We start from the raw sequence: 57,671 nt of genomic DNA, 5'->3' as shown, positions 1-57,671 counted from the left end.
GAAAGGTACTGGGCGGCGCTCCATTTTCCGTTTTCGAGTCGGCTGGCGAGGATGCCTTGGAAGTTGCCGGCGAGGATGAGGTTTGGGTCGGAGCTGGGCTGGAAGAGGTTGGTCGATCCTTCGACGGACAGGACTTCGAGCTGGCCGTGTTCGTCGATGAGGGAGAGCTGGGATCCGGTGGCGAAGAGCTTGCCTTGGTGGGCGAGGATTTCGCTCACTTTGGAGAGGCGGTGCTGGAGGGTGAAGGTTTCCTCCATGCGGCTGGCCTCGGGGTTGTGGGCGTAGATGCCGATGGGGGTGGCGAGGTAGAGGCGTCCGTTGAAGATTTCGAGGTCGATGACCTGTCCGTCGAGTCCGTGACGTTCGTCGAACACGAGGGCGGTGGGGTCGAGGGGCACGCGCGAGAGGCTGCGCTTGGTGCTGATCCAGAGGCCGTCCTGGTCGTCGGAGCCGATTCCGAGCACGCTGATGTCGTCGAGCCCGTGGCGTTTGGAAATGTGGAGGACGGGCTTGCCTTCCTTGTCGTAGACGAGGGCCCCGTCCGCGTTGGTGCCGACGGCGAGCTGGTCGGGACCGATCTCCTGGAAGCATTGGATGGTGGCGCCGCGCTGTTGGATGTCGGCGTTCCCGTTCCAGAACCAGGTCGTCTCGCCGTCGAAACCGATGATGCGGCCTTGTTCGTTGAGGAGCCAGACTCCGCCTTCCTGCCGTTTCCTGACGGTGGTGATCCAGACGTATTCGGTGGATTCGAGGACCTGTTGGCAGTCGACGAGGCGCTGTTTTTCCCAGTCCCAGCGGTTGAGGAGGGAGGGGGTGCCGCCGGTGGCGTAGATTTGGTCGCCGATGGAGAAGAGGGTGCTGGCCCAAGCCTCTAGAAGGTGGGTTTGGGCGGGGGCCGAGTCGCGGAGGATGGTGAGGTGGGTTCCGTGGCTGGCGAAGAGGGCGTCGCGGGCTTCGGCGACGTAGCGGAAGGTGAGGGGAAGGTCGGAGCGGTCCTGGGGGCCGAAGAGGCCCTCGACGTGGTAGCCTCCGAAGCGGTCTGGAGCGAGGCTGTTTACGGATCCGAGGTTGCTGACGATGGTGAGACCGTCCTGGAGGTTGAGGACTTCGAAGGCGCGGGCCAGCTCGGGCACTTGGGTCCAGTGGGTCCCGTCGAAGAGGGTGAATTGGGAATCGTTGATAAAGGCGATTTCGCCATGGGGGAGCATGGCGATGCGGGTAACGGGGGAGTTGATTCGGGTGGTGGCGGGGACGAATCTTTCGATGCGAGGCACTCCCCATTTCTCGAGCGATTGGAAGGGTCGCTCGGCCTGGGCGAAGAGGGAGGGGAGCAGCGCGATAAGGCCTGACGCGAGGCGGCAGGCTTGTCGAAGGGAGATTGTGGGGGGCGGGTACACGGTATGCGAAGCGGGGTGACTGACTAGATTAGAGTACCGGTTTTCGCTGCGGCGCAAACAGGGGAAGGCGGAGCGGCCGCTTTTGACGGACGTTTAGCAGCGGGTGATTCCGTGGGGCTCGGGAGCCTGTGACAAGCTGGCTCGCCGAGCGTTTTCAAGTTGGGAAAAAGTGTGTCACCCCGTAGGTGCGTTAGGTTTTATAAGTCGTTGATTAATAACATTAAAGTAGCGGTTCTGAGCTTGGCATTTTTTGTGCATCTTTAGGGGCACACTTAAAATTCAATCGAAGGAGGATTATCATGAAACTCGTTAAGCGAAACACATGGCCCAGCGATCCGTTTTTCGAAATGGATCGACTTTTCAACCGAGCCTTGGGAGGCAGCGATCTCTGGCCGTCGGCCTTCAAGACCGCGACGCACCGCGACTTCCCGCTCGATGTTTATGGCGACGACGACCACTACTACGTAACGGCGGAGTTGCCTGGCGTTGCCAAGGACGCGATCGACTTGAAGGTCGAGAACTCGGTCTTGAGCATCACGGTGAACGTGGAGGACAAGTCCGAATCGGGTTCGAGCAAGCGCAGCATGAGCCGCAGCATCACGGTCGGCGACGACATCGACATCGAGGGGGTCTCCGCGAAGTTGGAGAACGGCATGTTGCAAGTCAGCATTCCGAAGGCTGAGGAGCGCCGTCCCCGCAAGATCGCAATTGCCTAAGCAGGAAAGGAGTCAGTCATGAATTCAGAACTAGCAACCACGCAGGAAAACCAAGCTGCCAAGGAAGAGAAAACCTATCGCAAGCCACAGTACGTCGTGCACTCGGAGGACAACGCCTATCGTCTGGAGGTGCATTTGCCGGGGGTCCCCAAGGATGGGGCTCGCATCACGCTGGACGGCAATTTGCTGAACATCGAGGCTGCGGCGGTCGAGGTGGCGCAGGAGGAATGGAAGACTTTCCGTCGCGAACGCGCGGAAGGAGATTTCAGGCTCAACCTGGAACTCAACGTCGATATCGATGAGAACGAGATCAAAGCTAAGGTAGAGGACGGTGTGCTCACCGTGAACCTGCCCCTTGCGGCGAAGGCCGCCAAGCGTACCATCGCTATCGAATAACACAGTTAGGTATGTCGTCGGTGCCTCTCTGGAGGAGGGAGGCACCTTTTTTTTGGCGCGATTCGTAGCGCGGAACCTCGGCGCGACGGGAAAGTCGAAAAGCGCGAGGGCGGCTCTTCGCGAGTTGTCTTTTTCGGCTGCTGCGGTTAGTTTTCTGAAATCGATATGGATGCTGAGCCCAATGACAAACTGATACCCCGCTGGCGGGCGCCGGGCGCGACCGACGAGATCTACGACGTTTCGCGGGCTGCCAACTTGGCAGGCGTGACGACGCGCACGTTTTTGAAGTACTGTCGGATGGGCTTGTATCGACCGCTTGGAGACACGCAGCGGTTGGGGTATCAATTCGATTGGGACGCGGTCTACCTGGCGCGGCAGGCCGAGCAGGTCCGCGGCGAGCTCGGGGTAGACATGCGGGCTGCCATGATCGTGGTGAAGCTCAAGCAGGAGGTCGAAGTCTTGCGGGAGGAGCTGCGGTTTTGGCGGAGGTAGTTTGAAACGGTTCTAGTAAGGTTGATCACGATTTTTGTTTTCTAGCGATGATTGCGAATGACCACGATTCGGGTGTTTATTTCAAAAGTAGACGAAGGAATGGAAAAGGGGCTGCTCGGGCGCGTAAGCTGGGCAGCCTGATCGAGCGGGCGAGGCGGATCGAGACGGCCTTGCCGCGCGAAGCTTGGTTGCCGTTTGGCTTGCGAACCTTGCTTGCCACGGAGATCCCGCAGGTGCGGCAGCTTTTGGAGGAGGGGCGCCGGGCTCGGGCTGAGCGCGAGGTGCATCGGCTCGCTTTGATGAGTTTTCGCTATGGTCCGAAGATGTTGGATTCGGAGGCTGTAGCGCAATTGCGGATACTGGACTTGGAGTTGTGTCCGCAACGAGATTTGAGACGTTTTTCGGAGGCTTGGAACGATGGTCACGGCGAAGCGCTCGAAGCTTACCTTAAATCCCGATAGCTCGCGGGTTTGTTTTCGTCCGTTTTCCTTAGGCGAGAATGGGCGGCACACGCGGATCGTGGCTCGGGTGATGGGCTTGAGCGAGGAAGAGGCTCAGGCCCAGTGCGAGCGGGTGCTCGCGTCGTTCGCGGGGAGGCATACCCGTTTGAAGTCCTATTTCGAAAGGCGCTTTCGCGACGTGGAGCCTTATCTCCTGACCGACCGGCCTGTGAGCGAATGGCGGCGTTTGCTGTTGGGAGCGTATTTTACCCATGAATACGCGCTCGAGGCGGCGGCGCTTTTCAACCCTTCGATCGTCGCTCATCCTGACCAGTCGGGAGTGAAGAAGGGGGAGCTGCGTTTCATCCTCAGTTTGCGGGCGACGGGCGAGGGGCATATATCATCGATTACCTTTCGCACTGGGGTGGTCGACAAGGAGGGAATGCCGCGCTTGGACGAACCGACCCCCTTCGTGACGGCGGCGGAGGCGGAGCCGCATCCCAGCTACGATCGGCGCTTGCTGTTGAAGAGCCTGCGGGACGCGGGGATGGCGACGCCATTGGTAAGGCTCGTCTTCGAGGAGCTCGAGGAGCGGTTCACCTACCGAGAATTGGAGGATACGGTGAATCGGCTGCGCGGGCGGGACCGTTTCTTGGGTGAGTCGGACTTGGCGGCGGCGGAGGCGGCTCTGGTGATGGCCCGAGCGAATTACATCGCCCGCTTTTCTCCCGAGCAGCCCATCTCGGAGCGGGTCCTTTTTCCCAGCAGTTCGGTAGAGCGCAAGGGGATCGAGGACGCCCGCTTTACCCGATTCGTCGACGAGGATGGCTCGGTCCGCTACTACGCGACCTATACCGCCTACGATGGCAAGGTGGCGATTCCCCAAATTTTGGATACGCTGGACTTCGAGGAGTTTCGGGTGTCGACCTTGAACGGGCCGCAGGCGTTGAACAAGGGAATGGCCCTGTTTCCTCGCAAGATTGGTGGACGTTATGCGATGGTGTCGCGCCAGGACGGCGAGAACTTGTACTTGATGTATTCGGACATGCTGCACTTCTGGTACGAGAAGCAGCTGCTGATGCGGCCCACCTACGAGTGGGAATTCGTGCAGATCGGCAACTGCGGAGCTCCGATCGAGACGGAGCAGGGTTGGTTGCTTTTGACCCATGGGGTGGGGGCTATGCGGCAGTACGCGATCGGCGCCGCCCTGCTCGACTTGGAGGATCCCAGTCGCGTGATCGCTCGTACGCGGGAGCCGATCTTGGTGCCGGTGGAGGACGAGCGCGAGGGCTACGTGCCAAATGTGGTGTATACCTGCGGGGCCTTGGAGCATCGGGGCAAGTTGCTGATGCCGTACGCGATGAGCGACCAGTGCACGAAGTTTGTAACTTATGACATGGATGATATTTTCGCGGCATTGGGCCGCTGAACTCTAGAGAAAGGTAGATTAACCCAATAGGAGATTGTATGTGATGGAAAAGGACACTTCGGTTCGACGCGTGGCCTTCGTGGCCGACTATTTCCCGCGGCAGTGCGGAATAGCCACTTTCACCCATGACCTTCGCAAGGCGGTGGCCGGCGTGCACCGCGGTTGGGATTGCAGCGTGGTGGCTGTCGATGACGAAAAGGATGTATACGACTATCCCGAGGAAGTTCGGTACCAGTTATCGGAGCAAGATATGTCGGGCTATCGCAGGGCGGCGGACTATATCCAGTTTCGGGATACGGATGTGGTTTGCTTGCAGCATGAGTTCGGCATCTTTGGCGGTCCGGATGGGAGCCATGTGCTGAGCTTGATGCGTTCGTTGAAGGTGCCCATCGTGAGTACTTTGCACACGGTTTTGGAAAAGCCGACCGAGGGGCAGGAGCGGGTGTTTCGGGAGGTATTGAAACTTTCGACACGCTTGGTGGTGATGTCCGAGAAGGCTCGCCGCATGCTGGTGGAGATCTGGGGCGTTTCTCCGGAGCGGATCGATGTGATTCCGCATGGAATTCCCGACATGCCCTTCGTGGATCCGAATTTCTATAAGGAGCAGTTCGGGATCGAGGGAAGGCGAGCTTTGTTGACCTTTGGGCTCTTGTCACCCGGCAAGGGGATCGAGTCGGCGATCCGGGCCTTGCCGTCGATCGTGAAGGAGCATCCGGACGTCGTCTACATCGTGCTCGGCGCCACGCATCCGAATCTCGTGCGCGAGCAGGGCGAGTCCTATCGCCTCGGGCTAGAGCGACTGGCGGAGAAGCTCGGCGTGAAGGAGCACGTCATCTTCTACGATCGGTTCGTAGAGTTGGAGGAGTTGACCGAGTTCATCGGGGCGGCCGACATTTACCTGACTCCCTATTTGAATGAAGCGCAGATCACCTCGGGTACTTTGGCGTATTCGTTCGGTTGCGGAAAGGCGGTCGTTTCGACGCCGTACTGGCATGCTGCGGAGTTGCTGGCTGACGGACGCGGAGAGTTGGTTCCGTTTGGCGACAGCGATGCGATCGCGAAGGCGGTGAACGGCTTGCTGAGCGAGGAGACGCGCTTGCATGCGATGCGTCGCCGGGCGTACCGATTGGGTCGCGACATGGTGTGGCCGGAAGTGGGTCGCATGTATGGCGAGAGTTTCCGCAAGGCTCGCGAGTCGGCAGGGAACAATCGTATCCGAAAGTATGCGACACGTACCCTGTCCGAATCCCGCATGAACCTGCCGGCCTTGAACTTGGATCATTTGGAGCGCATGAGCGACGGTACGGGACTGGTGCAGCATGCAGCCTACGGGCTGCCGCGCTACGAGGAAGGCTATTGCGTGGACGACAACGCGCGTGGCTTGCTGCTTTGCCAGATGCTGGCGGATCAGGACGATTCCGAGCTGGCGCCGCGCGTCGCCAAGCTGATGAACCGTTATGCGGCTTTTGTGAACTATGCCTTTAATCCGGCGAAGGGCCGTTTCCGTAACTTCATGAGCTACGAGCGGGCTTGGCTGGAAGAGGCGGGTTCGGACGATTCGCATGCTCGGACGCTTTGGTCGTTGGGGGCGATCGTGGGCAGGAGCCGCGACCGGGAGATGGTCGAATGGGCGACTCAGCTATTCGAGGAATCTTTGCCTGCGGTGGAGGACATGACTTCGCCTCGCTCTTGGGCGTTTGCTTTGTTGGGGATCGACGAGTACATGCGTCGCCTCGAGGGGGACCGGGCGGTGCAGACGATGCGGCGGCGCTTGCTTTCGCGTTTGATCGACCTGTATCAGGAATATAGCGACACGGATTGGCGTTGGTTCGAGCCGCAGCTCGCTTACGACAATGCCAGCTTGAGTCGGGCGGTGATCGTCTCCTCGAGCTCTATCGATGACGAAGTGGGACTGGATATTGGCCTGCGCTCGTTGAGGTGGCTGGTCGACGAGCAAAAGTCGGAGACTGGAAACTTCCGTCCGATCGGTTCCAACGGGTTTTATCCGAAGGGCGGCCGGAAGGCGGTCTGGGACCAGCAGCCGCTCGAGGCCCAAGCGACGGTGCAGGCATGCGTGGATGCGTATCGAACAACTGGCGATGACTTCTGGCGTCGCGAGGCACGGACTGCGTTTGACTGGTTCCTTGGGCAGAACGATTCCGGGCAGTCGCTTTACCATCCGAAGTCGGGCGGCTGCTTTGATGGCTTGATGATCGATCGGGTGAACCAGAACCGCGGGGCGGAATCGACGTTGGCCTACCTTATCTCCCTGGTTGAATTGAGGGGCTTGGAGAACGAGCTCGGTGCCTTCGACGAGGTGGCCTCGACCGCGGGGGCGGATGTGAAGCAGTCCGCTTGAGAGCGGGCTTTTTGAATTACTTGTTACGAAAAACGGCCGCAGAGAAATCTGCGGCCGTTGCGTTAGGTAAAGAGTCTTGGGTGGGCGTCTATTCGACGCGGAGGGCGAGGTAGCCGGTGCGGCCTCGGCTGTAGACGAAGAGCTTGTTGACTCCGCTGCGCAGGAGCTCTCGAGCGTCGGCTACGGTGTCGACTTTCTGGTCGTTGATTTCGATGATGACGGTGCCTTCTCCGAGTACGCGAGCGTAGGGGGATTCTGGCGACACGCTGACGATGGCGAGTCCGTCGACGTTTTTAGGGATGCGGTATTTTTCCGCTATGTCCTTGTCGATGACGGCGACTTCGACGCCTTCCACGAGTTCGTTGGCGCCCATGGCGAAGCGTCCGGAGGCGCTGCCGACAGTGATGTCGAGCGTCTTGGGCTTTCCGTCGCGCAGGACATCGATCTTGATTTCGGTTTCCGGAATTGTATTTCCGATGCGGATACGGAATTGGTTAGCGGATTCGACCGGCTTTCCATCGACGGCTACGATGATGTCGCCGCGTTCGATGCCGCCCTTATCCGCGGCGGAGCCTTCTTCCACGTCGTTGATGAGCACGCCCTTGGTCTTTTTCATGCCGAAGGCTTCGGCGATGTCGGGGGTGACGTCGGCGATGGATACGCCGAGGAAGCCGCGGCGAACTTCTCCGGAGTCGGCGAGCTGGTGCGAGATGTTGATGGCGAGGTTTGCGGGGATGGCGAAGCCGATGCCGATGTTTCCGCCGCTGCGGGAGATGATGGCGGAGTTGATGCCGACGAGGCGGCCTTGGGAGTCGATGAGGGCGCCGCCGGAATTGCCTGGGTTGATGGAGGCGTCGGTTTGGATGAAGCTTTCGTAGCCGCGTTCGCCGTAGATGCCGATGGAGCGGTTGGTGGCGGAGACGATGCCCTGGGTGACGGTGAGGCCGACGCCCATGGGGTTTCCGATGGCGAAGACGACGTCGCCGACCGCAATGTTGTCGCTATCGGCGATGCGGATGGCGGGCAGGTCTTCGGCTTCGACTTTGAGGATGGCGATATCGGTGAGCGGGTCGGTGCCGATGACTTTGGCTTCCAGTTCGGTGCCGTCGCTGAGCTGGACGAGAATCTCGTCCGCTACGTCGTCGCGTTCGCCGGTGACGACGTGGCTGTTGGTGATGATGTAGCCGTCCTTGCTGACGATGACGCCGGACCCGATGCCTTGGGGCATGCGGCGTTCTTCCGGCTCGCTGGGTTGCTGTTCGTAGCGGGGAGAGGGGATCCCGAAGAAGCGGCGCAGGAGTTCCTCCTCGGGGGAGGAGCCGCGGCCGCTGCGGGCCACTTTGACGATGCGTGCGGTGTGCACGGCGACGACGGACGGGGTGGCGGCTTGCAGCATGTTGGCGTAGCTGTGCGGCATAAACTTGTCGCTACGATCGATGGGCTGGGAGTCGACCTCGAGTTGCAGTGGATCGGCGCAGCTGCTGGTGATCCCGGAGGTAGCGGCTAGGGCGATCGCGAGGGTGATTGATTGGAATCGTTTCATTTCTTATCTCCTGATTGAGAGGTAATTGGAAGCCATGGAAGGCTTGCGGTGGTATTCGGTTCTTAACCAGCAACGGAGGTGCCAGCTCGATTCGAAGCGGCGTAAGTCGTTGTTGGGCAGGGGTGTTTGACTCCTTGAGGAGGGGTGGGTTCCGCGCTCTTGGGAATTTGTGTCACATTGGCAAATGGCGGGTGTGACAGCTTTTCCAGAGGCGGGGCCTACTCGAAGCGCGGGTCGGTGAGGGTGCGGAGGAAGGCGACGAGGGCGGCTTGGTCGGCGTCGCTGAGCTGGAGTCCGGTGGTGGGGTGCTTGGCGAGGTTGGGGTCGAGCGTGCTGGATTTTTGAATACCCGAGTTGTAGTGGGCGATGACCTCTTCGAGGCTTTGGAATCGGCCGTCGTGCATGTAGGGAGCAGTGGCGGCGACGTTGCGTAGGGTGGGGGTGGCGAAGCTGTAGGCGTCGCTCTCGCGGCCGGTGAATGCGGCGCGGCCGCGGTCGTCGGTGGGCGGAAGGCCGTTGTTGTGGAAGAGGTTGTCGGAAAAGGTGGCGGAGCCGTGGCAGTGGAAGCAGTCGGCCTCGTAGAGCTGGCGGCGGGGGTCGTACTCGGTGGTGAAGAGCTCGAAGCCGCGTTTTTCCTGGGCGGTGAGTTCGGTTTGGCCGGCAACGGCGGAGTCGAACTTCGACTGGTAGGAGGTGAGGGTGAGGAGGAAGCTTTCGAGGGCGATGCCGAGGCGTTCGGCGGTGATTTGGGGGTCGCCGAAGGCGGCCTGGAATTGGGCGGCGAATACGGGGTTCGCTTGCAGGCGAGCGAGGAGGTGGGGGAGTTCGGCTCCCATTTCGGTGGGGTCTTGGATGGGGTGGAGGACTTGCTCGCGGAGGCTGGCGGCTCGTCCGTCCCAGAAGAAGGAGGTTTTCCAGGCGAGGTTGAGCAGGGGCATGGATTGGCGGCGGCCGAGGCTGCCGTCGAAACCGACGCTGAATTGGCGGGGATCGGCGAAGGCGTTTTCGGCGCTGTGGCAGCTGACGCAGGAGAGGGCGCCGTTGCGGGAAAGGTCGGTGGAGTGGAAGAGGGTTTGGCCGAGCTCCACGCGTTCTTGGGTGAGCGGATAGTCGGTGGGGAGGTTGGGGATGGGGAAGTTTTTGGGAAGGGAGAAGGGCAGCGGGGTGCCGACGAAGGCAGCTGCGGGTGGGGCGGCTGGGGCGGAGCTGGTGGCGGAAGCTGTCGCGTGGGAGCTGCGGGTCGCGCTGAAGGCCTTGGGGAGCTGGGCGGCGAGGCTGATAGCGACGGGATCGCCGGGGCGGGAGTGGGTGGAGCTGCGCTCGAGTAGGGAGAAGCCTTGTCCGTCGAGCAGGGCGCCGAGGTCGAAGGCGAGTTCTAGGGACTGGGGCGAGTCTCGGTGGGCGAGGTCGAGGGGGATTTCGACGGGGACGAGGAAGGCGTCGTTGGCGAGGTGGTAGGAGAAGCCGAGCTGTTCGGTGGCGTCGGTGGCGGTGGCGTAGCCTTCGATGGCGCAGAATATGTATCCGGATTGCCATGACCAGTGCATGGCGTTGGCGATGGAGCTGAGTGGATGGCTGGCTGGGTATTGCTTGGGGTCGGAGTGGTTGAGGTCGGGCGGGAGTCCGAGGTTGAAGCGGATGGCGGTGTAGTCCCCCGGGGGAAGATCGAGGGTGGTGGGGGCTGGATCTGGAGTGAAGGCGTCGACGTAGTGGAGCGATGGAGACGCGGGAGTGGCGTTGCCTGCGGCGTCGACGAAGGCGAGGTCGGAGAGGTAGTAACTGAGACGGCTGAAGGTGAGCAGCGTGCCGGAGGCGTTGCGATGCCAATGGGCGTCGCGGATGGGGGCTTGGTTGAAGCTGTGGTGGTGCGTGAGGCTGAGAGGGGTGGCGAGGAGGGAAGGGGGAAGGGCGAGGAGTGAAAGGAGAAGGGTGAAGAGTGAAAAGTTGGGGAGGGGGATCCTGCAATGTGGTGCGGCGCGAGCGCCGACCGTGCGTTGCAGTTGCTCAATCACTGTAGCCTCCTCCTAGGGTGGCGTCGATGTCGCGGAGGTGGTTGTAGGCGGCAAGGGCGTCGCCGGAGAGGGTGGAGAGGTTGAGGGGGGATTGTTCGTTGGCGTCGGTGGGGAGGTGGTAGAGCTCGAAGCTGGGGGTATCGGCGGAGCTGTCTTTGTCGCCGAAGATGATGAGTTTGTACTCGGGGTAGGTTTCGGAGCGGAGGGCGCGTCCGTTGCCGGTGGCTTGTCCAAATTTTTCGGATACGATATAGCGACTGTCCATGGCTTGGCCGCGGAAGAGGGGGAGGAGGCTTTGGGAGTCGATCTGGAGGTTGGCGGTGGCGGCGTTGAGATCGATGCCGGCGAGTTCGACGATGGTGGAGAAGAGGTCGGTGCAATGGACGAAGGTGTCTTCGGTGTTGCCGGCTGTGGCGGTGACGTCGGGACCGGCGGCGAGCATGGGCACGTGGATGCCGCCTTCGTAGAGGTCGGCTTTGGCGTGGCCGTTTCCGAATGGAGTTTGGGCGACTTGGTTGGGGGTGCCGTTGTCGCCGATGAGGATGATGTTGGTTTTGTCGAGGTCGACGGATTCGAGCAGGCGACCGATTTCGGAGTCGAGCGCTTCGAGGGCCTTGATGTAGAGGTCGGTGTTGGTGGTGCCGCTGGTCGAGTATCCGTTTTCTGGAGTCACGTAGGGAGCGGGATCGTGGAAGGGTGTATGCGGCGCGTTGAAGGCCATCCATACGAACCAAGGCTGGCTGTCGCGGGCTTCGATGTATTCGACGGCTTCGTTGACTTGGTCGGTGGTGGTGTAGGTGGTGACGTTGGTGGTTTGGGTGCCGTCTTCGACTTTTGTCCAATCGTTGTAGTCGCTGACGCCGCCTTGCAGGATGCCGGCAAACTTCTGCCAGCCGCCGCGGTCGGCGGGGCCGGAGCGTCCTCCGCCGAGGTGCCACTTGCCGAAGGAGGCGAGGCCGTGGGGAGCGTCCTGGCTGGCGAGGAGTTCGGGGAGGGCGGTTTCGCTGGCGGCGAGGTTGGCTCCGTCGGGGTTGCCGACGCCGTGGCGGAAGGGGTGGCGTCCGGTCAGGATGCTGGCTCGGGTGGGGGAGCAGAGGGGGTGGGCGTACGCATTGGAAAAGTGGATACCGCGTTGGGCGAGTTTTTCCATGTGGGGGAGATTGGGGAGGGGGACGTTGGCCGCGGCGTTGTCGAAGGGGCTGAAGTCGATGCCCCAGTCGTCAACGATGAGCAGCAGAATGTTGTTGGCGGTGGAGGCCTCGATGGTGATGGCGTTGGTGGAGGTGCGGGTGGTTTCGCTGCCGTTGGGCGGTGTGAAGGTGATGGTGACGCTGTAGTTGCCGGGGGCGAGGGTGGAGGTGTCGAGGGTGAAGTCGACGGTGCCGCCGGTTTGGTCGTAGGCGGTGATGGTGACTGCGATGCCGTTGACGGCGAGGGTGACGACGTTTTGGGGAGGGAGCGGCGGGGTGGTCGCGGAGGTGGCTTGGAAGCTGGAGGAGGAGCCGCTGCCGGGATTGGAGTTGGAGGGGGTAGCGAGCTCGAAGCCGTCGTCGTCGAAGGGGGCGATGCTGGCGAGTTCGATGCGGTGGAAGAGGGAGTCGGCGGAGGCGTAGTCGACGTTTTCGCTTGCGGCTGCCTGCTGTTGCGAATCGACGGCGATTGGATTTGAGATCTGTATCCATTCTTTGAGGTCAGTGGATTCCTTGACGACGTAGCTGCCGCCTTCGGCCCCGGTCCAGACGAGCGAGATCATGCCGGTATCGGCATCGATGTCGGAGCTTTCGAGCTGGGGAGCGGCTTCCGGTCCGCCGCGGTAGATGACTTGGGCGTCGTCGGGGAGGGTGTTTTCGGCTCCGCCTTGCACGGGAGCGAAGTAGTAGCGACCGATGTTGTAGGGGAAGGTGGGGGTGCCGTCTTCGAGGATGCAGGTGAAGTAGGCCCAGGTGCCTTCGGGAAACTCGGGGGTGACGCAGTAGCGGACGTTGTATTCGTTGAGGTCGAAGTCGGTTCCCAGGGTGAGGCCGAGGTCGCCTTTGTAGGCGTAGTCTTCGAGGTAGTGTCCGAGGGTGTAGGTGGCGTTGACGTTGGGGCCGTAGCGATCGGGGGAGAGGGTGGTGGAGCTGTAGCTGGGGTCGTTGCGCACGAGCCATTGGGGGAGGGTGGCGCGCCCGGTGGCGTTGAGGTTGACGGAGCCGTTGCTGCCGTCCCGCTTTTGGTAGCCTGTCACCATTCTTCGGATACCGCTCTCGGGATCGAGCGGGTTGCTGTAGCCGTAGGGGCCGTAGATGGGGAGTCCGTCGACGACCCAGCCGATGATGGGGGAGTGTTGGCCGTTGCCGCCGATTTGCTCGGTGTAGCGATTGGTGGCGGGGTCGTAGGAAACGGAATCGCCTAGGAGGTGGCGCAGGGCGGGGGGATTGGCGTGGTAGTGGTGGTTGGCTCCGGCTTGGTGAGCGTTGGCGGCGTCGAAGGTGACGGATTCGTTGACGTAGGCGTCGCGGTTCCAAACGCCGTCGCCGCGGAAGTTGCTGTTGGGGGTGGCGTCGGTTGCGTTGGAGTTGGAGTAGGAGAAGGCGTCGCGGGAGTCGAACATGGCGATGCCGTCGACGAAGTAGCCGATGGTGCCGAGTCCGGTTTGGGTCTTGGAGCTGGAGATGGCGGTTGGCTGGAGGGGGATCTTGAAGAGGGTGGCTTGGTTGGCGGGGTAGTTGGGGAAGAGGTTGGTCTTGGCTTGGTTGAGGTACCAGGGGCCCATGGTGTGGAAGCCGAGCCCGCTGGTTCGGATGTAGGCGAAGCTGTCGCTGACGGCGATTTGGTGCACGCCGGCGTAGGTGGGTTGGCTTTGCTCGCCTGCGCCGCGGGACCAGGTGGTGACGGCGTTGGCGGCGGTTTCGTCGGCAGTGCTTCGGTAGATGCGGGCGTAGCGGCCGGCGCCGTCGGTGTACCAGGAGTCGAGAAGGGGCCGGGCGGGAAGCTGGGTCGCGAGCGCGAGGAGAAGAGGGAGCAGCGTGAGGCGAGTCATTGGCAGGGGGGATAGAGGATTTGAACGTAGATTAGGCGGGGTGGATGACAAGATAAGTGCAGCTACATTACAGAGTTGTAATATTGAGGCGGCTGCTCCTGCTTTTTGGGGACGTTTTGTATTGGGAATAAGAATACGAACGGGAATAGTTGACTCTAGGGAATCTGTTTGGTTCGGTGGGGGAGGCTGGATGTTTGGAGACTGCTGGGTTGGTGCTTTTAGCGGTGGGAAGGAGGCTGGGGTAGGTAGCGCGGGCAGGTCTGCGCTTAGGGACTTGGTGGATAGCGTTAGGTGCAATTTGCAGTTCGTTCCTCTCCTCTTGGCTTTGAGCGAAATGCTGGTATTAATGTACCTATGTTTTGGGGCGCGATTACGGCATGCGGTTGGGCGGAGAGGGGCGCTGTGTCGTGGCTGGGGAGAGGCGTGTTGTTGGCGTTTGGCGGGTTGTTGGGGGCGGGTAGCGTTCAGGCTGCGGAAGCGTCGAGGCGTGTGCTGGCGATCGGCCCTTACGCGGAGGCGTTGCCGTTCCAGGCCGGTTTCATGTCGGGACTGGCGGAGGGCTTGGGCAAGGACGTGGTTCTATATCGCGAGTATTTATCGTATCCCGCTTTTAGCGGAGAGGAGCACGAGGCGAATTTCGAACGGTACTTGAGGGGGAAGTATCGTCAGGAGCTGGACCTGCTGGTTCTGTTTGGCGATGGGGCGATTCGTTGGGGGCAGCGTTACGAAGGGTTTCACTCGGAGGCGAAGCGGTTGAACCTGATCGAAAGCTTGCAGCTGGGCGGCGAGGTTCCCGAGGGGGAGCTTTCGAACTACGTCGTTTTTCCGGAGCAAAACTTTTCGGAGGTCCTGGAGCTGATCGCGCGGGTGGAAGGCAGCGGACCTATCCAGGTGGTCTACGACGAGGAGAGCTCGGTGAGCTCCCATTATCGGGGGACGGTGGAGCGCGCGGCGACGGCTTTGGGCTTGGGATCGCGGATGGTGTATTTGGGTGGAAGCTTTAGCGAGATTCGGGCTCGCTTGGAGGGCTTGCCGGCGGGAAGCCCGGTGGTCCTTCTGCCTTATTTCAAGGGCGCCCAAGGGGAGCCTGCGATCCCGGCGGAAGGGATGCCGCATTTGATCGAGGGTTTGCGGCTGAAGTTCTACACGATGTGGGATACGCTGATGGTGGACGGGGTGCTGGGCGGCAAGATGATGCTATCGCAGCGAGCGGGAAGGATGGCGGCGGTGCAGAGCCTGCGCCTGATGGGCGGCGAGGCCTTGTTGGGAGAGGATGTTTTCGGGGAGGGGCTGTACGCCTATGTCTTTGACGACAGTTTGCGTCGCCAGTTTGGGATAGCCGCGTCGCTGTTGCCTGAGGGCAGTCTTTTGCTGAATCGGAAGCCGCGCTTTTTCGAGGAGTACTACTGGCAGAGCTTGTTTGTAGTGTTCGCCTTTTTGGGGTTGCTGGCGTCGATCGTGTCGCTGCGTTTGATGGTGAGGCGGAAGACTCGCGAGCTGAGGTTACGTAACCAAGAGTTGAATACGACGCTCAGGCAAAAGAACAAGCTATCGGAGTTGGGGCGGAGCATGACGATGCTGGCTCACGACTTACGCTCGCCCATTTGCACGATCAAGACCTGTAGCGACTTGATGGCGGACACGTCGAATCTACCTGTGGATCGAGGGTGGCTGGCCGAGAGCATGGGCGAGGCGTCGAGGAAATGCTTGTCGATGATCAGCGACATGCTCGACTATGTACGTACTTTGGAGCCGAAGATAGAGACGCTCCCGGCCGAGGAGTTTATCGCTTCCTTGGAGGGGGAGATTGCTCGTTCAGTTGCGGCGTTTCAAGGAGTGCCGGTGCAGTGCCGATTGCTCGGGCGGGGGGACGTTAGCTTGGATGCTATGAAGGTGAGCCGAGTGGTGGTGAACTTGGTGAAGAACGCGCTGGAAGCTTTGGACCAGGCGAAGGTGGAGGATCCGCGGGTGCTGGTGGAGGTCGAGGTGGGCGAAAGCGAAACCGCGATTTCGGTATCCGACAATGGGCCCGGGGTGGGCAAGGAGATCGCCGAGCGTTTGTTCGAGCCGTTCAAGACGGAGGGGAAGTCTGCGGGGACTGGGCTGGGCCTCGCGATCGCCAAGGAGTTCGTGGAGGCGCACGGCGGGGAGATCTTTTGCGATACGGAGTTCGGGGAAACGGTGTTTCGGATTAGGCTCCCGAACAAGCGGTCCCGAGTGGATCGAGTGGCGTTGGAGAACCAGGATTCGGTCCGGTAGCTCGGGTGGAGGGAAGGGCGCGGGAGGGCTCGATTCAAACTGTCCAATTTCGTGGCGGTCGCTTTTTCGTTTAGTCCAAGCTGTGGTCTGGGGTGTCTCGATAGACAAGTACCACCCCGTATCCAGCCCATGTTTAATGTCCGAACAAGCCAAGAGGACTCTTGGTTCGCCGAAAATCTGTATCCCCACGACTCGGTTCTACGCGCCTGGCTAAAGAGCAAGTTTCCGACTGGCGTCGATATCGACGATGTCGTGCAGGAGGCTTACCTGAAGGTGATGAAGGCCAACCGCAAGGAGGTGGTTCGGGCCCCGAAGGCCTTTCTTTTTGCGACGGCGAGAAATGCGGCCCTCAATGCCTTGCGGTATGCGAAGGTGCGGGAAGAGCATCGGGCGGTGGCGATGGAGGAGTGCGACTTTGTCGAGGAAGGCAGCGAGGTGCACGAGAGGGTGGCTCGGAACCAGGAGCTGGAGATCTTGACGAAGGCGATCCAGTCCTTGCCGGATCGTTGCCGGCAGATCTTCACGCTCCGGAAGGTGTACGGGATGTCCCAGCGGGAGATCGCTAAGAAGCTCAATATTTCGGCGCGCACGGTGAACGCGCAGATCACGATAGGTGTGAACAAGTGCGCGGACTTCGTAGAAAGATATTGCGCGTCAGGTAAGCTGTGAAGATGGAAGAGGAACCGAATCAGTTCTCGGAATCCGAGAGAATCAGGGAAGCCGCGTCGGAATGGCTCGCGAAACAGGACTCCGGTTTGGAGCCGCATGAGCAGGACCGGTTTTTCGATTGGTTGGCGGAGAGTCCCTTGCATGCCGAGAAGTATGGGGAGCTGAAGCGGATTTGGGATCGCATGAACCTTTTGGCAGAGTGGCGCCCGGAACATAGCTTGGAGCCGAATCCCGATCTGCTGGCGGTAGCTCCGCGTCGCGTCGTGCACGCGCGAGGCTTGGCTTGGGCGGGAATGGCGGCTGTATTGGCATTTTCATTACTCGTTTGGTTCTTGGTTCTGCAAGGCGGCGGTTCGGAGCCGACGATGCTGGCTTCCGGCGAATCGGCCCGCTACTACGAGCATCACGTGCTGGAAGACGGTTCGGTGGTGGAGCTGAATCGCGGCGGACAGGTGGCGGTGCGCTTCCTGGAGGACAGGAGGTTGGTGGACCTGCTGGCGGGCGAGGCGCATTTTACGGTAGCGAAGGATGAGGAGCGACCGTTTGTGGTGCGGGCGCGAGGGACGGTGGTGCAGGCGGTGGGAACCGCTTTCAACGTGAGCTTGAGTCCGGACGAGGTGGAGGTTCTCGTGACGGAAGGGAAGGTTTTGATGAACCCTTCGATCGCGACTACGCGCGATAGTATCGTGGACGAGCTCGAGCCTTTGGTGAAGGCCTTGCAAGCAGGGCAGCGTTCCGTGGTTTCGCTCAATTCGAAGCTTGTGCCCTTGGTGGTGGAGGAGGTTTCGACGGTGGTGATCAAGCAGCGTCTTGCTTGGAAGAACGAGACCCTAGACTTCACGGAGACACCGCTATCGGAAGTGATCCTGGAGTTCAATCGCCGCAACCATACCCAACTGGTGATCGCCGACGCTGAGCTTCTGGATTTGCCGATTACGGCGGCGATTCGCCCGAATCGCATGGACGAATTTGTGGAGCTTCTTTCGCTTACGGAGAATGTTCGATCGGAGCGAAGTGGCTTGTCGAAGATAACCTTGTATCTCGATCGATAGGAGCTCTTTGGATCTTAGCCAGAATTTATATAATATATAAGGTTCTATTTAGTTAATTAATAATAGCGAAGTGTCATAGGGACGAGCCGATTTAGCTATGCCCCTTGCCCACTCTTTCAAGTCCTGTATTGCTGATGTTATATCGTTGCCAACGCAACGTTTGGATTTTGATGGTCGGCGTGCTCTCGACGTGGGCGGGTATCCTGTGTCCGGATACTTGCGGCGCTTACTTCGATGTGGAATCGGGGGATGCGGCCGAGGCCTTGAAAGTTGCGGCGCGTCAAGGTGGGGTGGAAATCCTGATTTCAGTTGGGGCTTCGTCCGAAGTGCGGACGAATACCATCGAGGGGCACTACGAAGTGCAAGAAGCCTTGGACTTGATGCTGGAGGGCACCCCGCTCGTGGCCGTCCCGGTTAGTCGGGGAGGAGCTTATGGAATCGTAGAGCGGTCGAGATTGGCTGGAGCCCGGACGGGGGCCGACGAGTCCGCTGACTTACAAAATACAAATAACGAATCTCAGATGAATTTTGAACCCAATAAGAAAAGCAAAAAGCTAGGTAAGCTCTTTAAGGGCCTTTTAGCGGTCGTTGTCCCTGTGGCGGGCAGTGCCCAGAACGATGGATTGGAGGACGGGCAGGTTTTTGAGTTGTCCCCTTTCGAAATTAAGAACTCCGAAAACGATATTGGCTACTATTCGGAGAATACTCTGGCGGGTAGCCGTTTGAACAGTAGCATTTCGGATCTGGCTTCCTCGATCACGGTGGTGACTAGCCAGCAGCTTGAAGACACGGCTGCGGTGGATATCAACGACGTTTTCCTCTACGAAGCCAATACGGAAGGGATGGGGAACTATACTTCCTATGAAATCGATAAGGACGGGGCGGTGCGCGACCACGGGGCTGGACGGAGCAATGGCGGTGTGGCGAGTGGCCCTTCCACGGCGAATCGTGTCCGCGGTATTGCTCCGGCGGATACTGCTAGGGACTATTTTCCGAGTATCGCCCGTATTCCTTTCGACTCGTACAATACGCGCTCGGTAGAGATTAACCGCGGTCCGAATAGCATCTTGTTCGGACTCGGGAGCGCGGCCGGTATCGTGAACCAGAGCCAAGAGAAGGCGATGATCGGTACGGAGTCCGGCAAGGCCCAGGTTCGGCTGGGGAGTTGGGACGCGTTTCGCGTAAGCGGGAACTACAACACGACCATCGTTGAGGATATTCTGGCGGTGAACGTGGCGATGTTGCACGAGGAAAAGGGGTTCCGTCGCAAGCCGTCCTACGATGAGACGGATCGGCAGTATTTGGCAGTCACCTACAAGCCTTCGGAGAAGACGACCTTTCGTGGCACTTACGAGAACTATGAAAACGAAAATCGCCGTCCGAACAATGTGACCCCGCGTGACATGGTCACGCCTTGGAAGGAGGCTGGAAGCCCGACCTGGAACCCTACGACCCGTAGCTACACGTTGAATGGCCAGACCTTTGGTCCCATCGACTCCAACAGCGATTTGCCGGCTGGTTTGGCGGCGCCTTCCACGCGTCCGGTTTTCCACTACGACCAAGGGAGCTTGCTTGGCGGCAACCAGCGTAGCTTAGGTAACGACGCAGGCGTGGTCGCGGGCGGGACGGTTTACCGAATGTTGCGTACGAATGGTGAGACGCTCGATCCGCTCTACATCTATCCGGGCGTGACGAATCAGGATCTCTACGATTGGGAGCATTTGAATATCATTTCCAGCAATGTTGGCAGCGCGGACGCGTCGATCGCGACCTTGGAGTGGGATCAGAAGATACTTCCTAACCTGTATTTGAACGTTGGATATATCGAGGAATCGTACGAGGCGACCAATAGCTACTTTATCGGCCAGCAAACGGGCGCTACGATCGAGATAGACCCCAATACCCACCTTTTGGACGGAAGCGCGAATCCTTATTTTGGACGCCCTTTTATCGAGATTCGCGAACCGGACGATTTTGTGCAGGTTGAGGACAACGCTGCATTGCGGGCGACCTTGGCTTACGAGTTGGATTTTACGGAGAGCGATGGTTGGATGCGTCACTTCGGATCGCATCGGGCCATGGGGTTGATGAGTTCGCGTGAATACGATACGGCTTATTACCGTTGGCGGCAAGTGGCCTTATCCGACAATCCTTGGGTTGACCAGAGCAATCGGGTTGGCGGAGTGGGCGGGGCCATCTATAAGCGTATGTACCTTGGTGGCTCTGACGGAATCGTGTCTAACGATCCTGGATACATTTTCAATGGTCCTGAGACGGCAACTTTGTCAGTGGCCTACCCGTCCGGTCCAGTGGCGGCGGACGCGAGCCTTGACTCTTTTACTTCGGGAAGCGAAACGGTGGCGCTCGGCCGCACGCTGCATTTCGTGTCCGATGGCGGGCAGCAAGAGACGGATTCGGAAGCCTTCGTTTTGCAGAGCCGTTTGTGGGACGATAAGATCGTAACTACCCTTGGTTGGCGTCAGGACGACAACAAAGGCCGCACCAGCAGCTTTCCGGCGATTGACCCGAGCACGGGCATGGCGGATCCGGCGGATGTAGCGGTTAACTTCAACGACTGGCAGGAAGTGTCGGGCTCTACGAGTACGGCCGGCATCGTATTTAAGCCGACCCCGTGGTTGAATTTTCACTACAACGAATCGGACAACTTCACCCCGGCCGGCGTCGTGTACAATATCGGCACAGGCGAGCCGTTGCCGTTGCCTACTGGCGAAGGCAAGGACTGGGGGATTGGATTGAACCTGCTCGACGGAAAGCTTTACGCGAACTTGAACTTCTTCGAAGCAGGGCAAGTGAACTCTCGGGTCGGAGGCACGGGGACCTTTATCTGGCGTATGGGCTATTTCGACGAAGACTTCTTCGGGGACTGGGCCCGCTACGTAGCGCAAGAGGAAGGCCTTTCTGGAGCTGCGGCGGAGGCTCGCGTGGCGGAGATCACGCAGTATCCGGACAATTTCGCGACCTATAACGATTCTGTTTTGGGAACGAGTACCTTGGAAGCGAAAGGCATGGAGCTGCAGGTGGTTTACAATCCTACCAAGAACTGGAACTTCAAGTTCAACGCGGCCCAGCAGAAGACGGTCTACAGCGATATCGCTCCCGAGTATACGGCATGGAAGGAAGAGCGGGTAGCCTTCTGGAAGGCGGCACGTTCGGATGCCTTGCCGGAAGGATTCCAAAGCTTCTGGGACTACGACAACGATAACGCTCCCTTTGACATCGGAACCAAGCGAAATGCTTTGCATGGAGTTTTGAATACGCCGGAGAAGTGGTTCAATACGAACGTGGATGCGAACATGGCCTTGCAGCGAACCCTTGCGGGCAAGAAGACGCCGGGCCAAAAGGAGTGGCGTTGGAACGCGATCACGAACTACATGTTCATGGACGGCAGCCTGAAGGGCTTCGGCGTGGGTGGCAGCGTTCGTTGGGAAGATGCGGCGATCATTGGCTACCTTGCTGGACCGGCGGATTCGGACGGCGTGGTGCGGCAGCTCGACGCGGACAAGCCGGTGTACGGAGGCGACGAGACGCATGTCGACCTTTGGGCGAGCTACACGATGCCTTTGAAGGGGGACCGGGCGGAGCTTAAGTTCCAGCTCAACGTGCGGGACGCGTTTGAGAGCGGTGGCTTGAAGGCGATCGCGATCAATCCCGATGGCGAAGAGACCGCCTTCCGCATCGTGGATCCAAGACAGGTATTCTTTACTACGACCCTCGCTTTTTAAGCCTCCGTTTGAGAAGCAGTGGGTTGGCGGAGATCCCGGTTTGGGGTCTCCGCTTTTTCGTGTTTGGTGGGTCCGTCCTTGACGCGAAGGATGAGGAATAGTCCGAAGAAGGTGAGGGTGGCGCAGACGAGGAAGGTGTATTGGTGGCCCCATTGCTCGAGGATGAAACCGAAGGTGAGCATGCCGAGGAGATTGCCGATGGCGCCGGCGTTGGAGAAAAGGGAAGTCGCGAGGCCCATCTGCGTGGGCGCGAGGTCTTGGAAGTAGAGGATGGCTACGTTGGAGAGGATAGCGAAGGAGGCTCCGCTCAGTAGTTGAAGCGTGTATACATGCCATGGTTGGAAGGCCATGAAGAGTCCGGCGAAGTAGAGTCCCGTTATGACGAATCCGAGTTTGATTAGAAGGAGTTGGTGTCCTCGGGTGGCCAGTTGGCCGAACCAGATCATCAAGGGGATTTCCGCGATGGGGCCGATGGCGAATATGATGCCGAGGTCGCTCTCGCTACCATTGAGGCTGCGGGTGATGGCGAGGGGCAGATTCATCATGTTGATGGCGGTGGCGGCAAATACGGCGGCGAAGGCGATGAAGCTGAGCAGAAGCTTCGGGTGGCGGAGGGTCGTCCAGATGCTGGGCGGACCGCTTGGGGATTCGCTCGCTTTCGGCTTTCGCTCGGGGACGAACCTGAGGACGCCGATAAAGAAAACGGTGTAGAGCAAGGCGGCGGCGAGGAAGAGTCCGCGGAAGCCGAAGGCGAGCAGCATGGTGGCGCCGAGGGCAGGGCCGACGGTCCATGAAAAGGAAAAGGTGACCCGCACGACGCTCATGCTGATGCTGGAGCTTGTCGAGTTGTCTCCAGAGAGTTGATACGTTTCCCTGACGTGGGAAAATAGCTGGGCGAAGCAGATGGAGGCCACCGCGTGGAAGCTGCAGCCGATGGCGAGCAGGGCTGCGGTGTTGCGGACGAGAGCGTAGCCGGCGAAGCCGAGGATGCCGCCGATGCTGCCGAGCAGGAGCATTTGGCGGCGGGAGAAGCGGGAGTCCGAGAGGCGAGCGAGGGCGGTGCTGGCCAGGATGGCGCAGAGGGAGGTGGCGGTCATGAACAGACCGAAGCCGCTTGGAGTCATGCCAACCTCTTCGAGCCCCCATTTGGATAGGAAGGGCGCCGCGAATGAGAAGGCGGTGCCTAGGGCGAAGGTGGAAGCGAGCAGACCGCTAAAGTTCGCTTGCTGGTGGAGGGCTTTGATTCGTTGCAGGGAGAAGATTCTCATCGGACTTGCCGAGATGTAATCTTGCGCGGGCCTGCGTGGGGGAGGCTGCCGAATTCTGACGGTAGGAGCTTTGCCTCGTTTCTTTGCGAGCGGGTTGCTGGGGACTATGGGGTGGGGTGGAAAAAGAAGGGGGGCGGGGTCTTTTGTTTTGCCTCCTCCGCCCGGCGTTTCTCCTGTTGGCTGAGCCAGCTGCGCGCTTGTTCGAGGTTGTTGCAGATGTGGAATTTCCAGCTGAGGTTTAGGCGAAGGCAGAGGGAGATGTATTTCTGGTAGACCTCCCGGACTTCAGGTCGCGAGGCGATATGGATGACGGAGAGTCCTCTGAGGTAGGAGCCCATGCCGATGTCGTGGGAGGCCATTTCGACAATGCCGTTGGCGGGCAGGTCGAAGGACTCGATTTCGGATCCGTCGAAGATCTGGTAGTGGCAGTGGTCGCTGAGGGGGCTGTTGGAGAAGGTGCGGTTCTTGGTCTCGATATCTGCGAGAGTTACCGTGCCCCAGAAGCGGGCGTAGAAGCCGTGGGTTTCCCATTTCGTTTCGAGTGGCATGCAAACGTTTCGTTGAGTTGGCGTCGCTGGATTGACGACTGGTTCCAAAATTGGTCGAGGAGTGGCCGTTTATATCGTATCCATTTATCTGCTACGGATAGTGGATTATTCGGCCGGACTTCGCGGGAGGCGAAACCGGGGAGGAGTTGTATGGTCTTTAGAGAGCTCTGGGCTCGAGGCTTGTCACAATTATTTGGTGACAAATGTTGTTGCGGTCTGGCTTTTCGCTGTGGATCTGGGCGTTGGCTTCCGGCGCGGCGACGGCGGAGGGGCTAAACCCGAGGGCGACCGGGAGCAGGACGATCGCTGCGATCTGAGTATGGCGAAGGATTGTCGGGACTGGGCGCATGGTAGGGTTTTGGACGCGTCCGGCTCGACGGATGGTCACAAAAAAAAAGAGCGCTGGAAGCGCTCTTTCTGCGGTCCGCCGATGGGTCGGGCGGGTCCGGGTTCGGTTTGGGAAGGGGAACGGTTTGCGTTGCGGCTATTCGACGGTGCGTCCGCGTACGGGTTCGGAGATGAGCTTTTCGTTGGGGATGATGACGAAGCCGCCGTCCGGACGCTTCAGCTTGGTGGTGACGGGGCCGATGCCGGCGATGGTCATGTCTTCTCCGTCGAATTCGATTTGGGTGCCGACCTTGTAGATGTCGCGAGAATAGACGCCGGAGACGATGCTGCCGGCCATGCGCTTGAGGCCGAGGCCGAGGGCGAGGGCCAGGGCCAGGGCGAGGGCTCCGAGCAGGATTTTTACGGTCGCGTTGAGCAGCTCGGTTTGGATGTTTATCTTGGAGAGGGCGACGGTGAGGATGAGGATGAAGATGAAGCCGAAGACGACCTTGGAGAGGGTGCGGGCGTACTCGAGGCCCATTTGGTCGAGGGCGTTGAAGACGGCGTTTTTGATGACGTCGGCCACGATGAAGCCGAAGAGCAGGATGAGCCCGGCGGTGAGGGCGTTGGGCATGAAGGAGATGATCGCTATGATAATGTCCGAGATGTCCTGGATGGAGGCGGACTGGGCGGCGATCTTGATGACGAAGAGCATGGTGAGCCAGAACACGAGGGAGGCGGTGAAGGAGCCGGGGCTGGCTTTGATGCCGGCTCGCAGCAGCTGCGCGGTGAAGCCTGAGCGTTCCAGGAGGTTGTTCACTCCCAGCTTGTCGAAGACGATGCGGACCAGCTTGGAGAGGACCTTGGCGATTGCGTAGCCGATGAGCAGGAGGATGACGGCCAGCAGGAGCTTAGGGAGGAACTGGGCGAAGTCGTTGGCCATCTCGGTGAGGGCGGTTCGGACTTCTTGGAAGAAACCGGAAAGGGAAAAGTCGGCGGCGGCTAGAGGGATCATTGGCGGAGGATTCTGGAGGTTGGAGAAAAGGGATTGGCTAGGCTCGGTAGTCGGATTGCTCGTCACCCACCGTATTGGCGGCGACGTCCATGAAGCCCAGGATGACGGCTGGGAAGCCGCGAAAGACGAAGGATGCGGTGTCCTTGATGGCCTTTTCGTGCAGGCTGCGTTCGATGACTTTTTCGACGCGATCGGGGTTGGGGGCAGGGGTGTCGGCGAGGCCGGCCTGCTCGAAGAGGAGCTGGAATTCGGCTTCGTTGAAGGAGAGTGCGTTTGGGCTGTCCATCTTGCTTAGGAGTGGGGGGTGAGCGGGGTGGGGGCGTCGGCGCCGGCGCGTTCGTAGGCGGCCTTGAAGGCTTCCATGGCGCGGTAGTAGCGCATCTTGGCGGCGGAGGCTCCGAGGCCAAGGGTGTCGGATATTTCCTGCAGGGTCATTCCGAGCATGAATTTGTAGGTGATGATTTCTTTGTCCTTCGGTTTTAGGTGGTGGAGGGCCTCTTGGATGCGGGCGGCGCTTTCGGTTTTGTGAGGGTTGCTTTTGCCGTGGGCGGGCGCCTCTTTTTTGACGTGGTCTTCGTAGGCCTCCTGGACTTGTCGTTTCCTCACGATCTTAGAGATGCGAGTGCGGCAGTAATTGTGCACAATTTTATACAACCATGTTTTGAAGGCGGAGCGGCCTTCGAACTGGTGGATCTTGTGGAAGACCTGGATGAGGGCGTCCTGGGCGACCTCTTCGGCGTCCTGGGGGGAGCCGATAGTTTTCAGGCAGAAGTTGTAGACCAAGCTTTCGTAGCGCCGGACCAGCTCGCGGTAGGCGACGATCTCGTCGGGGAGCTGGAGTTTGCACAGGGCCACGAGCTCGTCGTCCGATAGCTGTTCGAGAGCGGGGGGAGCTTGGGGCGGGACAAAGCGTATCTGGTTGGAGGACAAGGTCGGAGGATTGTGCCGGAGCGGAAGGTTTGCAGTTACTACTAGGCTTATGCCTTTTGGGAAGCAGGGACAGTCAAAAGAGCGCCCTTTTTTGCAGTTCGGGCGGCGGGGCTTCGGACGGCTATGGGGACAGCGGGACGGAAACGTCATTGCCGAAAATTAACTTTGCCGCGGGCTCTCGCTTCGTGCTAGACGGTGGGGTCTTCGCTTATCGAATCAATCCAGCCTTATTCTCCTGAGTAAGAGGCAACTCCGCAGTTTGAACCATGAAGTCGTTTATTCCTAAAGTTGATCGCTCCCTCGAGACTCAGGAGGGCCAAGCTTCGCCTTACGATCAGGCGGAATACCTGCGGGCCATCTTCGAGACGACTCCGGAGTGCATCAAGGTGGTCTCAGCGGATGGAACTTTGCTGCAGATGAATCCGGCCGGGCTGGAGATGATCGAAGTCGACTCCGGCGCGAATGTGGTGGGCGGTTGCGTCTACGACGTGATCGACCCGAAGGATCGCGAGGCATTCCGGGACTTTAACGAGCGGATCTGCTCCGGGGAAAGCGGCGTCTTGAAGTTCGACCTGGTAGGCCATCGGGGTACGCGTCGGCGCATGGAGACCCATGCGGTACCGCTCAAGCAATTCGACGGGACCTATGTGCAGCTTGCCTTGACGCGGGACGTGACGGCGCGGGAACGCCGCGACGAGGACATTCGCGAGAGCGAGGCTCAGTTTCGCTCCATGGCCAACGACGCGCCGACCATGCTCTGGATTACCGAGCCGGACGGAAGCTGCTCGTTCCTTTCGCGAGCGTGGTGCCAGCATACGGGCCAAAGCGAGGACGCAGGCTTGGGCTTCGGCTGGCTCGACCGCGTCCATCCGGACGATCGCCAGCGCGCCGCCGAGGTTTTCCGCAGGGCGAACGAGCGTCGAGAGGCCTTCTCGTTTGATTGCCGGTTGCGGTCCGCGGACGGGACTTACCGGTGGGCGATCGATTCCGGGCGCCCGCGTTTCGACGACTCGGGAGCGTTTGTCGGTTTCGTGGGAGCCGTTATCGACGTGCACGAGCGCAAGCAGGCGGAAGAGTTTCGCTCGGGGCAGGCTCGGGTTCTCGAGATGGTGACCAGCGAGCAGCCTTTGGAGAAGATCCTCGAAGAGCTAGTGCTGTTTATAGAGAAGCAGCTTCCGGAGACGAAGGGGGCGATCTTGCTTTTGGACGAAAAAGGAGAACGCTTGTTGCATGGAGCGGCGCCTCACTTGCCCGCTGCCTACAACGAGACGATAAACGGGATTGCGGTTGGGCCCAAGGCGGGATCCTGCGGGACGGCTGCCTATCGTGGCGAACGGGTGCTCGTCTCCGATATCCAAAGCGATCCGCTTTGGGAGGATTTTAAGGAGTTGGGGGCTCGCTACGGGCTGGGGGCCTGCTGGTCCGAACCGATTCGCTCCAGCTCAGGGAAGCTGCTCGGGACGACGGCGATTTATTTCCCCAAGCCGCAGGAGGCTACGAGCGAGGCGATCGAGACGCTCGAGGCGGCCGCCCGTTTCGCCGGCATTGCCATCGAACGCCCCCGCGCTCAGATGGCGTTGCGTGAGAGCGAGGAGCGTTTCCGGGCTCTCACCAACGCGTCCTCGGACGTCGTCTACCGGATGAACGCGGATTGGACGGAGATGCGAATGCTGGATGGTCGCGAGTTCCTTGCCGATACGCGTGAGTCTAAAAAGGAGTGGGTGGAAGAGTACATCCCACTGGAGGAGCGTCCTCGAGTCCTCTCGGCGATCCGCCAGGCGATCAAGAGGAAGGGCGTTTTCGAGATGGAGCATCGCATCGTGCGGGTGGATGGTTCGATCGGGTGGACCTATTCCCGGGCAGTCCCGATGCTGAATGCTCGCGGCGAGATCACGGAGTGGTTCGGAGCGGCCAGCGATGTCACCTTGCGCAAGGAGGCGGAAGAGAAGCTTCGGAGGAGCAATGAGGAACTGGCGCGGTTTAATCGGGTCGCTGTGGACCGCGAATTGCGGATGATCGAGCTCAAGAGGGAGATTAACGACCTTTGCAAGGAGCTCAACCGACCTGCCCGCTTCCCATTGTCATTCGACTCCAGCGCGAACCCGTCTCCGAAATCTTAATATGCCGAAGGTATCTCTCACTCATCAGGACGGTTTGCCGGAAGGGGATCTTTACTCGCCTCCTCCAGAGGTCGAGCTGGAGGCTGTACTCCGAACCGAGCTGCTGGAGCAGCGCCTGGCCCGCTCGCCCGACTACCAGACGGAAGCGGAGACCCTGCAGCTCCTCGCGAAGTACTTGGCAGAGTCCCCCCGCGACATTTTGCAGAAGCTTTCCGAGGTCATTCTCGGGGCGCTGAGGGTGGAGTCGGCTGGGGTGAGCTTGCTCTCCGAGGAGAGCGGCGACTTCTACTGGCCCGCGATCGCAGGCGAGTGGGAGCCGCATGTCGGCGGCGGCACCCCGCGCAATTTCGGTCCCTGCGGCGTCGTTCTCGATAGAAACGGCGGCCAACTTTTCCAAAGGCCCGAGCGGTACTACCCGTATTTGGAGCCAGTCTCGCCCGGGATTCACGAGGTGCTACTGAGTCCTTTTTATCTCAATGGCGAAGCGGTGGGGACGGTTTGGGCGGTTTCGCACGACCCGCAGCGTTGCTTCGATTCCGAGGACCTGCGCCTGCTCACGAGCATCGGCTCCTTCGCGTCGGCTGGTTTTGCTTCCTTGGAGGCGGTCTTGGAGCTCGAGCGGGAGCGGGAACGCTCGCAGGAGCGCGAACGCGCCTTGCAAGGCAGCGTCGACGAGCTGGAAGCGGCCCGCCTGGCGGCGCTAAATCTGATGGAGGATGCGGTGGAAGGCCGTACCCTTGTCGAAAACCTTAACCAGCAGCTCAGCGCCACTTCCGCTCGCGACTCCTTTCGCGTGGCCCTCGCCGATGCCCTGCGCCCGCTGGCGAACCCGACGGATATCCAAGCGAAGGCTGCCGAGATCCTAGGGCGGCAGTTGGGCGTTAGCCGAGCCCTCTACGTGGATGTGGGAGCGGACGAGGAGCATATCACCGTCCATCGGGACTATGCCGACGGCGTGCCCACTTCGAGCGGCCATTTTTTGCTGAGCGACTTCGGTTCCTTCGTGGAGACGGAGAGCAGGGCGGGCCGAACCATCGCCGCTTCCGACGTCGAAGCCGACGAACGCCTTTCCGATGCAGAGCAGGAGGCCTATGCCCAATTGCAGATCGCTGCCTTCGTCAGCGTTCCGTTGGTCAAGGCCGGTCGCCTGGTCGGCCTGTTCGGAGTGCATAGCGCCCAGCCTCGCATTTGGGCGCCGGAGGAGATTTTTCTCATCGAGGACACCGCGGAGCGCACGTGGGCGGTGGTGGAGCGGGCTAAGGTCGAGCACGAGCTGCGGGAGTCGGAAGCGCGTTTCCGCATCCTTGCCGACAATATGGCCCAGCTCGCTTGGACTTGCGACGAGTTTGGTACGGTCAACTGGTACAACCAGCGTTGGTTCGACTACACGGGCTGCGGCATGGAGGAAATGCAGGGATGGGGCTGGACGAAGGTCCATCATCCCGAGCATCTCGAGCGAGTGAAGGAAAGCGTCGACCGGGCCCGCCTTTCGGGCGAGATTTGGGAGGAAACCTTTCCGCTGCGGCGAGCCGACGGCGAATTCCGCTGGTTCCTGTCCCGCGCCGTGCCGATTCGAAACGAAGCGGGAGAGATCGTGCGCTGGTTTGGAACCAATACGGACATCACCGAACAGCGGGCGGCGGAGGACGCCTTGCGCGAGGCCGACCGTCGCAAGGACGAGTTTTTGGCGACCTTGGCCCACGAGCTGCGCAACCCCTTGGCTCCGATCCGCATGGGCTTGGAGGTGATGAAAGTGGCTATGGACGATCCGGACACGATGGCGGAGGTCCGCACCACCATGGAGAGGCAGACGCTGCAGCTGATCACCTTGGTCGACGACCTCTTGGACGTATCCCGCATCACTCGCGGCAAGCTGCACCTGCGCAAGTGCCGCGTCGACTTGGCCGAAGTCATCCGAAGCTCGATCGAGGCCTCGAAGCCGTACATCGACGAAGAAGGGCATGAGTTGACGGTCTGCTTGCCCGAAAAGCCGATAGCGCTGGAAGCCGATCCGAACCGCTTGGCTCAAGTCGTTTCGAACCTGCTCAACAACGCGGCCAAGTACACGCCGGAAGGCGGTCGCATCTGGCTGAGCTGCGAAGCGCAGGGCGACGTGGCCGTGGTTTCGGTGAGAGACAACGGCATTGGCATTCCGGAAGACATGCTGGAGCGGATCTTCGAGATGTTCGCCCAGATCGACCGGCCGATGGAGAAGGGTTACACGGGCTTGGGAATCGGGCTGACTTTAGTGAAGTCGCTGGTGGAGATGCACGAGGGGGAAATTTCCGTGCGCAGCGAGGGATTGAACCAAGGGACCGAGTTTAGCATCCGCTTGCCCATTCTCAGGGCCGAACCCGAAGGCGGGAAGCAATCGCCGGAGGGCCCCAAGCCGAGCGCTAAGGGAGGCAAGGCGCGGGTGCTCATCGTGGACGACAACCGGGATGCTGCCACCATGTTGAGCTCCATGATCAAGATGTTCGGCTACGATATTCGGATCGCCCACGACGGGATGGAGGCCATCGAGATGGCTGGAGAATTCCAGCCCAAGGCCATCCTTATGGACTTGGGCATGCCCAAGATGTCTGGATACGAGGCCGCCGAGCGGATCCGCCAGCAATCCTGGGGAAAAAGCATTACCCTTATCGCCCTGACGGGCTGGGGGCAGGACGAGGACAAGCGCAAGACCAAGTCGGCGGGCTTCGACCACCATTTGGTGAAACCGGCCGATCCGGTCGAAGTGCAAGCCCTGTTGGCGAAGTCCAAGGAAACCACCGCGTGAGCAACTCGAAGCTTAAAGGAGACCTCCACTCATATGATTTTCTCGTGGGTGGGGGAGAGATGGAGCAGCATATCCGGGCCCTCGACTGGTCGCGGACCCCGCTAGGAAAGCCGGAGACTTGGCCGCAGAGCTTGCGATCCAGCCTCAGCATTTGCATGAGCACCCGTTTTCCGATCGCCATCTATTGGGGGGCGGAAGGCTTGCTCTTCTACAACGACGCGTGGCGGCCGATTCTCGGAGACAAGCATCCCTGGGCTCTGGGGCGACCCGGCAGGGAGGTCTGGTCGGAAATTTGGGACGTAGTCGGGCCGGTTTTCGACGGGGTGATGAAGCACGGGGAAGGGGCCTTCTTCAACGACGCCTTGTTGCTCATGAAGCGCTACGGCTACACCGAGGAATGTTATTTCGACTACACCTTCAGTCCTATTCGCGGCGAAGGCGGCGTGGTGGAAGGCGTTTTCAACGCAGTCACGGAAACGACCGAGCGGGTTTTGAGCACCCGGCGCGGCAAGCAGCTCCGCGAGGTGGCCGCTGCCATTACGGAGGCGAGCTCCGCTGACGAAGCTTGCAAGCTGGCAGCGGGAGCGATGGCGGGGCAGACGACCGATATCCCTTTTTCGCTCTTTTACCTGATCGAAGGCTCGGCCGGTCGCCTCGTCGCGTCCACCGGCTTCGAGGCCGCCGCCGAGGCTGGTCCGCTGGAATTCGATTTGCAGGGCGAAGCCCCGGAGGGCTGGCCCGTCCAGGCGGCGTTGGATTCCGGCGCTCCGGTCAGCATGGAAATCGGCTCGCAGCTGCAGGCGAAGGTTCCACATGCCTTGGCCGATAGCTCGGTGCAGGACGCGGAGCTGATCCCGATCAAGGCTCGCGACGGGCAGAAGGTGGTGGGCCTCCTCGTGCTGGGAATTAACCCCTTGCGGGCCTTGGACGAAGAATATCGCGATTTCTTGAGCCTCTTCGCCAGCCAAGTGGAGACCGCGATCGCCAAGGCGACTGCCTTCCAGGAGCAGCAGCGGCGTTCCGAAGCCCTAGCGGAGTTGGACCGGGCGAAAACCGCTTTCTTCTCGAACGTCAGCCATGAGTTCCGTACGCCCTTGACCTTGATGCTCGGCCCGGTCGAGGAGCTCTTGGGCAGCGCGGAAGAGGAGTTCTCGGCGCGGAACCGAGAGCTTTTGGAGCTCGTCAACCGCAACGGACAGCGCTTGCTCCGCCTCGTCAATACGCTTCTCGACTTCACCCGAATCGAAGCGGGCCGCGCCCAGGCTTCCTTCGTGCCGACCGACCTGGCTGCCTACACGGCCGAGCTTGCCAGCAACTTTCGCTCCGCCTGCGAGCGGGCTGGATTGGAGTTCGAAGTCGACTGCCCGCCTCTCGAGGCCCCGGCCTACGTGGACCGCGGGATGTGGGAGAAGATCGTGCTCAACCTGCTCTCGAATGCCTTTAAGTTTACCTTCGAAGGGCGGATCCGAATCGCTGTCGAGCAGGTAGGCCAACGCTTCGCGCTCACGGTTACCGACACGGGTACCGGCATTCCCGCCGACCAGATGCCACGCTTGTTCGAGCGTTTCCATCGGATCGAAAACGCCCGCAGCCGCTCTCACGAAGGAAGCGGGATCGGCCTCGCTCTGGTGCAGGAGCTCGTGAAATTGCACGGCGGCAAAATCAGCGCCGACAGCGTTTTGGACAAGGGCACGACCTTCACCGTTTCTTTCCCGGTCGGCAGCGCCCACTTGCCTCAGGAGCACATCGGCGAGGCCCGTCCGCTCGGCCCGACCGCTGCCAAGGCGAACGCCTACGTGCAGGAGGCCTTGCGCTGGGAGGCTGGCGATGCGGGCGCGTCCAGCGATCTCGCTCTCGCGTCGATCGATGGCGGGATGCAAGCTCCGTCGACCGCGGGCGCTCGCATCCTGGTCGCCGACGACAATGCGGACATGCGCGAGTACGTGAGCCGGTTGTTGAGCGTGCATTTCGAGATCGAAGCGGTAGGCAACGGACGAGCGGCGCTCGCGGCCGTCCAGCGCGAAAGGCCGGCCCTTGTCTTGGCTGACGTGATGATGCCGGAAATGGACGGCTTCCAACTGCTCGAAGCGATCCGTTCCGATGTCGCCACGGCGGAGCTGCCCGTCATCCTGCTCTCCGCTCGGGCTGGCGAGGAAAGCCGGGTCGAGGGCTTGGAGGCCGGGGCAGACGACTACTTGGTGAAGCCTTTCAGCAGCCGCGAGCTGGTGGCCCGCGTGTCTTCCCATCTGGAGCTTGCAGCGGCGCGGAAGCAAGTGGACTTGCGCTTCCGCGAGATGATCGACGCCTTGCCGGCTGCCGTTTACACGACGGATGCGGAAGGCAGGCTGACCCATTACAATCAAGCGGCGGTCGATTTCTCCGGCCGTATCCCAAAACTGGGTACGGACGAATGGTGCATCAGTTGGAAGCTCTACGATGCCGACGGAAACCTTTTGCCTCGCGAGCGATCTCCCATGGCCCTCGCCCTGAAGGAAGGCCGCATCGTGGAAGACTGGGAGCTCATGGTGGAGCGTCCCGACGGCTCGCGCTCGTGGTTCGTCCCCTATTCAACCTTGCTGCGCGACGCTGACGGGAAGGTTTCAGGCGGCATAAACATGCTGCTCGACATCAGCGATCGCAAGGCGGCGGAGGCGCAGAAGCAACGTGAGCTCGAGGACGCGCAGCGCCTCCAAGCGATCAGTTCCCAATTGGTGCAGCAGGACAACATCCAAGCCCTCTGCGAGCAAATTCTCGACAGCGTGGCGGCGATCATGAGGTCCGGTTTCGCCAGCATGCACATCCTCGAATCAGGTCGCGCAGGCCGAGAAAAGGCGCTGCGGCTCTTGGCTCACCGAGGGTTTTCCGATGCGAACGTTTCGCGCTTGGAAAAGGTTTTGCTCGGACCGGGGGACGTCGGCGGTCTTGCATTGGCGCGAGGCGAGCGGGTGACGGTATTCGACCTGGAAACGGGTTCGCAATTGAGCGAGGAAGAGCGCGAGGCGTATCGGAGCGCCGGCATCCGATCCGTGCAGTCCACGCCGCTTCGCTCGCGAGACGGGGATACGCTGGGGATCTTGTCCACGTATTGGAGCGAGCCGCACGAATCTTCGCAGCGGGAGTTGCACTTGCTCGACGTGCTGGCCCGGCAGGCGGCGGACTTGCTGGAGCGGCGGCGCATCGAGGAACGGCGGAAGCGCAACCTCGAGCGTTCGACTCTGCTCTCGGAGGCCTTGCAGGCGCTGCAAAGCGCCGAAGACCCCGAGTGCATCGCCAAGGACCTCTTTACCCAAGTGGCCGAGCACTTGGATGTGGATACGTTCTTCAACTACAGGGTGAACGAAAAGGGCGACGCCCTGTGCCTCCATGCCTCTGCGGGATTGCCGGAGGAGATCATGAAGCGTATCGAGCGCATCGAATTCGGGCAGGCGATTTGCGGCACGGTAGCTCAGACCCGCGAACCTATCGTCGCCACGGACATTCAGAATTCCACTTACGACAAGGCGGACCTAGTCCGCGGCTTCGGCATCCAGTGCTACGCGTGCAACCCGCTCATGGCGGGCGGGCGTCTTATCGGCACGCTCTCCTTCGCCAGCCGCACCCGCGATCGCTTCGACTCCGCGGAGCTCGAGTTTATCCGTACCGTTTCGCAGTACGTGGCCGTGGCCATGGATCGCCTCGATCGCGAGAAGGCCTTGCGCGAGAGCGAGGAACGCTTCCGGGCCCTGACCAACGCCACCACGGACGCCGTTTATCGGATGAACCCCAATTGGATGGAGATGCGGCAGCTGCGCGGGCGCGAGTTCATCGCGGACACCGACGAACCTAGCCGTTCCTGGTTGGACAAGTACATCCATCCCGAGGACCAGACCGAGGTGCTGATGGCGATCAAGGCCGCGATCCGGAGCCGGAGTACCTTCGAGTTCGAGCACCGGGTCCGTCGGGTCGACGGCTCGCTCGGCTGGATGCATTCTCGAGCGATTCCTATCGTCGACAGCAACGGCAAGGTGGTGGAATGGTTCGGGTCGGCCAGCGACATTACCAAGCGCAAGCAGGCGGAAGAGGCTCTGCGACGGAACGCGGAAACCTTTGCCGCTCTCGTGGAGCAATCTCCGCTCGGCATCTACACGGTGGATTCGAATTTCAAGGTGGCCCACGTAAGCGTAGGGGCGATGCCGGCCTTCCGTAGCGTTGATCCGCTGATCGGAAGGGACTTCGCCGAAATCATGCACATCCTTTGGCCGGAGCCGTTCGCGGAGGAGGCGATATCCCTGTTCCGCCATACCCTCAAAACGGGTGAGCCCTACGTCTCGCCGGGGCTGACCGAGAAGCGCAAGGACATCGGGGCCATCGAATCCTACGAATGGCAGCTCAATCGCGTCACGCTGGCGGACGGCCAATACGGAGTGGTTTGCTACTTTTTCGACGCGACCCGCTTGCAGGAGGCGGTTCAGGCCCTGCGGGAGTCGGAGGAGCGGTTCAGAATGTTGGCCGACAACATGAGCCAATTGGCCTGGACCTGCGACGAGCTGGGAAGCGTGAACTGGTACAACCAGCGCTGGCTGGAGTACACGGGCTGCGCCTTGGAGGAAATGCGAGGCTGGGGCTGGAAGCAGCTGGTCCATCCGGAGCATGTCGACAGAGTGGTGGAAGGCGTGATGGAGGTCCGCGATTCGGAGACGGTTTGGGAAGACACGTTTCCATTGCGCGGCCATGGCGGAGGGTACCGTTGGTTCCTTTCGCGGGCGATTCCCATCCGGGACGAGGCGGGCGAGATCGTGAGCTGGTTCGGCACCAATACGGACGTGACGGAGCTGCGCGAAACGCAGCAGCTCCTCAAGGAGGCCGACCGCCGCAAGGACGAGTTTTTGGCGACCTTGGCCCATGAGCTTCGCAATCCGCTGGCACCGATCCGCACCGGCTTGGAGATCATGAAGATGGCCAAGGGCGACGGCGCCTTGGTGGAGGAAACGCGGGCCACCATGGAGCGGCAGACCAAGCAGCTGATCTCCTTGGTCGACGATTTGCTGGACGTTTCCCGCATCACCCGAGGCAAGCTCAAGCTGCGCAAGGCAAAGGTGAAGCTGAGCGAAGTCATCGAAAGCGCCGTGGAATCGACGCGTCCCTACATCGCCGAGTCGAAGCACGAGCTGAGGGTCGAGCTGCCGGTCGAAACGGTTCTGCTGGAGGCGGACCCGCATCGCTTGGCCCAAGTCCTGTCGAACCTGCTCAACAACAGCGCCAAGTATACGCCGGAGGGAGGGCGGATTACGCTCTCCGCCACCCGGACGGCCGACGCGGTGACGATTTCAGTCGAGGACAACGGTCTCGGCATTCCTCCCGACATGCAGGAGGCGATCTTCGAAATGTTTGCTCAGGTGGACCGCCCCCAGGAGAAGGGCTATACGGGGCTCGGTATCGGACTGTCTCTGGTGAAGCTGCTGGTGGAAATGCACGATGGAAAGATCTTCGTGCGAAGCGAGGGCGCGGGTAAGGGAAGTGTATTCAGTATTCGGTTACCGATCATTGCGGAAGCTGCTGCCCCGAAGGCCCCGGCGATTCCCGCAGGGCAGGAGGTAGGTCCCGGTCGGAAACGCAGGGTGCTGGTCGTCGATGACAACCAAGCCGCCGCCAAGATGCTCGGTCTCGTGGTGAAGATGTTCGGCAACGAGGTTCGCCTCGCCGGCGACGGACAGGAAGCGATCGAGGTTGCGGCCGAGTTCCGCCCGAACGTGGTCTTGATGGACCTAGGGATGCCGAAGATGAACGGCTACGAAGCGGCCCGGCACATCCGTCAGCAGCCTTGGGGCAAGGAAATGATGTTGGTTGCCTTGACTGGCTGGGGCCAGGAGGAGGACCGTCGCAAGACCAAGGAAGCAGGGTTTGACCACCACTTGGTCAAGCCAGCGGAACCCGCCGAGGTGCAGCGCTTGTTGAAGGAAGCGGAGATATCCTAGGCGGGAGGCAATGGAGCAGTTTGTGGGCGGCGTTTCCGGGGTGTGCCCAGATCGTTAATACGAACGTTTTTGTCGGGAACTTTTATCGACTCGAAGCCGGCGGTAAATCGATAAGCGGTGCATTTTGAAACTGTGTTACGACTGGTAGGCGAGTTCGCTTTACGGATGCCTTATCGGATGATCTTTTCGAACCGCTCTCGGAGTTCATGGTCTTGGGGAGCGTTCCAATCGGCATTTTTATACTTCTTAAACTATGCGAAAGCTTTCGTCTTTGAACCGTAGCGTGTGGGGGAAGGGAACCTTTTCCCTGCGCATCGCCAGCTTGCCTCTTGTCGTGCTGGCAGTGGGCTTGAGCGCGACCGCGTGGGTGGCGTACCAGCTGGCGTCGGTGGCGCAGGAGCGCGACCGGGCCTCCTTCGAACGCCATGTGCAGCGAGAGCAGAGCGCCATTTTGAGCCGTATGGAAACCTACGTGGCCCTGCTGCGAGGCACCGCTGGGCGGCTGGTGAGCGACGAGGAAACGACGGCGGCGGAATTTCGGAGATACGTGGATCGGCTGCTGCTTCGGGATCGGTATCCCGGCTTGTTGGGAATCGGCTTTTCGCAGCGCGTTCCTGAGGGGGGCGAAGCGGCCTTGCTCGAGGAAATGCGGGCCCAAGGGATGGTCGATTTTCGGGTTTGGCCGGATTCGAGCGAGGACGAACGGACGGCGATCGTCTTTTTGGAACCTATGGACGTTCGAAACCGGGCGGCGGTCGGTTTCGACATGTATACGGAGAAGGTGCGTCGGGAAGCGATGCGGCAGGCGCGGGACCAAGGAATGCACGCGGTGGCTTCCGGCAAGGTTACCCTCGTGCAGGAAATCGACGAGGAGAAGCAGCCTGGCTTTCTGGTTTATCTGCCGGTCTTCGATGGCGAGCAAACGGCCACCGTCGAGCAACGTCGCAAAGCGCTTCGGGGCTTCGCCTACAGCCCGATTCGCGCTTGGGACTTTTTTGGTTCGGTGGAAGCTGCTACGCGTCAGCAGACGATCGCGTTAACGGTCTACGACGGGCCCGAGGTCGATCCAGAGCGGCAATTGTTCCGGTCCAAAAAGAGCGTTTCCGAGGGCGAGGCCCCGCGATTCAGCAGCGTGGAGACGATCGAAATCGCCGGTCGCCCTTGGACGGTGGTGGTTGAGTCTACTCCCGCCTTCGACGCCTCGGTTCAACGCGGGGTCATTCCGCTTATCGTCCTCGCCGGAGCCTTGCTGACTGGCGTGCTGACCTGGCTGATTTGGCGGGACGCGCTCTCGCGGGTAGCGGCGAGCCGCGCCAAGAGGTATGCGGAGGCGACCTTGCGCACCAGTCCGGTGCCGTTGCTGGTGCTCGAAAGCGATTTGCGGGTGGTCACTGCGAACGAGGCGTTTTACGCGCACTTCGGAGCGGATCCTAGCAGTACCGAGGGCCAGTTCATCTACCAGTTGGGCGAAGGGGAGTGGGACATCCCAAAGTTGCGAGCTTTGCTCGAGGATATCCTGCCGCGGCAGGCTTCGTTCGAAGGTTTCGAAGTTGCGCACGCGTTCCGGAACCTGGGGCCACGGACCCTGACGCTCAACGCTCGCCGGATGGAGGTCGAAACGGACGGTCCCGAGCGAATCATCCTCGTCATGGAGGACATCACCGAGCGGAAGCGTTCGGAGCGCGAGCTTCAGCAAGAGCGCGATCTGCTGAGCGTAACGCTGCACAGTATTGGGGATGCGGTAATCACCACCGATCCGGCCGGCCGCATTACGAATTTGAACCCCGTGGCGGAATCCTTGACGAGCTGGTCCAATGAAGAGGCGGCAGGCCAGCCTTTGGAAACGGTCTTCCGCATCGTCAACGAGAAGTCGCGGCTGCCGGTCGAGAGCCCGGCGACCAAGGCGCTGAGGGACGGCGTCATCGTTGGCCTGGCGAACCATACCGTGCTCATCGCCAAAGACGGCGCGGAGTGTCCGATCGATGACAGCGCGGCGCCTATCCGAGGCTCCGATGGCCAGATCGTGGGTTGTGTCCTAGTGTTTCGAGACGTATCGGAGCGGCGTCGGGCCGAGCATCGCTTGCAGCAGAGCGAGCTTCGTTACCGGCTGGTAGGGGATGCCGCCAATGACGCCATTTGGGACTGGAACCTGGTTACCAACGAAGTGACTTGGAACGAGGGCGTGAGAAGGCTTTTTGCTTATGCGGCGGAGGACGTGGACTCCGACTCGAAATGGTGGGTCGAGCACATCCATCCCGAGGATCGGGACCGAATCGTTCATAGCATCCATTCCGTAATCGATGGTGCGGGAGAGCTTTGGACCGAAGAATATCGCTTCCTCAGGAAGGACGGCTCCTATGCCCGCGTTTTCGACCGGGGCCGAGTGGTGCGGAGCGAGGGCGGAGAGCCGATCCGGATGGTGGGCTCCATGCTGGACCTAACGGAGCGAATCGAGGCCGAGGAGAAGCTGCGAGTCCAGGAGGCTCAGTACCGAAGTATCTTCGAGTCCACGAGCGACGGGATTCTCATCTTCGATTTGGAGGGGCGTCTGGTCGAGGCCAACCCCGCAGCTTGCTCCATGCATGGTTACGCCTACGAAGAGTTTCTTGGCTTGCCAGGAACGCAGCTTGTCCACCCTGACGATCATCACAAGTTCGCTGACTTCGTACGGCAGGTGCTTGCTGGCGAGCCGTTCAATGTGGATGGCACGCACGTGCGCAAGGATGGCCAGAAGATCTTGGTTCGCGTGACGGGGACCTCGTTCGTCTTTGGAGGTCGCCCCGCTTTGCTGGCCATCGTCCGGGACGTCACTGAGGAGAAGCGGTCGGCCGAGGCGTTGGTGGAAAGCGAACAGCGCCTGCGCGTCATCATGGATTCCATTCCGCAGAAGATCTTTACCGCCTTGCCGGACGGAAACCTCAATTACCTGAATCCGATTTGGATCGAGTTTACGGGGTTGTCCGTGGACAGCATCGAGAAGTGGGGCTGGACGCAGTTTATCCACCCAGAGGATCTGGACGAAAACCTGCGGATTTGGCGTCACTCCCTCGAGACGGGGGAACCCTACCTGTTCGAGCATCGCTTTCGCCGGGCGGATGGGGAATACCGCTGGCACATCACGCGAGCCTTGCCGGTGAGGGACGAGACGGGGCGGATCAGCCTGTGGATCGGCTCGAATACCGAGGTGCACGATATCAAGAGCTTGCAGGAGGAGCTGCGAAGCGTCGCCGCCGATCTGTCGGAAGCCAACCGCCGCAAGTCGGAGTTTTTGGCGACCCTCGGGCACGAGCTGCGCAATCCGCTCGCCCCTATTCGCACTGGCTTGGAGCTCATGAAGTCGCTCGCCGACGACCCGGCGGAACTGGAGGAGACGCGCAGCATCATGGAGCGGCAGACCCAGCAGCTGGTGCGGTTGATCGATGACCTGCTCGACGTTTCGCGCATAACGCAAGGCAAGCTGCAGTTGCGCAAGTCGCGGATCGAGATCGCTGACGTTGTGCGAAATGCGGTCGAGACCGCCAGCACCTTCATCGAGGAAGCGGGACACGAATTGGAAGTGAGACTGCCCGCTGCCCCGATCTACCTGGACGCCGATCCGAACCGGCTAGCCCAAGTGTTCTCGAACTTGCTCAACAACTCGACGAAATACACTCCAGAACGCGGCCGCATTCGTATCTCGGCCCAGCAGGAGGGAAGCGAGGTCGCGGTATCGGTGGTCGATACGGGGATCGGGATCCCGGCGGATAGTTTGTCGGACATCTTTGAGATGTTTAAGCAGATCGACCGCCCCTTGGAGAAAGGCTACAAAGGCTTGGGCATCGGCTTGACGCTGGTGAAGCGCTTGGTCGAGATGCATGACGGATCCATCGAAGTACGCAGCGAGGGAGAAGGGCAAGGCAGCGAGTTCATCGTTAGACTGCCGATCTTGAGCGAGGAGTCGGGTTCGGAAGGAGACGGGCAACCCTCGGATCCTTTGGGCGAGGCTTCGGGGCTTAAGGTACTTGTCGTGGACGACAACGAAGCCGCTGCGAAAATGCTGGGGATGGTCATCAAGAGCTTGGGCAACGAGGTCCGCACCGCCTTCGATGGCCTGCAGGGCATCGCGGAGGCGAAAGCGTTCCGTCCCGATCTGGTACTGATGGATATCGGCATGCCCAGGATGAATGGATACGAAGCCGCTCTCGCCTTGCGCAAGCAGGACTGGGGCAAGGAGATGACGCTCGTGGCTCTGACAGGTTGGGGGCTGGAAGAGGACAGGCGGCGGACGAAAGAGGCGGGCTTCGACGATCATCTGGTCAAGCCTGTCGAACCTGCCGTCTTGCACCGATTGCTGGCCAAGCTGAAAACCGAAAAGGGTTTGCGGCCGTGAGGCTGCCTTAGAGGCGGCCCCTCTCTCTCGTTTCCAGAAGCTTCGAACCAAAAGTCGCGCTTGATCGCTTCGGCGCGGCTGGTCCGGGGCAGACGAAAGGGTGGGGCTGGGTTTGTATTCGGAGTTTAAATACGTTTGAGCGCGATCGCCGGGCGGCGGCGGTTCGCATGAAATTTGCTGCAATCTTTGGGGCGTTCGCCCGTCTTGCCTTGGAAATGCAAGGCGGACCGGGTGCCTCGGTTCGACTGCTGCTTTCTTTTGCTTGATGAAATTCGTATTTAGAACTCCTTCCGCCTGGTGCGTGCTGCTTTTGTCCGGATGCGCTTCCTTTGACCGGGAAGACGTGCCGAACCCTCCAGAGGTGAGTCCCTTGGCCTCGTATTCCTTTGCGTCGCAAGGCGATATCGCTGCGGCCCCCTGGTGGGAAAGCTTCGATCGGCCGGCTTTGAACGCTCTGGTCGCGCTGTCCTTGTCGCAGAACTACGACCTGGCCCAATCGGTGTCGGTGTTGAGGCAAGCCCAGTCGATCGCCCAGCGCAGCCGCGGCGGCCGCTACCCTAGCCTCGACCTGGAGGGCAGCGCTTCCCAGGACTGGGAGGACGGAGAGTCGCAGCGCGGTTCCGCGGAAGCGGGCTTGGCGCTTTCCTGGGAAGTGGACGTCTGGAATCGGATCGGCGCCGCGGCGAAGGCGGACCAGCTGGAAGCCCAGGCTCGGGCGGCGGACGTGGATGCCGTGAAGCTTTCCTTGAGCGTGGAGGTGGCCAACGCCTACTTCGGAGTGGTGGCCGCCCGGGAGCGGCTCGAGCTGCTCAAGGCTCAGGTCAAGTTGGACAGGGAATTGGAGAACCTGCTTCAGCTGCGGCTGGACAACGGAGTCGGCGCCCAGGTGGATGTCCTGCAGCAGCAGGCCCGCGTGGCGGACAGCGAAACCTTGATACCGCTGGCGGAATCGGAGCTGGCGGTTTTCGAAAACCGTTTGGACGTCTTGCTCGGAGAGAACCCGGATGGGCAAGCCCGAGTGGCTGTGTCGGAGAGCTTGAGCTTCGACCGGAACTTGCCCGCTATCGGCGTGCCGGCGGCCTTGCTGCTGAACCGTCCGGATCTGCGCAGCGCTTATTCCGAGCTAGTGGCGGCGGACCATGATATAGCGGCTGCCATTGCGGACCGTTTTCCCTCTATCACTTTGAGCGCCTCCTATTTGCTTTCGGACGATTCGAGCTTTACGGGATCGGTCTTCGATCTTGCCGCATCTTTCGTCCAGCCGCTATTGGATTGGGGTGTGCGCAAGGCGGAAGTGGAGCGCAACAAAGCCCTCTACGAAGGGCGCCTGGCGGCCTATACGCAATTGTTCCTGGAAGCGGTGGAAGCCGTGGAGAACGCCTTGGTCCGCGAGGTCAAGCAGAGCGAATTTTTGGAAAAGCTTACCGTGCAGCGGGACTTGCTGCAGCGAACCGTCGACGCGGCGGAAACGCGCTACACGCAGGGGGTCGACGATTACCAGCCGGTGATCAACGTGCTGCGGGAGCTGCGCGCGGTAGAGCGCAATATGATTACGGCCAAGCGCGACTTGCTGCAGGCGCGCGTGGACCTGTTCCGCGCGATCGGCGGTCCGATTGGCGCTGCAGCAAAAACCGATAGGGGAGAGAATTAATGAAGAAGGTATTTATCATTTCACTACTTGTTCAGCTTTGCGTCACTCAGATGCAGGCTCAGGCAACAGGCGCCGCCGCTCCACCCACGCCGGTGATCGTGACGAAGGCCGTCTCGAAACCCTACGCCGACGAGGTGGAGGCGCTGGGGACCTTACGGGCGAACGAGAGCGTGGAGCTGACCTCATCCGTTACCGAGATCGTGAAGAAGGTTTCCTTCGACGATAGCCAACGCGTGAAGAAGGGCGATGTATTGGTAGAAATGGATACGGCGGAAGAGCTGGCCGAGATGGCCGAGCAGGAGTCGATCATGGCGGAAGCGCAGCGGCAGGTGAACCGCCTCAAGCCCTTGATCGAGCAAGGGGCGGCGTCGACCTCGACCTTGACGGCGAGCGAGCGCGACCTAGCCGGCGCGAAGGCGAGGATGCAGGCCATCGAGTCGCGCATCGACCAGCGGGTGATCAAGGCACCCTTCGACGGGGTGTTGGGCTTGCGCAATATCAGCGTCGGTGCCCTGGCCCAGCCGGGATCCGTCATCGCCACCATCGACGACGTCAGCGTGATGAAGCTGGATTTCTCTGTTCCGGAAGTCTTTTTGTCTACCTTGAAGCCCGGCGTGGTGATCGAGGCGGAGACCGAGGCCTATCGCGGCCGAGTCTTCGAGGGCAGGATCGCCAATGTGGACAGCCGCATCGATCCCGTCACCCGCTCCATCAAGGCTCGCGCCCTGATCGATAACGAGGAGGGCTTGCTGAAGCCCGGCCTGCTGATGAAGGTCGAGTTGCAGAAGGATCCGCGCGATGCCTTGCTGGTGCCGGAAGAGGCGCTGGTGACGGACGGTCCGGAGCATTTTGTATTCGTGGTGGTGGGACCGGAAGGGAAACAGACCGTGGAGCGCCGCAAGGTGAAGATCGGCACTCGAAGCTATGGCGAGGCGGAGGTCCTTTCCGGACTTTCTGTCGGGGAGCTGGTGGTTACGCACGGCACCTTGCGCTTGCGGATGGGGGCCCCTGTCGTGATCAAGGCCGTGGAGAAGAACGGCGAGTCGCTAGGCGAGCTGCTTAAGGGCTCCAGCGCGAAACAATAGAATACCGGCGACCATGCTATTATCCGATGTATCCGTAAAACGTCCCGTATTCGCGAGCGTTATATCATTATTGTTGATCGCCTTCGGGATGGTCTCCTTCGACCGCCTCTCCTTGCGCGAGTATCCGGATATCGATCCGCCCATCGTGACGGTCGAAGTGGAGTACCCGGGGGCTCCGGCCAATATCGTGGAGACGCGGGTGACCGAGTTGATCGAGGAACGCGTGGCCGGGGTGGAAGGTATCGAGTTCGTACAGTCCTCCTCGAGCGACGGCCGCTCCAACGTGACCATCGAATTTTCGGTGAACCGCGACGTCAACGAGGCGGCCAACGATGTGCGCGATCGCATATCGGGCATCCAGGACAACCTTCCGGAAGAGGCCGAGCCGCCGGAAGTGCAGAAGGTCGACAGCAATGACGACGTTATTATCTGGCAGAATCTTTCGAGCGAAAGCATGACGGTGCCGGAGCTGACCGACTACGCGGAGCGCTATTTGGTCGACCAGTATTCGGCCCTCGACGGGGTGGCCCGCATCCGAGTCGGCGGCGGGATGAGCTATGCCATGCGGGTTTGGCTGGATCGCCAAGCCCTAGCGGCCCGCAATCTCACGGTGAGCGACGTGGAGCAAGCCTTGCGTTCGGAAAACGTGGAGCTGCCGGCGGGTAGCCTGCAGTCCGACCAGCGCATCTTCAAGGCCCGCGTGGAGCGAAGCTTTCAGGATCCGAAGGACTTCGCTAAGCTCGTGCTCTCGCGGGGCGAAGATGGATACCTCGTGCGCCTCGGCGACGTAGCCCGGATCGAGAAAGGCGTGGAAGAGGACCGTATCATGTTTCGCGGAAACGGAGTTCCCATGGTGGGGATCGGGGTTATCAAGCAATCGACTGCCAATACCATCGAAGTCGCGGAGGCGACCAAGGCCTTGACGGAGAAGCTGGAAAAGAACTTGCCGGAGGGGATGACGATTTCGCAGAGCTACGACGCGTCGGTTTTTATCAAGGCCTCCATCCGGGAAGTTTATACGACGCTCTTTATAGCGATTGGCTGCGTTATCTTTGTTATCTATATCTTTTTAGGTAGCGTGCGGGCAATGTTGATTCCGGCGGTTACGGTTCCGGTATCGGTGGTTGCTTCCTTTATCGTAGTCTTTGCTCTCGGGTTCTCTATCAACCTGCTGACGCTGCTCGCCCTCGTGCTGGCGATCGGCCTAGTAGTAGACGACGCCATCGTGATGCTTGAGAACATCGTGCGCCGGATGCATGAGCTCAAGGAAACGCCCTTGGTCGCCTCTTTCCGAGGGGCGCGTCAGGTGGCGTTTGCGGTTATCGCAACCACGTTGGTACTGATCGCGGTCTTCGTGCCGATCACCTTTTTGGAAGGGGACATCGGCCGCCTCTTCACCGAGTTCGCGCTGACCATCGCTGCAGCGGTAGCCTTCTCGTCGCTGGTAGCCCTCACGCTGGTGCCGGTGCTGGCTTCTAAGCTTTTGAAGAACGAATCGGAGGATACGAAAAAGAATTTCGTGCTGAATGGCGTCGAGCGGGTATTCGAATGGTGCAAGCGTATCTATATGAAGCTGCTGGTCAAGGTGCTGAAGATTCCTGTAGTGATGACGGTACTCTTCGCTCTGATGCTTGCCGGTACGGCGTGGCTGTATCCAAACGTGACGCAAGAGTTCACTCCTAGCGAAGACCGCGGAGCTTTTTTCGTGATGGTGAACGCTCCGGAAGGCTCGAGCTATAAATATATAGAAGAGTATATGGACGTGATCGAGGAGCGCCTGACTCCTTATGTAGAGAGTGGGGTTTTCAAGCGGCTTCTGGTACGAGCTCCGCGCGGATTCGGAAATATAGAGAACTTTAATAGCGGCATTCTCATCGTGATATTGGACGATTGGGCGAATCGAAAATCCGCTTTCGAGCTCATGGGCGAAGTGCGCGGCAAGCTCGCCGACTTGCCCGGCATTCGCGCCTTCCCGGTAATGCGGCAAGGCTTGGGCGGCGGCACCAGCAAGCCGGTACAATTCGTATTGGGCGGATCGACTTACGAGCAGTTGGCCGAGTGGCGTGATATACTGCTTGAGAAGATCGAAGAGGACAATCCTGGCTTCGAAGGTTTGGACAGCGATTATAAGGAAACGCGTCCGCAGCTCGACTTTAAGGTCAACTACGATCGAGCCGCAGACCTAGGCGTCACTGTATCCGAAATCGGTACGACCCTCGAAACGCTGATGGGCGGCAAGAACGTGACGACCTTCCTCGAAAACGGCGAAGAGTACGAAGTCGTGGTGGAAGGCGACCGCGAGCGGCAGCGTTCGTTTAGCGATATCGAAAGCATCTACGTTCGCTCGGCCCGCACGGGCGAGCTGATCCCGCTGTCGAACCTGGTCGACTTGAGCGAGTACGGGGCGGCGGAAACCTTGTCGCGCTACAACCGCGTGCGAGCCATCACCTTGGAGGCTAACCTGAAGGAAGGCTATTCGCTGGGCGAAGCCTTGCAGCACCTGGAAGGATTGGTGAGGGAACACCTGCCGCAGGAAGCGGTTATCGACTACAAGGGGGAAAGCCGCGACTTCGTGACTTCCGGAAACTCCATGATCTTCGTGTTCCTGCTCGGGCTCGCCGTGGTGTTCCTCGTGCTGGCGGCCCAGTTCGAAAGTTATATACATCCTTTCGTCATTATGCTGACGGTGCCTTTGGCCACCGGGGGCGGACTCTTGGGGCTCTATCTCTTTGGCGGCACCTTGAATATCTATTCGCAAATCGGCTTGATCATGCTGGTCGGCCTGGCGGCGAAGAATGGTATCTTGATCGTCGAGTTTGCCAACCAGCTGCGCGACGAAGGCGTCGAGTTTTCCAAGGCCTTGGTGGACGCGTCGGAAGTGCGCTTCCGTCCCATCCTCATGACCGGGCTTACGACAGTGGCAGGGGCCTTGCCTCTGATCCTCTCCAGCGGCGCCGGCGCGGAAACCCGTTCCTCCATCGGTATCGTGGTGCTCTTCGGAGTTCTGGCGGCCACGGTCTTCACGCTCTTCGTGGTCCCCGCCGCCTACAGCCTGATCGCCCGCAACACCGGTTCGCCGAACGACATCGCCGACCGACTGGAGAAGGAAATGTAAGGCGCCAAGCGCTCGCGGCCTAGGGTTGCGGAGAGGAGAAAGTCTTTAGCTTAAACCAAGTGTCCGCCTGCGGCAGTTATCCGGAGTTTCCGGATAACTGAAGCAGGCGGGTTGTTTTTTTGTAACCGCGAATGGAAGCGAATGATCCTGCTGCGGGGGATTTGCTGTAACCACAGATGGTTGGGCTAGGGCTTCGGCTTGGGTCGTGAAGCGCGCTTTCTCACGTGGCCCAGACGAAACGGATGAGGGCGACTCCGAACGCGAATAGGAAGCCGTAGCAGAAGCGTTCTATGCGGACGCTGTCCTTGCCGCCGCGTCTCCGTCGCTTGCCGATCCATGCCATGGCTAGTCCGGCCACTAGCGGGGCGAGGATCAGGTTGGCGATTTTCAGGCGGGGATCCGAAATGAAGGAGCCTTCGAAGATCAGCAGACTCAATCCACCTGCTAGACAGCCGAAAAGGAAGTACCCGATTGCCGCTGGGATAGGATTCTGCACGGGCTTCCGCTTGAAGACATGAATCCCGCAATCCGCCAAGATTTCTACCACTACTTGCAGAAAGATCTCAGCAATGACTTCGAGAAAGAGTTCAAGCATAGAGGAGTGGCGAAAGTTATTGGGTATAAGATTGTATCTTTTGCGCGAAGGTCGAAGCGGACCGGGGAAGTGGATTTTTTTCTTTGTAACCGCGAATGGACGCGAAGTTACGCGAATGATCCTGCAGCGGGAGATTTTTTACCACAGATGGCTCAGATCGGGTTGAGATTGGTGAGGGTTCCTGAATTGCGAGGCTTGAGGTAAATTGGGGGCCGTATCGGTCGAAGGGGATGGCTTGTGCGGTTTATTGCAAATAAATAGCGATAAGGCTTGATTTATAACGCAAGACACTTGCATTAGTTGGGGATGAGACCAACTCGGTACTTTTTGGCAACGACTGCTCTGCTGGCTGCGGGGCTTGGATATGGACAGGCTCGCAAGGATAGCGATGCGGTCGACTTGGACCCGATCGTGGTGACGGCGAGCCCTTTCGTGGAGCGTAAGGAGGAACTGGTGGTTCCGACGGGCGAATTGACGGGCGAGGCGCTGAAGCGCTCGGTCGAGTCTTCGCTGGGGGCGACCTTGTCGGGCGAGCCGGGGATTCGCTCGACCTACTACGGCCCGGGGGCCGGGCGTCCGGTCATTCGCGGATTCGACGGAGATCGCATTCGTATCCTAAATCAGGGTACGGACAGCTTCGACGTTTCGCAGACGAGCCCTGACCATGGCGTGAGCATCGAGCCCTTGTTCGCCGATGACATCGAGGTGGTGCGCGGGCCGGCGTCGCTGCTCTACGGAAACGCGGCGATCGGCGGCGTGATCAATGTGATCGGCAAGGAACTGCCGCGGGAGCGGGCTTTGCGGCCGCTGAGCGGTCAGATCGAGACGTCTTACGGTTCGGTTTCCGATGAAAAGTCCTTCGGTCTCGCCTTGCAGGGCGGGCAGGGCGATTTCGCTTGGAGCGCGGGCTTCCTGGATCGCCAGTCGAACGATTTCGAGATTCCGGGCTTCGCGGAGTCCTTCTACCAAATGGAAGCGGAGGAGCACGAGCATGAGCACGAGGAAGGCGAGGAGCATGAGCACGAAGGGGACGAAGCGGAGGAAGACGAGCACCACGAGCACGAGGAGGACGAGGAGGTCTTCGGCGTTCTGGAAAACAGTTTCGTAGACACGCGCTCGGGCTACCTGGGCTTGGCTTGGTTTGGCGAGCGCGGGAGCTTGGCTGTATCCTATTCTGAATACGCGAGCGACTATGGCGTCCCAGGTCACTCACATGCTCACGCTCACGAAGAGGAGCATGACGAGGATGAAGCGCATGAGGAGGAAGAGGAGCACGAGGAGCATGGCGAGGAGACGGTCGTCATCGACCTTGACCAGTCGCGCTTCACGGTGCGCGGCGAGTTGATCGATCCGGTCGATTTCTTGGAGAGCCTGGAGATGGACCTGACGTTCGGCGACTACCGCCATGCCGAGCTCGAAGGCGAGGTCGTGGGCACCGTTTTCGATCGGGATGGGTACGAGCTGCGGCTTACGGGCGTGCACAGCCCCATTGGCAATCTCACCGGGGCCCTAGGCGTACAGGCGAAGGTTGACGATTTTGCGGCCGTGGGAGAGGAAGCTTTCATTCCCAGTTCCGAGACGGCTCAATACGGTATCTTCGCGATGGAGCGGCTCAATCGGGGTTGGGGCGCGTGGGAGTTCGGCGCTCGTTTGGAGAGCGTGGAGATCGATCCGGTCGACGAGGAGCTGGCCAATAGGAGTTTCGATACGGTCAACGCTTCGGCGGGCTTCGTGCGTCGCCTGGACGAGAGGTCGGTCGTCTCCGCCAACCTAGTGTATGCGGAGCGGGCTCCCAATGCGAGCGAGCTGTTCGCCTTCGGCCCGCACGTCGGCACCCAGAGCTTCGAGATTGGCGACGCTTCTATCGGGGAGGAGTCGTCTGCGAGTCTCGACCTTTCCTATCGTCTGACGGCGGGAAGGATTACGGGGGAGATCACCGCGTTTTATTCCGACTTCAGCGACTATGTTTATTTGCAGTACCTGGATCACGAAGCGGTTGAAGAGCTGTATGGAGAATTGGATACGGACGGCTTGAACGTGTATCGGGCCATCGCGGCTGACGCGAAGTTCTACGGTTTCGAGGTGGATCTTCGCTATCACTTGATCGACGAAGCGGATCGGGCCATGCATATCGATTTTCTCTACGACCAGATCCGGGCGACCAACGAGAGTTTCGGCACCAATCTCCCACGCATTCCCACGCGTCGCGTCGGCTTGCGCTACGAATACGTAGCGGGACCTTGGCTGTGGGGCGCCGAGGGGCAGTGGAATGATGGCGCGTCCCACTTGGGACCGAATCAGCTGCCGACCGATAGCTATACGCTATGGAGCGCGGATGCTCGCTATCGTATGTATGAAACTGATACCGCTGCGGTGGATGTTTTCGTGGTGGGTACGAATCTGAGCGACGAGGAAGCTCGCCCGCATACCTCGTTCCTGAAGGACCTCGCTCCGATGCCGGGACGCAGTTTGAGGCTTGGCTTGCGTACGAGTTTCTAGGACTCTGCGGAAGTGGGAGACCTCGCCAGCACGAGTGATACGAATAGCGGTAGGGATGCGTCTGACGGGCGTATCCCTCTCGTCGTTTTGGGCGGATTCCTAGGAGCTGGCAAGACGACCGTGCTCAACCATCTTCTCAGGGAGGCGAAGGGGCGTCGGATCGCAGCCTTGGTCAACGATGTGGGGGAGGTAAATATCGACGCGGCCCTGGCTCAGGAGGTCGCCCAGCTGGAGGCGCGGTCGGCTGGCGATGTGGTGGAGCTTAGCAACGGCTGCATTTGCTGCGGCATGCGGGGAGCTTTTGGCGAAGCGGTAGTCAAGCTGGCTGAAAGGAAGCCCGAGGTCATCCTCGTCGAGGCGACGGGGATCGCGGAGCCGCAAGGCGTTGTGGGGAGTTTGGTGGCTCGGGACGCGAACGGCGTTTCTCCCTTGGATTTGGTTCGTATCGTAAATTTGGTTACGGTGGTCGACGCTGGATGGTGGGTGAAGAAGGTCGAGGAGGCCTACACTCCGGTACGCCGTTCGCTGATGCTCCTCTCGGATCCGCGTCGGCCGCTGAGCGAGTTGCTCGCCTTGCAGGTGGAGGCGGCGAACGTGATCGTTCTGAACAAGGTGGACCTCGTCGAGCAGGAGGCCTTGCTCCGCTCCCGCCGAGCCCTCGCTGCCTTGTGTCCGGAGGCGGAGGTGCTGGCGGTCCGCGAAGGTCGCGTTGATTGGGACGCCTTGCTGGATGGGGAGCGCTTCGATGTATCCACCGCTTTCAAGCGCTCGCGCTGCGATCTGGAGTTTGCGAAAGGCGAGGGAGCGGGGACGGGCGAGTCGGCGAAGGCCCACCGGCATAGCGACTTCGGGTTGGAGGCGTTTGTGTTTCGAGCGAGGTTTCCTGTGTCGCATGGCAAGCTGCTGGCGTTCTTGCGGAGCTCGATACCCGGCTTGCTGCGGGCCAAGGGATTCGTGTGGACGGACCGGGAACCGGACCGGATGGGCTACCTCTCGCTCGCGGGCGATTCGCTGCGCTTCGACCATCTCGGAAAGTGGAGGCAGGCCTTGCTGGAGAGCGGCGAGATCGACCGCTCGCGAATCCCCGCGGAGGAGTGGCTACGGTGGGATGCGAAGACGGGCGACCGCCGCCAGGAGATCGTTTTTATCGGCATCGATCTCGATCGGGAAAAAATCGAAAGCGCCCTTCGCAGCTTCCGCCTTCGGGAGGATCGGGGCGAGCGACTGGAGGGGAGTTAGGCTGGCTCGTCTCGCTCCTGCATTTGCCTTAGAGCGAGAAAGGATAGGGTCCAGACCAACGCTAGGATCCCTGCGTATCCCCATTTTTTCAATACAAGCATCATGGGTAGCATGAAGGTTGATATTTGCCACGTAAGAGCGGCGAGGAGGCGGAGCCAATTGGTACGCAGCTCGGCGAGGTGGTCTCGTTTCCAAGAGGCTGGCCAGAGGCCGTTGGGGCGGGTCTTCTTGTAGAATTGCTGCAAGACCCGCTGGTCGGTGGGGCGGGATAGGTAGGTGCCGGCGACGCAGGCTAGGAACGAGACGGCGATCACCGCAGCCAGCGTTTCGACCTCGTTGAGCGTTTGGCCCGTCTCCGAAAAGGCCAGCCAGGCTGAGGTCGCGAATCCGGCAAGGATGCCGGCGCTGAAGCCTTCTCCGGTGAACCGTCCCCAAAACCAGCGTAGTGCGAAGGGCGCTAGAAATGCGGGGAAGAGCTGAATGACGATCACCACCCAAACGTCCACGATCGATTCCACGCCCAGGAGCGCGATGGCGAGGCCGAGGGCTACGATGACGGTGGACGCTGCGTATCCAAACCACACTTGCATTCGTTCGCTGGCCTTCGGAAAGAGCGGCACCAGCAGGTCTCGAGTCGCGTAGGAGGCGCCGGCGTTGATGGTGGAGTCGAAGGTGGACATCGAAGCGGCCAATAGTGCGGCGATGGTCAGTCCGCGTATCCCGTCCGGGAATACGTCGGACATCAAAACTTGGGGCAGCAGGCGTTCCGGATCTTCCCCTCCGATCCCGAGAGCGATGCCGATGATGGCGAATCCGAGGGCCATGGGCCAACGGAAGGAGAAGAGGGCGATCCACAGCATGCCTACCTTTTGGCACTCCCGATCGGAGCGAGCCGCGTAGAAGCGCTGGGCCATGTAGGCGGAACCGCCGCTTCCGCCGAGTCCCTCGATCAAGCCCTTAGCGATCCACGCAAGCAGGAAGGCGATGAAGCATTCGTATTCGCCCAAGCCTTTGTCGGATAGCAGGGGCAGCAGGGTGTTGTAACGGGCGGCTTCCCAATTGGAGATGAGGTCCGCGTCCAATAGCAAGGCTCCGCGGATGGCGACGTAGATGGCGGCTCCGGCGATGAGGAATCCTTGGAAAACATCGGTCCAAACGACTCCGTAGAGTCCGCTCATTAAGGTGTAGACCAGGGCAATGGACGCCATCGCCACGGAGCAGGTCGTGGCGTCGAATGGCAGCAAGGTCGCCAGAAACTTGCCTGCCGCGGCGAGGAAGAAGACGATCATGCCGACCGTGATGGCCAAGTAGGTGAGGGCCGCTAGGGCCCGCGCCGCTTTTCCGCCAAACCCGGTCCCGAAGCGTAGCTGCATCCACTCCGCAGTGGTGACCACGCCGCTGCGTCGATGCCATTTCCCCATGAAGGCCAGGAAGACCGCGATCGGCAGCACGACTCCTCCGCGCATTTCGATGAAGAAGCCGTGTACGCCAAACAAGTAGAGCAGCGTCACGATGGTCATGGTGCCCGCTGCATCGAGGTTGCTCGACATGCCAGAGGCCCCGAGGGCCCACCACGGCAAGTTGCGGTCGCCCAGGAAATAGGCTTCGGAGCCCTTGCTCGCTTTGCGGGCCAGTAGGATGCCGCAGGCGAGCAGTCCTGCCAGATAAGCGCCCACGATCAAATAATCTAGTGCGACCATACGCCTACGACTCTAGCATATTCGTCAAGTTGCGGTGGCTTCCGAGGACGGGCGCCAGGGGGATCGATTTCGCCGGTGTATTCAGAAACTGGCGACCCGGTTTGAGGGAATTCCCTAGAGCGTTCGAAACTAAAAAATGGGCTCCGGATTCTTACGTATCCGGAGCCGGTCTTTGTTTTATATATTATGTCCTAAGAGAGTTTGTCTCTCTTCATCTTGCTACCCCAGTCTCTGATCAGTTGCGAGACGTCGTAAGCGACTTCTTGGTTGCCTTTGATGGCTCGCGTAGGATCCGAAAGGAAGGAGTCGTTGCGGAGGGTTTCTGAGCCCTCGCGGACGATCTCCCCGTCGGCATCGAGCACGCGGTAGTCGAACTTTATCCGCGGACTGTAGATCTCCTTGATGACCCTGGGGAAGTTGGCTCCACGGTGTGGCTCGTATTCGCCAGCCAAGTCGATATCGAGCACGGTTACCTCCAGTTGATAGCTGGGCGGCAGCCAGTGGTGGGCCGTCTCGGCGAAAACCGAGCGGATTTGCTCGAACACCAATTGGTGTCCCTTTTCGCTGTTCATGCCATCGTAGTCGATGTCTGCGTAGCGGCTGGGTTCGTGAAACGAAACCCGGATTGTGTCGCGTTCCGTTTTCGCCACTGCGAAACTTGGAGTCGCGACGATCGCGCACAGCATTGAAGCCACGGTCAGTTTTTTAACGATATTCATAGTTCCTCCATCCCATTTGCGTATCGATGATTAGAATACGCTTTTGCACCCTTGAGGGGCGATCTCCCGAAGTTTGGTTCGGCGATCTTTATTCAACTGATATTTCGATACGACGAGCCTTGGCGGATTCAGTTTTTGGCAGGACGAGACGCAGTTCGCCGTGCTTGTACTTGGCTTTAGCTTTGTCTCGATCGACTTCGCAGGGGAGCGGGATGACCCGCGTGAACGAGCCGTAGCTGCACTCGCTGATATGCAGGTGGCCCTCCTTGCGTTCGCTGCGGCCGCTCTTTTCTCCTCGGATGGTTAGGTAGCGGTCGTCGAGATCGACTTGGAAGTCCTCCTTGGCGAGGCCAGGGAGTTCAGCGACGACCTTGATGGCGTCTTCGCTTTCTTCCATCTCGACGCGGGGGCCGTCCCCGAAGCGAATAGGGTTCCAAAACGGATCCTCCTTGGCGAGGGCGTCTTTGGCCTCCTTGCGCTGTTCGGGTTTCAGTCGCGAAATCCAGCGGTCCACGGTTTCGCCGATTTCCTCGCGGAGTTCACTCAACGATTCCTTCCAGTTCTGCGGTATTAGTTGGTTCGTCATTTTTCGTTCCTCCTTTTTGATTGTTAGTACCCATCTGAATGTTGGCAAAACTGCAGGCATGAATCTGCATAGCGGATGCCAGTTGTGCGTGTGCTGTAAGTCTCGTAAAAACAGATAGTTGTGTGGTTGTGGCTGCACGCTCCTGTGTCGATTGCGCACTGGGATGAGTCAGGGTGACTCATGGGCTGAAGGGGAGTGGAGACCGCGAATGGGGGCCTCTTGTCGCCTCGGCTTTTCGTAGGGCGCTCTGAAAGTAAAGAGGGCCACCCCGAGGAGGGTGGCCCTTTTGCTGGTTTGGTAGTTTGTAGCGCGGGTTAGATGCTTAGTAGTCGAAGTCCTCGCCTCCGGCAGGAGCTGTCTCCTTCTTCTTCTCCGGCACTTCGGTGATCATGCAGTCCGTGGTGAGGAGAAGGCCGGCGATGCTGGCAGCGTTCTGCAGGGCTTGGCGGGTGACCTTGGTTGGGTCGACCACGCCGGCCTTGACGAGGTCCTCGTACTGGCCAGTGGCCACGTTGTAGCCTTCGTTGTCCTTGCGCTTGAGGACTTCGATGACGATGGAGGCGCCCTCCACGCCAGCGTTTTCGCAGAGCTGGCGGAGGGGGGCCTCGATGGCGCGGCGCACGATGCGGGCGCCTTGCTTCGGGTCGCCCTCGTCCATCTTGGCGATGGATTCGTCGAGAGCGGCAGCGGCGCGGAGCAGGGCGACGCCACCACCGGGAAGGATGCCTTCGTCGACGGCGGCTCGGGTCGCGTGGAGCGCATCGTCCACCCGGTCCTTCTTTTCCTTGAGCTCGGGCTCCGTGGCGGCTCCGACGTTGATGACGGCTACGCCGCCAGCGAGCTTGGCCAGGCGTTCCTGCAGCTTTTCGCGGTCGTAGTCGGAGGTCGTTTCCTCGATCTGGCGGCGGATCTGTTTGACGCGACCTTCGATGTCGGACTTGGAGCCGGCCCCTTCGATGATGGTGGTATCTTCCTTGGTGATGGTGACCCGCTTGGCGCTGCCGAGATCGTCGAGCTTAACGCTTTCGAGCTTAATGCCGAGGTCTTCGGTGATGAACTTGCCGCCGGTGAGGATGGCGATGTCTTGCATCATAGCCTTGCGGCGGTCGCCGAAGCCGGGGGCCTTGACGGCGGCTACGTCGAGGGTGCCGCGGATCTTGTTGACCACGAGGGTGGCAAGGGCTTCGCCTTCGATGTCCTCGGCGATGATGAGCAGCGGCTTGCCCTGCTTCGAAACCTCTTGGAGCAGCGGGAGCAGGTCCTTGAGGTTGCTGATCTTCTTCTCGAAGCAGAGGATGTATGGATTTTCCAATACAGCTTCCTGAGCCTCGGCGTCCGTGCAGAAGTAGGGGCTTAGGAAGCCTTTGTCGAACTGCATGCCCTCCACCACGTCGAGCGTGGTTTCCATGGACTTGGCTTCTTCGACGGTGATGGTGCCGTCCTTGCCGACCTTTTCCATGGCGTCGGCAATGATGTTGCCGATCTCCGAGTCCCAGTTTGCGGAGACGGTTGCGACTTGGCGGATCTCATCGTTGCTGGAGACTTCCTTGGAGAGCTTGTGCAGGCTTTCGACCAAAACCTCGGAGGCTTGGTCGATGCCGCGCTTGAGGTAGATCGGGTTGGAGCCGGCGGCGACCGACTTGATGCCTTCCTTGTAGATGGCGTGGGCGAGCACGGTTGCGGTGGTGGTGCCGTCGCCTGCCGAGTCGGCGGTCTTGGACGCGACTTCGCGGGCCAGCTGGGCGCCCATGTTTTCGTAGGGGTCGGAGAGCTCGATCTCCTTGGCTACGGTCACGCCGTCCTTGGTGGACTTGGGGGCTCCGAATTTTTTGCCGATGAGGACGTTGCGACCTTTGGGGCCCATGGTGACCTTAACGGCGTTGGCTAGGGTTTCGACGCCCTTTAGGATCTTCTTGCGGGCTGATTCGTCGAACACGAGTTGTTTCTTGCTCATGACTGGTTTCCTCCGGTGATTGGCTTATGACTCGATAATGGCGAGGATGTCGTCTTCGCGGACGAGCAGGTAGTCCTCTCCGTCGTATTTGATGTCGGTTCCCCCATACTTGCTGAGCAGCACGCGATCGCCTTCCTTGACGGGCAGGGGCGTTGTCTTGCCGTCCTCCTGCTCGCCAGGGCCGACTGCGATGACTTCGGCCTGCTGGGGCTTTTCCTTGGCGGAATCTGGGATGAAGATGCCACCCACTTGCTTTTCATCTTCCTCGACGCGGCGTACGAGAGCGCGGGCTCCGAGGGGTTTGATGTTCGGTTTTGCAACTACGGACATGTTTGTTCTCCTGTTCGGTTCTTAAGGTTTTTTCTTCGGTCCGGCTGGCGAATCGGCGGGTCTGGCGAATCTGCAGAGGCCGGATCGTTTGGGCCGGATCCTGAAATTTTGCGGGCCTGCACTCGCATAAGCCGCGCCTGAGCTTTTTGGCGACGTCGGAAAATCTGTAAGTGATTGCAGATCAGATGAATGTTGGGTGCATCTAGGGCGCTGCGAAGCTCGTTGCCTGTGCCAACTTTCGAGCCATTCTTGTGCACTTGACACAGTCCCTGTCACACTGGGCGTGACACTGGCGACACTGTGGTGCGGGGTGGGGAGCGTTGCTCCGAATAGCCTCGGAGCCTATGTGTGGAACTTTTCTAGCCGGTGGGCTGGGATCTAGCTAGAGTGTAGGTCCGTTCGAGGGGCGACGTCTGATTTTTGCTGGTTTTGGTTGGCGAAGCGCTATGGGCAGACGCTTCAGGTTGGCAAAGCCTCACCTGCTTAGGAAAACGTGAAGATCCCTCGGATCTTAACGATGCCTCTGATTATGAAAGTGCGACTTCAAATTGTCGGTTGAGTTCTGATTCCTTGTTTTTGTATTCCTTGACCAGATGGAATCCGAGCCGGGGAGTCATTTTGAAGATCTGCGGAAGCGTTTGTCAGCTCTGCAAGACGAGAGGTTGGAGATATTGTCGGAACTCCATGCGATGGAACGTGCGGGCTCGCAGAGGCAGATGGAAGCAGTCCTTGATGAGGTTCCTGTAAATCCAGAAGATAAAGTTTTGCTCTTCAAGCGGCGTTTTGCGGCACGACCGGACATCTTTCCAAGGTTTTGGGAAAATGTATCGAAAGGGACCAAGGGCTACTATCCGGTTTGCGAAACGGTTTACGAAGCGGGAGTTCGTTTGAGACCGTCAGAGTTTTACTCCCGTTTTGGTTCGTCCAAATTCTCTAGACTCGATGAAAAGGTTATCGAAGACCACTTGAGGGGGAAGCATACGATTGGCTCGTATTCGATTCGAAAGGACGATACCTGTATTTTCCTCGCAGCGGACTTTGATGGCGAAGGTTGGGAAGCGTGTGCGGTGGCTTATTCGGATTCTGCTGAAATTTTCGGGTTTCGAACTCTTATTGAGATTTCGAGATCTGGAAACGGCGCCCACGTATGGCTCTTCTTTGCAGAACCAATTCCTGCTCGACTCGCTCGAAGTTTGGGGACGGTTATTCTGGGCGAGGTGTCCAGCCGACTGTCGAAAGTCGATTTAGGGGCTTACGACCGTTTTTTCCCGAATCAAGACACAATGCCAAGGGGCGGATTTGGAAACCTGATCGGATTGCCTCTACAGTGGAGCCGAAGGAAAAGCGGCTGTACTGTTT

At 60.1% G+C, this 57,671-nt stretch carries 36 protein-coding genes (2 of these 36 cut by a window edge); 20 read left to right on the top strand and 16 right to left on the bottom strand.

The genetic code is table 11. The features are described 5' to 3' along the window. Nucleotides 1-1,397 carry the 5' portion of an ATP-binding protein gene (locus tag QEH57_RS15045; RefSeq protein WP_309007577.1) on the bottom strand. Its footprint begins 1,990 nt before the window's first position, so only the first 1,397 of its 3,387 coding nucleotides appear in the window; the start codon lies at nt 1,395-1,397; the stop codon falls past the left edge of the window. 299 nt (nt 1,398-1,696) lie between these two features. Between QEH57_RS15045 and QEH57_RS15040 the strand changes: the two genes are divergently transcribed. The 6 genes from QEH57_RS15040 (at nt 1,697) to QEH57_RS15015 (ending at nt 7,229) form a co-directional block, all read left to right on the top strand. Further along, nucleotides 1,697-2,113, top strand: a complete 417-nt coding sequence (locus QEH57_RS15040) for an Hsp20/alpha crystallin family protein (RefSeq protein WP_309007576.1) — start codon at nt 1,697-1,699, stop codon at nt 2,111-2,113. 18 nt (nt 2,114-2,131) lie between these two features. Then, complete coding sequence (locus QEH57_RS15035) at nt 2,132-2,509, top strand: Hsp20/alpha crystallin family protein (RefSeq protein ID WP_309007575.1); 378 nt, start codon at nt 2,132-2,134, stop codon at nt 2,507-2,509. Between the two features lie 165 nt (nt 2,510-2,674). After that, the gene (locus QEH57_RS15030; RefSeq protein WP_309007574.1) at nt 2,675-3,001 is read left to right on the top strand and encodes a hypothetical protein; all 327 of its coding nucleotides are present in this window, start codon (nt 2,675-2,677) and stop codon (nt 2,999-3,001) included. A 47-nt stretch (nt 3,002-3,048) separates the two neighbouring features. Then, nucleotides 3,049-3,462: a hypothetical protein gene (locus QEH57_RS15025; RefSeq protein WP_309007573.1), complete on the top strand. Its 414-nt coding sequence runs from the start codon at nt 3,049-3,051 to the stop codon at nt 3,460-3,462. Then, a complete protein-coding gene (locus tag QEH57_RS15020) occupies nt 3,419-4,870 on the top strand; it encodes a glycoside hydrolase family 130 protein (protein WP_309007572.1) in 1,452 nt (483 codons plus the stop codon). The genes QEH57_RS15025 and QEH57_RS15020 overlap by 44 nt, the downstream gene beginning before the upstream one ends. Nucleotides 4,871-4,913: 43 nt before the next feature. Beyond that, nucleotides 4,914-7,229, top strand: coding sequence for a glycosyltransferase family 4 protein (locus QEH57_RS15015; RefSeq protein ID WP_309007571.1), 2,316 nt, complete (start codon nt 4,914-4,916; stop codon nt 7,227-7,229). 88 nt (nt 7,230-7,317) lie between these two features. Here QEH57_RS15015 and QEH57_RS15010 read toward each other — a convergent pair whose 3' ends face one another. From QEH57_RS15010 to QEH57_RS15000, 3 genes are all read right to left on the bottom strand, one after another. Beyond that, nucleotides 7,318-8,772 (bottom strand): Do family serine endopeptidase, encoded by a 1,455-nt coding sequence (locus tag QEH57_RS15010; RefSeq protein WP_309007570.1) that lies wholly within the window; start codon nt 8,770-8,772, stop codon nt 7,318-7,320. Between the two features lie 218 nt (nt 8,773-8,990). Then, nucleotides 8,991-10,784: an MbnP family protein gene (locus QEH57_RS15005; protein ID WP_309007569.1), complete on the bottom strand. Its 1,794-nt coding sequence runs from the start codon at nt 10,782-10,784 to the stop codon at nt 8,991-8,993. Further along, nucleotides 10,777-13,806 (bottom strand): sulfatase-like hydrolase/transferase, encoded by a 3,030-nt coding sequence (locus QEH57_RS15000; protein WP_309007568.1) that lies wholly within the window; start codon nt 13,804-13,806, stop codon nt 10,777-10,779. Before QEH57_RS15000 ends, QEH57_RS15005 begins: the two co-directional genes overlap by 8 nt. Before the next feature lie 423 nt (nt 13,807-14,229). Between QEH57_RS15000 and QEH57_RS14995 the strand changes: the two genes are divergently transcribed. The 4 genes from QEH57_RS14995 to QEH57_RS14980 all read left to right on the top strand — a co-directional run bounded on the left by QEH57_RS14995 (nt 14,230) and on the right by QEH57_RS14980 (nt 21,529). Continuing rightward, complete coding sequence (locus QEH57_RS14995; RefSeq protein ID WP_309007567.1) at nt 14,230-16,065, top strand: HAMP domain-containing sensor histidine kinase; 1,836 nt, start codon at nt 14,230-14,232, stop codon at nt 16,063-16,065. A gap of 129 nt (nt 16,066-16,194) precedes the next feature. Beyond that, the gene (locus tag QEH57_RS14990; RefSeq protein WP_309007566.1) at nt 16,195-16,734 is read left to right on the top strand and encodes a sigma-70 family RNA polymerase sigma factor; all 540 of its coding nucleotides are present in this window, start codon (nt 16,195-16,197) and stop codon (nt 16,732-16,734) included. 2 nt (nt 16,735-16,736) lie between these two features. Further along, nucleotides 16,737-17,786, top strand: coding sequence for a FecR domain-containing protein (locus QEH57_RS14985; protein ID WP_309007591.1), 1,050 nt, complete (start codon nt 16,737-16,739; stop codon nt 17,784-17,786). Between the two features lie 134 nt (nt 17,787-17,920). Further along, nucleotides 17,921-21,529: a TonB-dependent receptor plug domain-containing protein gene (locus QEH57_RS14980; RefSeq protein WP_309007565.1), complete on the top strand. Its 3,609-nt coding sequence runs from the start codon at nt 17,921-17,923 to the stop codon at nt 21,527-21,529. Here QEH57_RS14980 and QEH57_RS14975 read toward each other — a convergent pair. The 6 genes from QEH57_RS14975 to QEH57_RS14950 form a co-directional block, all read right to left on the bottom strand. After that, nucleotides 21,526-22,797, bottom strand: a complete 1,272-nt coding sequence (locus QEH57_RS14975) for a sugar efflux transporter (protein WP_343224785.1) — start codon at nt 22,795-22,797, stop codon at nt 21,526-21,528. The two genes, QEH57_RS14980 and QEH57_RS14975, sit on opposite strands and share 4 nt — an antisense overlap. A gap of 104 nt (nt 22,798-22,901) precedes the next feature. Beyond that, nucleotides 22,902-23,345 (bottom strand): hypothetical protein, encoded by a 444-nt coding sequence (locus tag QEH57_RS14970; RefSeq protein WP_309007564.1) that lies wholly within the window; start codon nt 23,343-23,345, stop codon nt 22,902-22,904. 157 nt (nt 23,346-23,502) lie between these two features. Beyond that, the gene (locus tag QEH57_RS14965) at nt 23,503-23,694 is read right to left on the bottom strand and encodes a hypothetical protein (protein ID WP_309007563.1); all 192 of its coding nucleotides are present in this window, start codon (nt 23,692-23,694) and stop codon (nt 23,503-23,505) included. Between the two features lie 135 nt (nt 23,695-23,829). After that, nucleotides 23,830-24,687: a mechanosensitive ion channel domain-containing protein gene (locus QEH57_RS14960; protein WP_309007562.1), complete on the bottom strand. Its 858-nt coding sequence runs from the start codon at nt 24,685-24,687 to the stop codon at nt 23,830-23,832. A 37-nt stretch (nt 24,688-24,724) separates the two neighbouring features. Next, nucleotides 24,725-24,973: a hypothetical protein gene (locus QEH57_RS14955; RefSeq protein WP_309007561.1), complete on the bottom strand. Its 249-nt coding sequence runs from the start codon at nt 24,971-24,973 to the stop codon at nt 24,725-24,727. 5 nt (nt 24,974-24,978) lie between these two features. Beyond that, on the bottom strand, nt 24,979-25,617 hold the full coding sequence (locus QEH57_RS14950; RefSeq protein WP_309007560.1) for a sigma-70 family RNA polymerase sigma factor: 639 nt from the start codon (nt 25,615-25,617) through the stop codon (nt 24,979-24,981). 266 nt (nt 25,618-25,883) lie between these two features. Here QEH57_RS14950 and QEH57_RS14945 point away from each other — a divergent pair, with 266 nt between their 5' ends. From QEH57_RS14945 to QEH57_RS14915, 7 genes are all read left to right on the top strand, one after another. After that, complete coding sequence (locus tag QEH57_RS14945) at nt 25,884-27,737, top strand: PAS domain S-box protein (protein WP_309007559.1); 1,854 nt, start codon at nt 25,884-25,886, stop codon at nt 27,735-27,737. Between the two features lies 1 nt (nt 27,738). Next, nucleotides 27,739-30,516, top strand: a complete 2,778-nt coding sequence (locus tag QEH57_RS14940) for an ATP-binding protein (RefSeq protein ID WP_309007558.1) — start codon at nt 27,739-27,741, stop codon at nt 30,514-30,516. 59 nt (nt 30,517-30,575) lie between these two features. After that, nucleotides 30,576-36,470, top strand: a complete 5,895-nt coding sequence (locus tag QEH57_RS14935) for an ATP-binding protein (protein WP_309007557.1) — start codon at nt 30,576-30,578, stop codon at nt 36,468-36,470. A gap of 253 nt (nt 36,471-36,723) precedes the next feature. Next, the gene (locus QEH57_RS14930) at nt 36,724-40,839 is read left to right on the top strand and encodes a PAS domain S-box protein (RefSeq protein WP_309007556.1); all 4,116 of its coding nucleotides are present in this window, start codon (nt 36,724-36,726) and stop codon (nt 40,837-40,839) included. Between the two features lie 265 nt (nt 40,840-41,104). After that, complete coding sequence (locus tag QEH57_RS14925; RefSeq protein ID WP_309007555.1) at nt 41,105-42,490, top strand: efflux transporter outer membrane subunit; 1,386 nt, start codon at nt 41,105-41,107, stop codon at nt 42,488-42,490. Continuing rightward, a complete protein-coding gene (locus tag QEH57_RS14920) occupies nt 42,490-43,575 on the top strand; it encodes an efflux RND transporter periplasmic adaptor subunit (protein WP_309007554.1) in 1,086 nt (361 codons plus the stop codon). The genes QEH57_RS14925 and QEH57_RS14920 overlap by 1 nt, the downstream gene beginning before the upstream one ends. A 13-nt stretch (nt 43,576-43,588) precedes the next feature. Beyond that, on the top strand, nt 43,589-46,690 hold the full coding sequence (locus QEH57_RS14915) for an efflux RND transporter permease subunit (protein WP_309007553.1): 3,102 nt from the start codon (nt 43,589-43,591) through the stop codon (nt 46,688-46,690). Nucleotides 46,691-46,910: 220 nt separating this feature from the next. Here QEH57_RS14915 and QEH57_RS14910 read toward each other — a convergent pair whose 3' ends face one another. Continuing rightward, on the bottom strand, nt 46,911-47,285 hold the full coding sequence (locus QEH57_RS14910; protein ID WP_309007552.1) for a hypothetical protein: 375 nt from the start codon (nt 47,283-47,285) through the stop codon (nt 46,911-46,913). 327 nt (nt 47,286-47,612) lie between these two features. On the opposite strand from QEH57_RS14910, the gene QEH57_RS14905 reads away from it, so the two are divergent. Next, nucleotides 47,613-49,784, top strand: coding sequence for a TonB-dependent receptor (locus QEH57_RS14905; protein WP_309007551.1), 2,172 nt, complete (start codon nt 47,613-47,615; stop codon nt 49,782-49,784). A gap of 12 nt (nt 49,785-49,796) precedes the next feature. After that, nucleotides 49,797-51,023 carry a GTP-binding protein gene (locus tag QEH57_RS14900; RefSeq protein ID WP_309007550.1) on the top strand — a complete coding sequence of 409 codons (1,227 nt, stop codon included), beginning with the start codon at nt 49,797-49,799 and terminating at the stop codon, nt 51,021-51,023. Here the strand turns inward: QEH57_RS14900 and QEH57_RS14895 are convergent. The 5 genes from QEH57_RS14895 to QEH57_RS14875 all read right to left on the bottom strand — a co-directional run bounded on the left by QEH57_RS14895 (nt 51,020) and on the right by QEH57_RS14875 (nt 56,312). Beyond that, a complete protein-coding gene (locus tag QEH57_RS14895; RefSeq protein WP_309007548.1) occupies nt 51,020-52,723 on the bottom strand; it encodes a hypothetical protein in 1,704 nt (567 codons plus the stop codon). The two genes, QEH57_RS14900 and QEH57_RS14895, sit on opposite strands and share 4 nt — an antisense overlap. Before the next feature lie 191 nt (nt 52,724-52,914). Then, the gene (locus tag QEH57_RS14890; protein WP_309007547.1) at nt 52,915-53,442 is read right to left on the bottom strand and encodes a DUF3016 domain-containing protein; all 528 of its coding nucleotides are present in this window, start codon (nt 53,440-53,442) and stop codon (nt 52,915-52,917) included. Between the two features lie 88 nt (nt 53,443-53,530). Next, a complete protein-coding gene (locus tag QEH57_RS14885; protein WP_309007546.1) occupies nt 53,531-54,028 on the bottom strand; it encodes an Hsp20/alpha crystallin family protein in 498 nt (165 codons plus the stop codon). A gap of 322 nt (nt 54,029-54,350) precedes the next feature. Then, nucleotides 54,351-55,982, bottom strand: a complete 1,632-nt coding sequence (gene groL, locus QEH57_RS14880; RefSeq protein ID WP_309007545.1) for a chaperonin GroEL — start codon at nt 55,980-55,982, stop codon at nt 54,351-54,353. Nucleotides 55,983-56,006: 24 nt separating this feature from the next. Continuing rightward, nucleotides 56,007-56,312 carry a co-chaperone GroES gene (locus QEH57_RS14875; RefSeq protein ID WP_309007544.1) on the bottom strand — a complete coding sequence of 102 codons (306 nt, stop codon included), beginning with the start codon at nt 56,310-56,312 and terminating at the stop codon, nt 56,007-56,009. 593 nt (nt 56,313-56,905) lie between these two features. On the opposite strand from QEH57_RS14875, the gene QEH57_RS14870 reads away from it, so the two are divergent. Further along, on the top strand, nt 56,906-57,671 hold the 5' end (the start) of the coding sequence (locus tag QEH57_RS14870; RefSeq protein WP_309007543.1) for a DEAD/DEAH box helicase family protein. It continues 1,613 nt past the right edge of the window; only the first 766 of its 2,379 coding nucleotides appear in the window; the start codon lies at nt 56,906-56,908; its stop codon lies beyond the right edge, outside the window.

This window comes from Pelagicoccus sp. SDUM812005 (genome assembly GCF_031127875.1).
GTDB lineage: Bacteria > Verrucomicrobiota > Verrucomicrobiia > Opitutales > Opitutaceae > Pelagicoccus.
This window is presented reverse-complemented; position numbering and strand designations above follow the sequence as displayed.

What these genes read in the sequence shown, in the direction of transcription:
- QEH57_RS15040 (WP_309007576.1), top strand. Translation starts at nt 1,697, where the DNA reads ATGAAACTCGTTAAGCGAAACACATGGCCCAGCGATCCGTTTTTCGAA.
- QEH57_RS15035 (WP_309007575.1), top strand. Translation starts at nt 2,132, where the DNA reads ATGAATTCAGAACTAGCAACCACGCAGGAAAACCAAGCTGCCAAGGAA.
- QEH57_RS15030 (WP_309007574.1), top strand. Translation starts at nt 2,675, where the DNA reads ATGGATGCTGAGCCCAATGACAAACTGATACCCCGCTGGCGGGCGCCG.
- QEH57_RS15025 (WP_309007573.1), top strand. Translation starts at nt 3,049, where the DNA reads ATGATTGCGAATGACCACGATTCGGGTGTTTATTTCAAAAGTAGACGA.
- QEH57_RS15020 (WP_309007572.1), top strand. Translation starts at nt 3,419, where the DNA reads ATGGTCACGGCGAAGCGCTCGAAGCTTACCTTAAATCCCGATAGCTCG.
- QEH57_RS15015 (WP_309007571.1), top strand. Translation starts at nt 4,914, where the DNA reads ATGGAAAAGGACACTTCGGTTCGACGCGTGGCCTTCGTGGCCGACTAT.
- QEH57_RS15010 (WP_309007570.1), bottom strand. Translation starts at nt 8,772, where the DNA reads ATGAAACGATTCCAATCAATCACCCTCGCGATCGCCCTAGCCGCTACC.
- QEH57_RS15000 (WP_309007568.1), bottom strand. Translation starts at nt 13,806, where the DNA reads ATGACTCGCCTCACGCTGCTCCCTCTTCTCCTCGCGCTCGCGACCCAG.
- QEH57_RS14990 (WP_309007566.1), top strand. Translation starts at nt 16,195, where the DNA reads ATGTTTAATGTCCGAACAAGCCAAGAGGACTCTTGGTTCGCCGAAAAT.
- QEH57_RS14985 (WP_309007591.1), top strand. Translation starts at nt 16,737, where the DNA reads ATGGAAGAGGAACCGAATCAGTTCTCGGAATCCGAGAGAATCAGGGAA.
- QEH57_RS14980 (WP_309007565.1), top strand. Translation starts at nt 17,921, where the DNA reads ATGTTATATCGTTGCCAACGCAACGTTTGGATTTTGATGGTCGGCGTG.
- QEH57_RS14975 (WP_343224785.1), bottom strand. Translation starts at nt 22,797, where the DNA reads ATGAGAATCTTCTCCCTGCAACGAATCAAAGCCCTCCACCAGCAAGCG.
- QEH57_RS14970 (WP_309007564.1), bottom strand. Translation starts at nt 23,345, where the DNA reads ATGCCACTCGAAACGAAATGGGAAACCCACGGCTTCTACGCCCGCTTC.
- QEH57_RS14965 (WP_309007563.1), bottom strand. Translation starts at nt 23,694, where the DNA reads ATGCGCCCAGTCCCGACAATCCTTCGCCATACTCAGATCGCAGCGATC.
- QEH57_RS14960 (WP_309007562.1), bottom strand. Translation starts at nt 24,687, where the DNA reads ATGATCCCTCTAGCCGCCGCCGACTTTTCCCTTTCCGGTTTCTTCCAA.
- QEH57_RS14955 (WP_309007561.1), bottom strand. Translation starts at nt 24,973, where the DNA reads ATGGACAGCCCAAACGCACTCTCCTTCAACGAAGCCGAATTCCAGCTC.
- QEH57_RS14945 (WP_309007559.1), top strand. Translation starts at nt 25,884, where the DNA reads ATGAAGTCGTTTATTCCTAAAGTTGATCGCTCCCTCGAGACTCAGGAG.
- QEH57_RS14940 (WP_309007558.1), top strand. Translation starts at nt 27,739, where the DNA reads ATGCCGAAGGTATCTCTCACTCATCAGGACGGTTTGCCGGAAGGGGAT.
- QEH57_RS14935 (WP_309007557.1), top strand. Translation starts at nt 30,576, where the DNA reads ATGGAGCAGCATATCCGGGCCCTCGACTGGTCGCGGACCCCGCTAGGA.
- QEH57_RS14930 (WP_309007556.1), top strand. Translation starts at nt 36,724, where the DNA reads ATGCGAAAGCTTTCGTCTTTGAACCGTAGCGTGTGGGGGAAGGGAACC.
- QEH57_RS14925 (WP_309007555.1), top strand. Translation starts at nt 41,105, where the DNA reads ATGAAATTCGTATTTAGAACTCCTTCCGCCTGGTGCGTGCTGCTTTTG.
- QEH57_RS14920 (WP_309007554.1), top strand. Translation starts at nt 42,490, where the DNA reads ATGAAGAAGGTATTTATCATTTCACTACTTGTTCAGCTTTGCGTCACT.
- QEH57_RS14915 (WP_309007553.1), top strand. Translation starts at nt 43,589, where the DNA reads ATGCTATTATCCGATGTATCCGTAAAACGTCCCGTATTCGCGAGCGTT.
- QEH57_RS14910 (WP_309007552.1), bottom strand. Translation starts at nt 47,285, where the DNA reads ATGCTTGAACTCTTTCTCGAAGTCATTGCTGAGATCTTTCTGCAAGTA.
- QEH57_RS14895 (WP_309007548.1), bottom strand. Translation starts at nt 52,723, where the DNA reads ATGGTCGCACTAGATTATTTGATCGTGGGCGCTTATCTGGCAGGACTG.
- QEH57_RS14890 (WP_309007547.1), bottom strand. Translation starts at nt 53,442, where the DNA reads ATGAATATCGTTAAAAAACTGACCGTGGCTTCAATGCTGTGCGCGATC.
- QEH57_RS14885 (WP_309007546.1), bottom strand. Translation starts at nt 54,028, where the DNA reads ATGACGAACCAACTAATACCGCAGAACTGGAAGGAATCGTTGAGTGAA.
- groL (WP_309007545.1), bottom strand. Translation starts at nt 55,982, where the DNA reads ATGAGCAAGAAACAACTCGTGTTCGACGAATCAGCCCGCAAGAAGATC.
- QEH57_RS14875 (WP_309007544.1), bottom strand. Translation starts at nt 56,312, where the DNA reads ATGTCCGTAGTTGCAAAACCGAACATCAAACCCCTCGGAGCCCGCGCT.